Source organism: Caulobacter sp. CCG-8 (assembly GCF_037402475.1).
Classification (GTDB): Bacteria; Pseudomonadota; Alphaproteobacteria; order Caulobacterales; family Caulobacteraceae; genus Caulobacter.
The window spans coordinates 221,916-265,877 of record NZ_JBBEUD010000006.1; the positions used below are offsets into that span (position 1 = coordinate 221,916).

The 43,962-nt window shown below is 69.0% G+C and carries 44 protein-coding genes (1 of these 44 cut by a window edge); 23 read left to right on the forward strand and 21 right to left on the reverse strand.

Features of this window, described 5'->3' with window-relative positions:
* Positions 1-434 carry the 5' end (the start) of an AGE family epimerase/isomerase gene (locus WAE60_RS08015; protein WP_337685678.1) on the reverse strand. The gene continues 724 nt to the left of window position 1, outside the view, so 434 of the gene's 1,158 nt are visible here — the first part of the coding sequence; it begins with the start codon at positions 432-434; its stop codon lies beyond the left edge, outside the window.
* A 131-nt stretch (positions 435-565) separates the two neighbouring features.
* Here WAE60_RS08015 and WAE60_RS08020 point away from each other — a divergent pair, with 131 nt between their 5' ends.
* The 4 genes from WAE60_RS08020 to WAE60_RS08035 all read left to right on the forward strand — a co-directional run bounded on the left by WAE60_RS08020 (position 566) and on the right by WAE60_RS08035 (position 3,819).
* Positions 566-1,105, forward strand: coding sequence for an HAD family hydrolase (locus WAE60_RS08020; protein WP_029909602.1), 540 nt, complete (start codon positions 566-568; stop codon positions 1,103-1,105).
* 74 nt (positions 1,106-1,179) lie between these two features.
* Positions 1,180-1,833, forward strand: a complete 654-nt coding sequence (gene fsa / locus WAE60_RS08025; RefSeq protein WP_029909599.1) for a fructose-6-phosphate aldolase — start codon at positions 1,180-1,182, stop codon at positions 1,831-1,833.
* Between the two features lie 149 nt (positions 1,834-1,982).
* Complete coding sequence (locus WAE60_RS08030; protein WP_029909596.1) at positions 1,983-2,216, forward strand: hypothetical protein; 234 nt, start codon at positions 1,983-1,985, stop codon at positions 2,214-2,216.
* 202 nt (positions 2,217-2,418) lie between these two features.
* Entirely contained in the window at positions 2,419-3,819 is a 1,401-nt protein-coding gene (locus WAE60_RS08035) for a cystathionine beta-synthase (protein ID WP_029909592.1), read from the forward strand.
* A 32-nt stretch (positions 3,820-3,851) separates the two neighbouring features.
* On the opposite strand, the gene WAE60_RS08040 is transcribed toward WAE60_RS08035, so the two are convergent.
* Complete coding sequence (locus tag WAE60_RS08040; protein ID WP_337685679.1) at positions 3,852-4,568, reverse strand: hypothetical protein; 717 nt, start codon at positions 4,566-4,568, stop codon at positions 3,852-3,854.
* Positions 4,569-4,815: 247 nt separating this feature from the next.
* On the opposite strand from WAE60_RS08040, the gene WAE60_RS08045 reads away from it, so the two are divergent.
* Positions 4,816-5,991 carry a PLP-dependent aspartate aminotransferase family protein gene (locus WAE60_RS08045; protein WP_337685680.1) on the forward strand — a complete coding sequence of 392 codons (1,176 nt, stop codon included), beginning with the start codon at positions 4,816-4,818 and terminating at the stop codon, positions 5,989-5,991.
* Here WAE60_RS08045 and WAE60_RS08050 read toward each other — a convergent pair.
* On the reverse strand, positions 5,921-6,904 hold the full coding sequence (locus WAE60_RS08050) for a mechanosensitive ion channel family protein (protein WP_029909584.1): 984 nt from the start codon (positions 6,902-6,904) through the stop codon (positions 5,921-5,923). The genes WAE60_RS08045 and WAE60_RS08050 overlap by 71 nt on opposite strands.
* Before the next feature lie 147 nt (positions 6,905-7,051).
* On the opposite strand from WAE60_RS08050, the gene WAE60_RS08055 reads away from it, so the two are divergent.
* From WAE60_RS08055 to WAE60_RS08070, 4 genes are all read left to right on the forward strand, one after another.
* Complete coding sequence (locus tag WAE60_RS08055) at positions 7,052-8,212, forward strand: DegT/DnrJ/EryC1/StrS aminotransferase family protein (RefSeq protein WP_337685682.1); 1,161 nt, start codon at positions 7,052-7,054, stop codon at positions 8,210-8,212.
* A gap of 62 nt (positions 8,213-8,274) precedes the next feature.
* On the forward strand, positions 8,275-9,024 hold the full coding sequence (locus WAE60_RS08060; RefSeq protein ID WP_029909578.1) for a hypothetical protein: 750 nt from the start codon (positions 8,275-8,277) through the stop codon (positions 9,022-9,024).
* Positions 9,024-9,905: a hypothetical protein gene (locus tag WAE60_RS08065; RefSeq protein WP_337685683.1), complete on the forward strand. Its 882-nt coding sequence runs from the start codon at positions 9,024-9,026 to the stop codon at positions 9,903-9,905. Before WAE60_RS08060 ends, WAE60_RS08065 begins: the two co-directional genes overlap by 1 nt.
* Before the next feature lie 158 nt (positions 9,906-10,063).
* Complete coding sequence (locus tag WAE60_RS08070) at positions 10,064-11,290, forward strand: multidrug effflux MFS transporter (RefSeq protein WP_337685715.1); 1,227 nt, start codon at positions 10,064-10,066, stop codon at positions 11,288-11,290.
* 57 nt (positions 11,291-11,347) lie between these two features.
* Here the strand turns inward: WAE60_RS08070 and WAE60_RS08075 are convergent, their stop codons facing one another.
* Positions 11,348-12,952, reverse strand: coding sequence for a cisplatin damage response ATP-dependent DNA ligase (locus WAE60_RS08075; RefSeq protein WP_337685684.1), 1,605 nt, complete (start codon positions 12,950-12,952; stop codon positions 11,348-11,350).
* A gap of 44 nt (positions 12,953-12,996) precedes the next feature.
* Positions 12,997-13,725: a hypothetical protein gene (locus WAE60_RS08080; RefSeq protein ID WP_337685686.1), complete on the reverse strand. Its 729-nt coding sequence runs from the start codon at positions 13,723-13,725 to the stop codon at positions 12,997-12,999.
* 118 nt (positions 13,726-13,843) lie between these two features.
* Here WAE60_RS08080 and WAE60_RS08085 point away from each other — a divergent pair, with 118 nt between their 5' ends.
* Both WAE60_RS08085 and WAE60_RS08090 read left to right on the forward strand, forming a co-directional pair.
* On the forward strand, positions 13,844-14,254 hold the full coding sequence (locus WAE60_RS08085) for a PaaI family thioesterase (RefSeq protein WP_029909546.1): 411 nt from the start codon (positions 13,844-13,846) through the stop codon (positions 14,252-14,254).
* A 66-nt stretch (positions 14,255-14,320) separates the two neighbouring features.
* Positions 14,321-15,283 carry a DUF2167 domain-containing protein gene (locus WAE60_RS08090; protein WP_337685687.1) on the forward strand — a complete coding sequence of 321 codons (963 nt, stop codon included), beginning with the start codon at positions 14,321-14,323 and terminating at the stop codon, positions 15,281-15,283.
* A gap of 2 nt (positions 15,284-15,285) precedes the next feature.
* Here the strand turns inward: WAE60_RS08090 and WAE60_RS08095 are convergent, their stop codons facing one another.
* A complete protein-coding gene (locus WAE60_RS08095) occupies positions 15,286-16,293 on the reverse strand; it encodes a ligase-associated DNA damage response exonuclease (RefSeq protein WP_337685688.1) in 1,008 nt (335 codons plus the stop codon).
* A 41-nt stretch (positions 16,294-16,334) separates the two neighbouring features.
* Here WAE60_RS08095 and WAE60_RS08100 point away from each other — a divergent pair, with 41 nt between their 5' ends.
* The 3 genes from WAE60_RS08100 to WAE60_RS08110 all read left to right on the forward strand — a co-directional run bounded on the left by WAE60_RS08100 (position 16,335) and on the right by WAE60_RS08110 (position 17,561).
* The gene (locus WAE60_RS08100; RefSeq protein ID WP_337685689.1) at positions 16,335-16,835 is read left to right on the forward strand and encodes a PaaI family thioesterase; all 501 of its coding nucleotides are present in this window, start codon (positions 16,335-16,337) and stop codon (positions 16,833-16,835) included.
* Positions 16,832-17,251 (forward strand): PaaI family thioesterase, encoded by a 420-nt coding sequence (locus tag WAE60_RS08105; RefSeq protein ID WP_029909533.1) that lies wholly within the window; start codon positions 16,832-16,834, stop codon positions 17,249-17,251. The genes WAE60_RS08100 and WAE60_RS08105 overlap by 4 nt, the downstream gene beginning before the upstream one ends.
* Before the next feature lie 211 nt (positions 17,252-17,462).
* On the forward strand, positions 17,463-17,561 hold the full coding sequence (locus WAE60_RS08110) for a hypothetical protein (RefSeq protein ID WP_231499412.1): 99 nt from the start codon (positions 17,463-17,465) through the stop codon (positions 17,559-17,561).
* A 36-nt stretch (positions 17,562-17,597) separates the two neighbouring features.
* On the opposite strand, the gene WAE60_RS08115 is transcribed toward WAE60_RS08110, so the two are convergent.
* Positions 17,598-18,518: a histone deacetylase gene (locus tag WAE60_RS08115; RefSeq protein ID WP_337685690.1), complete on the reverse strand. Its 921-nt coding sequence runs from the start codon at positions 18,516-18,518 to the stop codon at positions 17,598-17,600.
* A gap of 79 nt (positions 18,519-18,597) precedes the next feature.
* On the opposite strand from WAE60_RS08115, the gene tesB reads away from it, so the two are divergent.
* The gene (gene tesB / locus WAE60_RS08120; RefSeq protein ID WP_337685692.1) at positions 18,598-19,452 is read left to right on the forward strand and encodes an acyl-CoA thioesterase II; all 855 of its coding nucleotides are present in this window, start codon (positions 18,598-18,600) and stop codon (positions 19,450-19,452) included.
* A 4-nt stretch (positions 19,453-19,456) separates the two neighbouring features.
* Here the strand turns inward: tesB and WAE60_RS08125 are convergent, their stop codons facing one another.
* The 4 genes from WAE60_RS08125 to ffh form a co-directional block, all read right to left on the reverse strand.
* A complete protein-coding gene (locus tag WAE60_RS08125) occupies positions 19,457-20,512 on the reverse strand; it encodes a S41 family peptidase (protein ID WP_337685693.1) in 1,056 nt (351 codons plus the stop codon).
* Between the two features lie 107 nt (positions 20,513-20,619).
* On the reverse strand, positions 20,620-21,174 hold the full coding sequence (gene rimM / locus WAE60_RS08130; RefSeq protein WP_337685694.1) for a ribosome maturation factor RimM: 555 nt from the start codon (positions 21,172-21,174) through the stop codon (positions 20,620-20,622).
* Between the two features lie 66 nt (positions 21,175-21,240).
* A complete protein-coding gene (gene rpsP / locus WAE60_RS08135) occupies positions 21,241-21,771 on the reverse strand; it encodes a 30S ribosomal protein S16 (protein WP_029909519.1) in 531 nt (176 codons plus the stop codon).
* 24 nt (positions 21,772-21,795) lie between these two features.
* Positions 21,796-23,319, reverse strand: coding sequence for a signal recognition particle protein (gene ffh, locus WAE60_RS08140; RefSeq protein WP_337685695.1), 1,524 nt, complete (start codon positions 23,317-23,319; stop codon positions 21,796-21,798).
* A gap of 332 nt (positions 23,320-23,651) precedes the next feature.
* Between ffh and WAE60_RS08145 the strand changes: the two genes are divergently transcribed.
* Positions 23,652-24,074 (forward strand): CVNH domain-containing protein, encoded by a 423-nt coding sequence (locus WAE60_RS08145; RefSeq protein WP_337685696.1) that lies wholly within the window; start codon positions 23,652-23,654, stop codon positions 24,072-24,074.
* 50 nt (positions 24,075-24,124) lie between these two features.
* Here WAE60_RS08145 and WAE60_RS08150 read toward each other — a convergent pair whose 3' ends face one another.
* Genes WAE60_RS08150 through WAE60_RS08160 form a run of 3 tightly spaced genes read right to left on the reverse strand, consistent with a single transcriptional unit; the run spans position 24,125 to position 26,498 of the window.
* Positions 24,125-24,517 (reverse strand): VOC family protein, encoded by a 393-nt coding sequence (locus WAE60_RS08150; RefSeq protein WP_337685697.1) that lies wholly within the window; start codon positions 24,515-24,517, stop codon positions 24,125-24,127.
* Between the two features lie 12 nt (positions 24,518-24,529).
* Positions 24,530-25,522: a TraB/GumN family protein gene (locus tag WAE60_RS08155; protein WP_029909508.1), complete on the reverse strand. Its 993-nt coding sequence runs from the start codon at positions 25,520-25,522 to the stop codon at positions 24,530-24,532.
* Between the two features lie 43 nt (positions 25,523-25,565).
* Entirely contained in the window at positions 25,566-26,498 is a 933-nt protein-coding gene (locus tag WAE60_RS08160; RefSeq protein WP_081916583.1) for a hydrogen peroxide-inducible genes activator, read from the reverse strand.
* Between the two features lie 178 nt (positions 26,499-26,676).
* Here WAE60_RS08160 and ahpC point away from each other — a divergent pair, with 178 nt between their 5' ends.
* The 3 genes from ahpC (at position 26,677) to WAE60_RS08175 (ending at position 30,620) form a co-directional block, all read left to right on the forward strand.
* Entirely contained in the window at positions 26,677-27,240 is a 564-nt protein-coding gene (gene ahpC, locus WAE60_RS08165; protein WP_029909503.1) for an alkyl hydroperoxide reductase subunit C, read from the forward strand.
* Between the two features lie 156 nt (positions 27,241-27,396).
* Positions 27,397-28,986, forward strand: a complete 1,590-nt coding sequence (gene ahpF / locus WAE60_RS08170; protein WP_337685698.1) for an alkyl hydroperoxide reductase subunit F — start codon at positions 27,397-27,399, stop codon at positions 28,984-28,986.
* Between the two features lie 251 nt (positions 28,987-29,237).
* Complete coding sequence (locus WAE60_RS08175; RefSeq protein WP_029909497.1) at positions 29,238-30,620, forward strand: hypothetical protein; 1,383 nt, start codon at positions 29,238-29,240, stop codon at positions 30,618-30,620.
* Between the two features lie 100 nt (positions 30,621-30,720).
* Here WAE60_RS08175 and WAE60_RS08180 read toward each other — a convergent pair whose 3' ends face one another.
* Positions 30,721-31,599, reverse strand: a complete 879-nt coding sequence (locus tag WAE60_RS08180; protein WP_337685699.1) for a hypothetical protein — start codon at positions 31,597-31,599, stop codon at positions 30,721-30,723.
* A gap of 266 nt (positions 31,600-31,865) precedes the next feature.
* Between WAE60_RS08180 and WAE60_RS08185 the strand changes: the two genes are divergently transcribed.
* Positions 31,866-33,536, forward strand: coding sequence for a hypothetical protein (locus tag WAE60_RS08185; RefSeq protein WP_029909494.1), 1,671 nt, complete (start codon positions 31,866-31,868; stop codon positions 33,534-33,536).
* A 67-nt stretch (positions 33,537-33,603) separates the two neighbouring features.
* On the opposite strand, the gene WAE60_RS08190 is transcribed toward WAE60_RS08185, so the two are convergent.
* Both WAE60_RS08190 and WAE60_RS08195 read right to left on the reverse strand, forming a co-directional pair.
* A complete protein-coding gene (locus WAE60_RS08190) occupies positions 33,604-34,131 on the reverse strand; it encodes an SRPBCC family protein (RefSeq protein ID WP_337685700.1) in 528 nt (175 codons plus the stop codon).
* Positions 34,132-34,341: 210 nt separating this feature from the next.
* Positions 34,342-35,193, reverse strand: coding sequence for an aspartate/glutamate racemase family protein (locus WAE60_RS08195; protein WP_337685701.1), 852 nt, complete (start codon positions 35,191-35,193; stop codon positions 34,342-34,344).
* Between the two features lie 227 nt (positions 35,194-35,420).
* On the opposite strand from WAE60_RS08195, the gene WAE60_RS08200 reads away from it, so the two are divergent.
* The 3 genes from WAE60_RS08200 to WAE60_RS08210 all read left to right on the forward strand — a co-directional run bounded on the left by WAE60_RS08200 (position 35,421) and on the right by WAE60_RS08210 (position 38,615).
* On the forward strand, positions 35,421-37,556 hold the full coding sequence (locus tag WAE60_RS08200) for a M3 family metallopeptidase (protein ID WP_337685702.1): 2,136 nt from the start codon (positions 35,421-35,423) through the stop codon (positions 37,554-37,556).
* A 138-nt stretch (positions 37,557-37,694) separates the two neighbouring features.
* Entirely contained in the window at positions 37,695-38,273 is a 579-nt protein-coding gene (locus tag WAE60_RS08205; protein ID WP_029909486.1) for a PadR family transcriptional regulator, read from the forward strand.
* Positions 38,274-38,276: 3 nt separating this feature from the next.
* The gene (locus WAE60_RS08210) at positions 38,277-38,615 is read left to right on the forward strand and encodes a DUF2218 domain-containing protein (protein ID WP_337685704.1); all 339 of its coding nucleotides are present in this window, start codon (positions 38,277-38,279) and stop codon (positions 38,613-38,615) included.
* Positions 38,616-38,912: 297 nt separating this feature from the next.
* On the opposite strand, the gene WAE60_RS08215 is transcribed toward WAE60_RS08210, so the two are convergent.
* From WAE60_RS08215 to WAE60_RS08230, 4 genes are all read right to left on the reverse strand, one after another.
* Positions 38,913-39,995 (reverse strand): GNAT family N-acetyltransferase, encoded by a 1,083-nt coding sequence (locus WAE60_RS08215; protein WP_337685706.1) that lies wholly within the window; start codon positions 39,993-39,995, stop codon positions 38,913-38,915.
* A gap of 113 nt (positions 39,996-40,108) precedes the next feature.
* Positions 40,109-42,250 carry a prolyl oligopeptidase family protein gene (locus tag WAE60_RS08220; protein ID WP_337685707.1) on the reverse strand — a complete coding sequence of 714 codons (2,142 nt, stop codon included), beginning with the start codon at positions 42,248-42,250 and terminating at the stop codon, positions 40,109-40,111.
* Between the two features lie 102 nt (positions 42,251-42,352).
* Positions 42,353-43,150, reverse strand: coding sequence for a potassium channel family protein (locus WAE60_RS08225; RefSeq protein WP_029909474.1), 798 nt, complete (start codon positions 43,148-43,150; stop codon positions 42,353-42,355).
* Positions 43,151-43,252: 102 nt separating this feature from the next.
* On the reverse strand, positions 43,253-43,495 hold the full coding sequence (locus WAE60_RS08230) for a hypothetical protein (RefSeq protein WP_337685708.1): 243 nt from the start codon (positions 43,493-43,495) through the stop codon (positions 43,253-43,255).
* Positions 43,496-43,962 lie beyond the last annotated feature (467 nt).

Sequence of the window (43,962 nt, forward strand, 5' to 3'; positions counted from 1 at the left end):
ACCGCCAGGGCCGGCAGGTCGGCGCGCTCGGGCAGCACCGAACTGGCCATGGCCAGGCCGAACAGGCCGAAGGCCTGGTCGTAGAGGTCGACCTTGTCGTCCAGGGGCGAGCCGTCGCTGGCCACCAGGGTGCGCATGAAGCCGTCCGGGCGACGGTACTTGCCCAGATAGAAGTCCAGCCCGTGCTCCAGGGCCTGCTTCCACGGGCCGTCCCAGCCCAGCAGGCCGGCCACGGCGTAGGAATAGATCTGGCGCGGCTGGACCCGGGCCCGGCGCGGGGCCTCGACCGGCGTCCCGTCCAGGGCGATCTTCTCGAAGAACCCACCCTGGACCTTGTCGGCGCCGACCTCCCACCAGACCGGGAAGGCGTGCTCCAGGGCCCAGGCCTTGAGCTCGTCGCGCAGGCGGACGAGGCGGGCGAAGTCGTCGGTCATCGGTGATCCTTGGGCGGCCCTGGGGCGGAGATCGTAGGCTGGGGCCGTTCTAGGCCGTCGCGCCCGGGTTCGCCAACCCCGGGCGCCTTGCCCGTCTTGTGGCGTCGCCGGCCCTGGCGTAAGGCGGGACCATGTCCGGAAAAGCGCCGCTGAAAGCCGTCTTCTTCGATCGCGACGGGGTGCTGAACCTCGACCACGGCTATGTCTGCGAGCCCGAGCGGCTGGACTGGGTCGACGGCGCGCGCCAGGCGGTGGCGGCGCTGAACGCGGCCGGCGTGAAGGTGCTGGTCGTCACCAACCAGTCGGGCGTGGCGCGGGGCTATTTCACCGAGGCCCAGGTCGACCTCTTTCACGACGCCCTGCAGGCCGGACTGGCCGAGGCGGGCGGCCGGATCGACGCCTTCTATGTCGCGCCCCATCACGAGGACGCCGTCGACGCGCGCTATCGCCATCCCGACCATCCCGACCGCAAGCCCAATCCCGGCATGATCCTGCGCGGCCTGGCCGACTGGTCGCTGGCGCCGGAGGAGACCGTGTTGGTCGGCGACAAGGGTTCGGACGTCGAGGCGGCCCGCCGGGCGGGGGTCGAGGGCCTGCGGTTCCGCGGCGGCGACCTGCTGGCCTTCCTGCGCGAAAGCCTGGGCGACCGGTTCCCGCCGAACCCGTCCTAGGGACTTTCCCCGCTTGGCGCGGAGGGCCTGGGCGGATAAACGAGCCTGAAACCCCCAAAACAAAGCGCAGACCCATGCAGATCTTCCTCGACAGCACCGACACCAAGGTCATCGCCGACCTGGCCGCCACCGGCCTGGTGGACGGGGTGACCACCAACCCGACCCTGATCGCCAAGGCGGGCCGTCCGATGCTCGAGGTGATCGCCGAGATCTGCGACCTGGTGCCGGGCCCGATCAGCGCCGAGGTCGCCGCCACCACCGCCGACGCCATGATCGCCGAGGGCAAGAAGCTGGCCGGCATCGCCCCCAACGTGGTCGTGAAGATCCCGCTGACCCGCGACGGCCTGATCGCCTGCGCCGCCTTCGCCGGCGAGGGCATCTCGACCAACGTCACCCTGTGCTTCTCGCCGACCCAGGCCCTGCTGGCCGCCAAGGCCGGCGCGACCTTCGTCTCGCCGTTCATCGGCCGCCTGGACGACTACGGCTTCGACGGCATGGACCTGATCCGCGACATCCGCGCCATCTACGACAACTACGGCTACGAGACCGAGATCCTGGCCGCCTCGGTGCGCAACGTCGCCCACGTCAAGGACGCGGCCATCGTCGGCGCCGACGTGGTGACCATCCCGCCGGCCGTGTTCGGCGACCTGTTCAAGCACCCGCTGACCGACAAGGGCCTGGAACAGTTCCTGAAAGACTGGGCCGGCACGGGCCAATCCATCCTGTAACGGCGATCCTCCAGGCGGTTCCGACCGCCTCCGATCCCTCGAGCGGCCCCGGAGCGATCCGGGGCCGTTTCATTTTTGCACCTGCGAAGGTTGTTCGCATTTGCGAGTTCATGCGTTAGGCTCCCAGTAACCGCTTTCGGGAGCGCGCCATGAACGCCGCCGACCTCGCCGTCGAGATCTGCATCGCCTCCGCCGAGGAGGCCCTGCGCTTCTCGGGATTCGTCCGGGATTTCCTGGCCCGCAACGGCTTCCCCTTCGTGATGATCCACGACGCCCCGGACCTGTCGGGCGAGCGCCGCAAGGTGGTGTTCGAGGACGCCGTGGTGGGCCGCAAGTTCGCCCGCGAATGGCGGATGGATCGGCTCGGCGCCTGCGGAGCCTGAGTCTTTAGCCTCACGATGTGAGGCGTCTAAAAGGCTCAGATCAAGCATCTAAAGCGTGGCGGGCGCCGAAACCGCTCACACTTTCGGCTGCCACGCTCTAGGCCCGGCAAGGGGTTGCGGCCAAGCTCGCGTAACGCTGTTTGCGCTTTCACAAAACCGGCCTAGATAGGGAGATCATTTCTCTCTGTCGCCGAGTTGCGCCATGAACGACCCCAAATCCGCCCTTCCTCCGGTCGTCGGTTCCGCGCTCGATCTGATCGGCCGCACGCCGATGATCGAGGTCCGCAACCTCGACACGGGCCCCTGCCGGCTGTTCCTGAAGCTCGAGAACCAAAACCCCGGCGGCTCGATCAAGGACCGCGTGGCCCGCTCGATGATCGAGGCGGCGGAAGCGGACGGCAGCCTCAAGCCGGGCGGGACGATCATCGAGGCGACGGCCGGCAACACGGGCCTGGGCCTGGCCCAGGTGGCGACCCTGAAGGGCTACAAGCTGATCCTGGTGGTGCCCGACAAGATGGCGCGGGAGAAGATCCTGCACCTGCGGGCCATGGGCGTGGACGTGCGCCTGACCCGCAGCGACGTCGGCAAGGGCCACCCGGACTACTACCAGGACATGGCCCAGACCCTGGCCCAGTCGATCCCCGGCGCGATCTACGTCAACCAGTTCGAGAACCCGGCCAACCCGAAGGCCCACGAGACCACGACCGCGCCCGAGATCTTCGAGCAGATGGACGGCGACGTCGACGCGGTGGTGGTTGGCGTCGGCTCCGGCGGCACCCTGACGGGCATCGGCCGCTTCATGGCCCAGCACTCGCCCAAGACGCGGATGGTGCTGGCCGACCCGGTCGGCTCGATCCTCTGCGAATACGTGGCCACCGGCAGCTACGGCGAGGCCGGCTCGTGGATCGTCGAGGGCATCGGCGAGGACTTCATCCCGGCCGTGGCCGAGATGAGCTTCGTCAAGCACGCCTATTCGATCAGCGACCGCGAGAGCGTCGACACCGCCCGCCTGCTGCTGCGCAAGGAGGGCGTGCTGGCCGGCTCGTCCTCGGGCACCCTGCTGGCGGCGGCCCTGCGCTACTGCCGCGAACAGACCGAGCCGAAGCGAGTGGTCACCCTGGTCTGCGACACCGGGGCCAAGTACCTGACCAAGATGTTCAACGACCTGTGGCTGGCGGCCCACGGCTTCGACCAGCGCGAGCTGCACGGCGACCTGCGCGACCTGATCGCCAAGCGCTACGCCGACGGCGGGGTGATCGCCATCGGGCCGGACGACACCCTGCTGACCGCCTACAACCGCATGCGCAGCAGCGACATCAGCCAGCTGCCGGTGGTGGACCACGGCAAGCTGGTCGGCATCCTGGACGAGAGCGACATCCTGGCCGCCGTCGAGGGCGCGGACGACGATCGGGGCCCCAAGTTCAAGACCCTGGTCGGCAAGGCGATGACCAAGGCGGTCAACACGCTGCAGTCCACCCAGGGCGTCGATGCCTTGCCGGAAGTGTTCGATCGCGACGAGGTGGCCCTGGTCTGCGACGGCGACGAGTTCGTGGGCGTGATCACCCGCGTCGACCTGATCAACCACCTGCGCATGAGCGCCTGATGGGCCCTGGGGCGCGCTCGGGGCGCCGCCTGTCAGATCGCGACGTCGGGGCGCTGGTCGAACAGCGTCTTGGCGCGGGCGTAGACCGCCTCGTCAAGGCCGAGAAGCGGGCGCATCACTTCGCGGATGCGCGGATCGGTGTGGTCGAGCGCTCGGGCGGACGAGGCGGTGTTCGAGCGCGGCGCGAGGGCGGTCGGTCGGCCCAGAAGCGCGGCCAGGCGTCCGACCGTGGTGTCCAGCGCCTCGCTGATGCCGATCAGGTCCAGCGACTCCAGGCGTTCCAGGGCGAGGTCGAGCGCGCCGTCCGGCAGGTCCTCGTACGGCGAGGCGACGGTCGATTCCAGGTCGCAGACCAGAAAGCGGGTCTGGCAGTTCTCGTAGGCGGCGCGTCCCCAGGCCGGGAGCTTGGCGAACAGGCGCTCCAAATCGTCCGGTCGCTGAAAATCCAGCTGCCCGATGGCCCTGACGATCGCCTTCAGATCGTCGCCAAGGTGGTTGAAGGCCGCTTCATACTCGGTCTGATTGTAACGATCCATGTATCGGATATGGGACGCCAGGCGAGCATAGGGGTCCCGGAAAACCGAAACCAACGAATACTCCGAAATATACGGAAGACGCCGGATTTCGTCGAAGAATATATGCCCCGATATGAACTGCTTGCCGGACAACTCCATTCGGTCGTTCGGCGACAGGCCTTCGATATAGTTCGCACGGCTGTATTCTGGAAACCAGGGCTTCAGGGTGTCCACGAAGCTGGTTCCAGCGGTCTTTGGAATATGAAGGAAGAAAAGGTTTGTGCGAAACTCAACAGGCATTGAAACCACGGCCTTACTCAATAATCTATCCAAGGTGGTATCTGACACAGTGCCTTGGCGCGCTCAACAGCATCCGGAAGCTTTTTGAGCCCCGAGATCCCGCGCCTTTGCGCCGCGGCGGTCGCTTCCCGCACCGGAAATTCGCTACAAACCGTCCTAGCCCTCCAGTGAGAGTCGCCCCATGACCGACGTTCCCGGCAAGAACCGCCTGGCCTTCGCCACCCGCACGATCCACGGCGGCCAGTTCCCCGATCCGACGACCGGGGCGGTGATGGTCCCGATCTACGCGACCTCGACCTACGTCCAGTCCAGCCCGGGCGAGCACAAGGGCTTCGAGTACAGCCGCAGCCACAACCCGACCCGCTTCGCCTTCGAGCGCTGCATCGCCGACCTGGAGAGCGGCGCGGCCGGCTTCGCCTTCGCCTCGGGCCTGGCGGCGGCCTCGACGATCCTGGAGATCCTGGACAGCGGCGCGCACGTGATCGCCAGCGACGACCTCTACGGCGGCTCGTTCCGGCTGTTCGACAAGGTGCGCAAGCGCTCGGCCGGCCTGACGTTCAGCTTCGTCGACATGGGCGACCTGGCCGCGATCGAGGCCGCGATCACGCCGGCCACGAAGATGATCTGGGTCGAGACGCCCACCAACCCGATGCTGCGCCTGGCGGACCTCTCCGGCATCGCGGCCCTGGCCAAGAAGCACGGCCTGATCACCGTGGCCGACAACACCTTCGCCAGCCCCTTCGTCCAGCGGCCGCTGGAGCTGGGCTTCGACATCGTCATGCACTCGGCCACCAAGTACCTGAACGGCCACTCCGACGTGGTGGCGGGCGTGGCGGTGGTCGGCGACAACGCCGAGATCGCCGAGAAGCTGAAGTTCCTGCAGAACGCCGTCGGGGCGGTGCTGGGGCCGTTCGACAGCTTCCTGGCCTTGCGCGGGGTCAAGACCCTGGCCCTACGGATGCAGCGGGCCTGCGACAGCGCCCTGGCCATCGCCAGGTGGCTGTCCACCCGCAAGGACGTCGAGCGGGTGATCTATCCCGGCCTGCCCAGCCATCCGCAGCACGAGCTGGCCAAGCGCCAGATGCTGGGCGGCTTCGGCGGGATCATCTCGGTGGAGCTGAAGGGCGACGTGAACACCGCCCGGCGGATGCTGGAGCGCACGCGCCTGTTCACGCTCGCGGAAAGCCTGGGCGGGGTCGAGAGCCTGATCGAGCATCCGGCCATCATGACCCACGCCTCGATCCCGGCCGATCAGCGCGCCGTCCTGGGCATCTCCGACACCCTGATCAGGCTGTCGGTGGGGATCGAGGACTGCGAGGACCTGATTGCCGACCTCTCCGAGGCTTTGGCAACCTGAACAGGTGATGCCCGGCGTCGCCGGGCATGGCCGGCGACGGGTCGGGGGCCTTGGACTTGCGCGGCGGCGGCAGCTCCCGCGTCGGGTCCTCGGCCCACAGGTGGGCGGCCAGCATTAGGTCGGTCTTGACCGGGCCGTAGTCCTCCTTGGCCGTCCAGACGCGGATCGCGGCCTGGGCGAAGGCCTCGCTGAGGTCCACGACCTCGATCATCACCGCCGGGTCCTTGCGCACCCGCGGATCGCCCTCGGCCCGCTCGCGCATCTTCTGCAGCACCGTGACCAGGTCGGTCTTCAGCGGCACCTTGAACACCACGTCGGCGCGGCGATTGCGGTGGGTCGAGTAGTTGAGGATGACGTCGCCGAACACCTTGCTGTTGGGGATCATCACCTTGACGTTGTCGGGCGTGGCGATCTCGGTGAACAGCAGGTCCAGCGACTTGACCGTGCCGTTGCGGCTCGAGGTCTCGATCACGTCGCCCACCTTGTAGGGCCGGAACAGCAGGATCATCACCCCGGCCGCCACGTTCGACAGCGCGCCCTGCAGGGCCAGGCCGATGGCCAGGGAGGCCGCCCCCAGCACGGCGATGATCGAGGTGGCCTGCACGCCCAGCTGCTGCAGCACCGCCACCAGGCCCACGGCCACCACGGCGTAGCGCACCAGGGACGAGACGAAGCTCTCCAAGGTCGGGTCGGGGTTCTTGCGGTGCACCCGGCCCAGGGCCCGCCGGGCCACGCCCGCCAGCCAGCCGGCCACCCAGAAGGTGACGACCAGGATCAGGGTGGCGACCACCAGGTTCACCGCCAGCTTGCCCAGCCAGTCGAGGAAATGCCCAAACATCGTCTCGTCGGCTTTCACATTGGCGAGGGAGGGGAGCGTGGCGTCGGCGGGGATCAGGCTCGGCTTGGTCTGCATGACTCTCTCGATGGCGCCCCCGCGCCGACCCGTCAACGAACCACGCCGAAGACGCGTTCCCCGCTCGGTATCGCTTCGTCCTGTGGAAACACTCCGTTACATCAATTGGCTCGAAACCGAGCCGATCCGCCTCTAAGAGCGCCGCCCATGAGCATGTCCTTCATCGACCTCGCCGCGCAGCAGCGCCGGATCCGCGCCAAGATCGACGCGGCGGTCGCCGCCGTCCTCGACAGCGGCGCCTATGTGATGGGCCCGCAGGTGCGCGAGTTCGAGGCCAAGCTGGCGGCGTTCGGCCAGGCCAAGCTGGCCCTGTCCTGCGCCAACGGCACCGACGCCATCGCCCTGCCGCTGATGGCCTGGGGCGTGGGTCCGGGCGACGCGGTGTTCTGCCCGTCGTTCACCTTCGCCGCCACGCCGGAAGTCGTGCCGTGGGTCGGGGCGACGCCGGTGTTCGTCGACGTGCTGCCCGACACCTTCAACCTCGATCCGGCCAAGCTGGAAGCGGCGATCGCCGGCGTGAAGGCGCAGGGCCAGCTGACCCCCAAGGTGGTGATCGCCGTCGACCTGTTCGGCCAGCCCGCCGACTATCCGGCGATCAAGGCCATCTGCGACCGCGAAGGCCTGAAGCTGGTCTCCGACAGCGCCCAGGGCTTCGGCTGCATCCTGGACGGCAAGCATCCGCTGCACTGGGCCGACGTGGCCACCACCAGCTTCTTCCCGGCCAAGCCCCTGGGCTGCTACGGCGACGGTGGCGCGGTGCTGACCAACGACCAGGACCTGTGGGACCTGATGGACAGCTTCCGGGTGCACGGCAAGGCCGTGGCCCCCGACCTGGTCGGGGGCACCTTCGACCACGACACCAAGTACCTGAACACCCGCATCGGCATGAACTCGCGGCTGGACACGATCCAGGCGGCGATCCTGATCGAGAAGCTGGCCATCTTCCAGGAGGAGATCGACCTGCGGCAGGTCGTGGCGAACCGCTACGCCGAGGGCCTGAAGGGGGCGGTGATCGCCACGCCCAAGGTCATCGACGGCGGCGTCTCGGTCTGGGCCCAGTACGTGATCGAGCACGACAACCGCGACGGCCTGGCCGCCCATCTGAAGACCCAGGGGGTCCCGACGGCGGTCTATTATCCGGTGCCGATGCACGTGCAGGCGCCCTACGCCGACTTCCCGCGCGGGGCCGGCGGCCTGCCGGTGACCGAGGCCAAGGCCGAGACCGTGCTGGCCCTGCCGATGCATCCGTACCTGGCGGAAGGCGACCAGCAGCGCATCATCGACTCGATCCGCGCCTTCAACGGTTAAACTCCGCCCCATTCCGGCCTCACCCCGGGGTATTGTGGCCGGAGGTTGATTCGAAGGTTCAGATGCACGATCCGGTGACGTCGTTCGTAGTCGCGGTGTTCAGCATGCCTGGCGCCGCGCTCCTGATGGCCGGGGCCATCCTGGTGTTCGCCGTGGGGCTGATCTTCCAGTCCGGACATTTCGAATACACGCCGCTGATGAACGACCTGCGCCGTCGCGCCGACCTGCTCGACGACCTGCGCGGTGATCGCCAGAAGGCCTTCGCCGAAACCTTCGAGGCGATCGACAAGCACCTGGGCGGCATCGCCCATCCCGTCCTCGAACTGGGCTGGGCGCACTATCGCAGCCAGCTGACCCCGACCGAGGACGGACGCCTGGCGGCCTCCATCCACGCCTCCGACGCCTTCGAGCTCGCCGACACCCCGGCCCGCACCCTGGAATGGTGGGCCAACATCATGGTGGCGATCGGCCTGGTCATCACCTTCATGGGCATCGTCGCGGCCCTGACCGAGGCGACCTCGGCCATGAGCGGCGGCGGCGCGGCCATGCAGGGCGCGCTGATCAACCTGCTCACCATCGCCGCCACAAAGTTCTGGACCTCGATCGCCGGGGTGCTGGCCTCGATCATCCTGCGGCTGGCCGCGCGCCGCCGCCGGCAGGCCATCGAGGCGCAGGAGGCCCACTTCTTCGCGCTGCTGGACGCCTGCGTGCGCTTCGCCCCGCCCGAGAAGGTGATGCTGGAGCAACTGGCGGTCCTGGGCCGCATCGAGGCGGCCCTGGCCGGCAAGCCCGCCCGCGTGGGCGCGGTTTGATGGGGCGCAAGCGCGGCCGGACCGTCGATGTCGAGGAAGGCGAAAGCTACTACGTCTCGATGACCGACATGATGGTGGGGGTGATCTTCATCTTCATCATCATGCTCAGCTACTTCGCCTTCGAGTTCCGCTCGACGACCGCCAAGCTGACCGCGGCCAAGCATCCGGAGACGGCGGCCCTGCTGCAGACGGCCGCGAACCTCCAGCCCAAGACGGCAGACATCGAGATCGACTACAAGGCCCAGGTGGTGTGCCTGCCCGAGACCGCCCTGTCGGAGACCGGCGCGGGCGCGGCGGGCGAGCGTCGCTGCTTCGGCTTCTCGCCGCCCAAGGCCGGCGCGCCGACCGCTTCGGTCGCCGACGCCCAGAAGCTGCTGATGCAATCGCTGGACGCCGATCTGCGCGACATGAAGGTGGCGCTGGCCAGCGACCCCTCCGGCGGTTCCCTGGCCTTCCGGGCCGACCAGCTGTTCTCGCCGGGAACGGCCGACCTGTCGGCCGACGGTCGGCGCATCGCGGGCGACGTGGCCCAGGTCCTGATGAAGCGCCTTCCCTGCCTGGGCTACGGCGTCGCCCCTGGCGCGGGCTGCGAGGACGAGGGGCCCAAGCTGTCGGTCGTCAATGTCGTGGCCCAGACCAATCTCGACGCGTTCAGCGCCGAGGGGCAGCAGGCGGCCAGCCTGGCCCTGCGCCGGGCGGCGGCCTTCCATCAGGCCCTGACCACCGCTCAGCCCGCCCTGGGCGTCCTGCGCAACGCGCCGCCCGCCCAGCCCGGTTCGCAGCCGCTGCTGCGGGTGGCCAGCGTGGGGCAGTCGCAGGAAGGCGCCTCGAAGGTCGGCGATGACCAGACGGTGAGCATCCAGTTCCAGATGGGCTCCTAGACCCGGACCCGTTTGGCGGACGGCCAAGCCTGACCTATATCGCGACCATCGCGTCTCGCGCCCGCCGGCGCTTCGGCGTCCGGCCCGTGAAGAAGAGCGTCATGTCGTCCAGTCCCGCCGCAGTCCGCCCCGGCCCGCATCCCGGCCCACACCCCGGCATGGGGTTCGGCCAATTCGTAGCCCTGATCGCGGCGATGATGGCCACCAACGCCCTGGCCATCGACTCGATGCTGCCGGCCATGCCGCAGATCGGACACGCCCTGGGCGTGGCGACCGACAACGAGCGGCAGTGGATCCTGACCGCCTACCTGCTGGGCTTCGGCGCGGCCCAGATCGTCTACGGCCCCCTGGCCGACCGTTACGGCCGCAAGCCGGTGCTGCTGGTCGGGCTGTCGCTCTATGTCGTCTTCGCCGCCCTGTGCGCCTTCGCGACCTCGTTTCCGATGCTGCTGATCGCCCGCGCCCTGTGCGGCGTGGGCGCGGCCGCCACGCGCGTGCTGTCGGTGTCGATCGTCCGCGACTGCTACAGCGGCCGGCAGATGGCGCGGGTGATGTCGCTGTCGTTCATCGTCTTCCTGGGCGTGCCGATCATCGCCCCCTCGGTGGGCCAGGCCATCCTGCTGGTCGCGCCCTGGCCGTGGGTGTTCGGCGTGCTGGCGATCTTCGGCCTGGCCGTGATCGCCTGGTCGTGGGTCAAGCTGCCCGAGACCCTGCATCCGGAAGACCGCACGCCCCTGGAGGTCGGACCCGTGCTGGCGGCCTTCAAGGTGTGCCTGACCAACCGGACCGCCGTGGGCTACACCCTGGCCGCCACCCTGGTGCTGGGCGGACTGTTCGGCTTCCTCAACTCGGCCCAGCAGGTGTTCGTCGACGTGCTGGGCGCGGGCAAGCTGTTCACCCTGATCTTCGCGGCCATCGCCGGCGGCATCGCGGTCTCGTCCCTGCTCAACTCGCACATCGTCGAGCGCCTGGGCATGCGCCTGGTCTCGCACGTCTCGCTGATGGGCTATCTCGGCTTCGCGATGGTCCACGCCCTGGTCGCCGTGAGCGGCCACGAGACCCTCTGGACCTTCTCCCTTCTGCAGGCGGGCATGATGTTCTGCTTCGGCATGGTGATGTCGAACTTCGGGGCGATCGCCATGGAGCCGCTAGGCCACCTGGCCGGCACGGCCGCCTCGGTGCAGGGCTTCATCACCACGATCGGCGGAGCGCTGTTCGGCTTCTGGATCGGCCAGCTGTTCGACGGCACCACCGTGCCCCTGACCCTGGGCTTCGCCGGCTTCGGCCTGGCCGGCCTGGTCGCCGTGCTGATCACCGAGCGGGGCCGGATGTTCCACGCGGGCTCCGGCGCGCCGGCCCTGGAAGGCGTCGGGAGCGGCCACTAGGGCTATTGTCAAGTTTGGCTCAAGCTTGGCCGTTTCGAGATGAGCCGAATTTGAAGATCAGTCCAGCATCCGCTCCAGGGTGGCCAGTTCGTCGGCCTCGCGCGACGGCTTGTCCCAGCGGATGCGGTTGATGCGGGGGAAGCGCATGGCAACGCCGGACTTGTGGCGGGTCGAGCGCTGCAGCCCCTCGAAGGCCACCTCGAAGACCAGGCCGAACTCCAGGTCGGCCCGCACCGAGCGCACCGGCCCGAAACGCTCGACCGTGTGGTCGCGCACGAACTTGTCGATCTGCTTCAGCTCCTCGTCGGTGAAGCCGAAATAGGCCTTGCCGACGGGGGTCAGATGGCGCGTCCCCGTCTCGTCCTCGCGCCAGACCCCGAAGGTGTAGTCGGAGTAGAAGCTGGACCGCTTGCCGTGGCCGCGCTGGGCGTACATCAGCACCGCGTCGATCAGGCGGGGATCGCGCTTCCACTTGAACCACGGCCCCTTGGGGCGGCCCGGCTCGTAGACGCTGTCCCAGCGCTTGAGCATCAGGCCTTCGGCGATGACGGGGTCGCCCGCCGGCGGGGCGGCGCGCAGGGCGGCCAACTCGTCCCAGGTCGCGAACGGCCGGATCGGCGACAGGTCGATGCGCGGGCTGGCGGCTTTCGCCACGAACGCTTCCAGTCGCTTCCGCCGCTCGGCGAACGGCAGGCCGCGCAGGTCGGTCTCGCCGTCCAGCAGCAGGTCGTAGGCGCGGATGCCGGCGGGGAAGGCCTGCAGCTGCTTGGCGTCCACCGTCTTGCGGTTCAGCCGCTGCTGCAGGTCGCCGAAGCTGGCCACCGCGCCGTCGCGCATCACCAGCAGCTCGCCGTCGATCGCCCCTTCGAAGGTCAGGGCCTCGACCACATCGGGGAAGGTCGCCGAGATGTCGTCGCCGGTGCGGGTGTAGAGGCGCTTCTCGCCCCGCTCGCTGACCGCCTGGACGCGGATGCCGTCCCACTTCCATTCGGCGGCGTAGTCGGCGGGGTCCAGCTTGGCGAAGTCGACGGCCTCGTCGATCGCCTGGGCCAGCATCACCGGCCGGAAGCGGCCCGGCGCGTCGGGCGAGGGCTGTTCGGACCGCCCCTCCAGCCAGGCGAACAGGTCGCCGTAGGGCGGGGCCATGGCGTGCCAGACCTCCTCGACTTGGCCGACCTCCACCTGGCCGAAGTCGGCGCAGGCCTGCTTGGCCAGCCGGGCGGAGACGCCGACCCGCAGGCCGCCGGTCATCAGCTTCAGCAGGGCCCAGCGTCCGTCGGCGTCCAGGGCGTCCAGCCAGCCCTCGATCAGCCGCTGGACCTCGGCCCGCGAGGCGGTGCGGAGGCTCTCGACCACTTCGGACAGGTCGGGTTCGCGGTTGGCCCCGGGCTTCTCCGGCCAGACCAGGGCGACGGTCTCGGCCAGGTCGCCGACATAGTCGTAGGACCAGGCGAACAGCTGGGCGTCCATCCGGCTCTCGACCGCCTTGCGGATGAAGGCCGGCTTGGCCGCGTTGAACGACAACGCCCCGGTCAGGGTCGCCAGCACCCAGCCGCGCTCGGGATCGGGCGTCTCCGCCAAGAAGTCCTTGATCAGGGTCAGCTTGGCGTTGCGCGAGCTGGTCAGGGACAGCCGGTCGAGAAGATGGGCGAAGGCGCGCATGGGAAAGAAATGTCGCGCTTGCGCTTCGGTTCAAGTCGCGGACTTCAGCCCGCCCGGCTTTCGTCCAGCTGGCCCAGGATCATGATCTTCTGCCAGATCTTGCGGCCCAGGTCCGAGGTGAGGGTCTCGATGTCGTTGACGGCGGCGACGATCACCGGGTCGTTGGTCTCGCCGGCGTAGAGGGCCGCCAGCTTGGCGGTCAGGGCCAGCATCTCGGCGCAGTAGTCCAGGTAGCGGGCCAGCTGGAAGCGGCTCATCTCGCGGGCGGGCGACGAGGCCGTGCGCGGGCCCAGCACCAGGGTCGGGTCCTTGGTCAGCTGGTGCATGTCGATGACGTGGGCGAACGACCGCAGCTCGTGCAGGGATTTCTGGACCCGCGAACGCTTCCAGCGCGACTCCAGCGACACCAGGAACCAGATCGCCGCGCCGGACAGCAGCAGCAGGTTGACGGCCGGCTCCAGGCTGGTGGCCAGGCTCAGGGCTCCGGCGTTGCGCAGGCTGGCCAGCCAGTCCAGCCGGCCGATCAGCGCGGCTTCCGCGCCGAGCGCCAGGACCGCGATCACGGCCACCAGGGTCCGCAGGCCCAGATAGGGCCGCGACAGCCGCCGGGCCCGCCTGGCGGTGACCCGGGCCACGGCCGTCAGCTGGTCGCAGACCTCCGCCAGGCCGGACGCCGGGAACCGCTCGGTCACCCGGGCCTTCAGGTAATCCAGCGTCAGCACCACCTTGTCGGCGTCGAGCTTCAGCGCGCCGGCGCCGTTGCGATTGGCCATGCGATCCCCCGATCCGGTCCCGCTCGGGACAGGCTGACGCTAGCACGCCGCCGCCGCTTGAAGTCAATTCAAACATCTGTTTGAATGATGGGGTCCGAACGCCGGACAGGAGGCGACCATGACCCCGCCCGAACCCTTCGTCCCCCATCCCCGCAAGAGCCCGCTGACCACGCCGTGGGAGCCGATCTTCGCCGACATCCGCGACGATCGCTGGGTGCTGGCGGTGGAGGTGCGCGAGCCGCACACCAATTCGCGCGGCGGTCCGCACGGCGGCCTGATCGCCGCCCTGGCCGACAACGCCATGGGCCTGTCGTGCGGCGTGGTGCTGAGCCGGCTGAAGATCCCCAGCAAGGGCCTGATCACCGTCTCGCTGGGCCTGGACTACATCGCCGCCGCCCAGCTGGGCCAGTGGCTGGCCTTCGACACCGACTTCATCAAGCCGGGCAAGAGCCTCTGCTACGCCGAGGCCACGGTGCGGGCCGACGACAAGCCGGTGGCGCGGGCCCGGGCGACCTTCAAAGTCGTATAGCCCCCTCCCTGGCCAAGCCATACAACCTCCGCTAGCTTCGCCGTGGGGAATCTTTGGGGGTTTGTTTTGCGTCAGTTTCTCGCGCCCGTCGTGGCGGTCGTCTTCGTCGGCGCCGCCGCGCCGGCCTTTGCTTCGGATCAACCGCCGGCGCCGATCGCCGCGTCCCAGCCGGACATCTCCTGGCAGGACCGGCTCCAGCATCATACCGGGCAGATCGCCCTGCCGGACGCCCACGCCAAGCTGAACCTGGGTCCGGACTACTATTTCCTGGACGCCGCGGCGGCCAAGCGCGTCCTGACCGAGGGCTGGGGCAACCCGCCCGAGGCCGGCGAAGGCGTGCTGGGCATGATCGTCCCGACGCGGTTCAAGCCGCTCGAGGCGGCGTCGTGGGGCGCGGTGGTCACCTACCAGGACGTCGGCTACGTCTCCGACAAGGACGCCCGCAAGATCGACCAGCAGAAGCTGCTGGACCAGCTGCGCGAGTCCGAGGACGAGTCCAACGCCCGGCGCAAGGACGCGGGCTATCCGACGATCCACCTGGCCGGCTGGGCCGAACAGCCCTCCTACGATCCCACGCGTCACCTGGTGATCTGGGCCCAGGACCTGGCGATCGGCGGCGGCGAGGCCCACTCGCTGAACTACGACATCCGCCTGCTGAACCGGCAGGGCGTGCTGAGCCTGAACGTCATCTCGTCGATGGGCGACCTGCAGGACGTCCGGGCGGCCGCCGGCAGCATCGCCCAGGCGGCGGTCTTCGATCCCGGCTCGACCTATGCCGATCACGCCAAGGGCGACAAGGCCGCCGAGTTCGGCGTCGCCGGGCTGGTGGCGGCGGGCCTGGGCCTGGCCGCGGCCAAGAAGTTCGGCCTGCTGGCGATCCTGCTGATCGTGCTGAAGAAGGGCTTCGTGGTCATCGCGGCCGCCTTCGCCAGCGTCACGGCCTGGGTCCGCAAGGTGATGGGCGGCAAGAAGAAGACGGTTTCGGCCGGGTCCACGCCGCCGTCCGGCGGTCCCGACCTGATCAGCTGAGCCTACTCGCCCTCTTCCTCGTCATAGCCGACGAGCCTTAGCGCCCGGGCGGGGATGCCCTGGAGTTCGCACCAGCGCTCCAGGGCCTCCTCGCGCCCGTGGGTGATCCACACCTCGCCGGGGCGCAGCTCGTCCAGGGTGGCGGTCAGTTCGTCCCAGTCGGCGTGGTCCGAGATGATCAGCGGCAGCTCGACTCCGCGCTGGCGGGCTCTGGCCCGCACGCGCATCCAGCCGCTGGCGAAGCAGTCGACCGGATCGGGGAAGCGCCGGCTCCAGCGGTCGGCCAGGGCCGAGGGCGGGGCGACGATGATCGCGCCCTCGAAGTCCTTCTTCGCGCCCGTGGTGGCCGGGGCCAGCAGGCCCAGGTCCACGCCGTGCCGCCCGTAGAGGCGGTTCAGCCGGTCCATCGCCCCGTGGACGTGGATGGTCTTGTCCCAGCCCGCCTCGCGCAGCAGCCGGATCACCCGTTGGGCCTTGCCCAGGGCGTAGGCCCCGACGATGTGGCTGCGTTCGGGGAACTGCTCGACCGACTTGAGCAGGGCGGCGATCTCGCCCCGGTCGTCGGGATGGCGGAACACCGGCAGGCCGAAGGTCGCCTCGGTCACGAACACGTCGCAGGGCACGGGCTCGAAGGCCGGGCAGGTGGGGTCGCGGCGGCGCTTGTAGTCGCCTGAGACGACGATGCTCATGCCCTTCCAGCGCACCACGGCCTGGGCCGAGCCCAGCACGTGGCCGGCGGGGACCAGGCCCACCTCGACGCCGTTGTGGGTGAAGGTCTCGCCATAGGCCACCGGGTGGCGCTGGCCGGCGAAGTCCTCGCCGTAGCGCTCGGCCATGATCGCCAGGGTCTCGGGGGTGGCCGCCACCACGCCGTGGCCGGCCCGCGCGTGGTCGGCGTGGCCATGGGTGATCACCGCCCGGTCCACGGGGCGGACGGGGTCGATATAGAAGTCCCCGGGCGGGCAGTAGAGCCCGTCGGGCTTCGGACAGATCAGGTCCTGCGGTTTCATCGGCTGGATATGGGAACGCGCCTGGCTATAAACCTATCCCCATGAGCAGTGACGAACAGCACCGGTTCATCGCCGACGCGATGAACGCAGGCAGTCCCCAGGCGCGCGCCCTGGGCCTGGCGACCCTGGAGATCGGCGACGCGGTCGCCATCCTCAAGGCGCCGTACCGTCCCGAGATCGTCGGCGACCCGGAGACCGGGGTGATCGCCGGCGGGGTGGTCACCACCCTGCTCGACCACGCCAGCGGCCAGGCGGTGCACGCCGCCCTGGCCGAATGGACCTCGATCGCCACCCTGGACCTGCGCATCGACTACATGCGGCCGGCCCAGCCGGGCCGCGACGTCCTGGCCCGGGCCCATTGCTACAAGGTCACCCGCTCGGTCGCCTTCGTGCGGGCCGTGGCCTACGAGGACGATCCCGACGACCCGATCGCCGCCGCCCAGGCCGCCTTCATGCTGGACTCCAGCGCCGGCAAGAAGCCGGGCGCCAACCTCAAGCCGCCCCGCGCCAAGGCGTCGGGCGGACAGGGAGACGCCGCATGACCGACGCCGCCACCCGCCTCAGCGCCGTGCTCGGCTCGATCCCCTACGCCCGGTTCATCGGCATGCACGCCGAACTGGCCGGCGACGAGATGACCGCCATCCTGCCGTTCTCGGACCACATCGTCGGCAATCCGCTGCTGCCGGCCATCCACGGCGGGGTGCTGGGCGCCTTCATGGAGATGACGGCCCTGGCCCAGCTGTCGGTGGCCGAGCCGCTGAAACGCCAGCCCCGGACCATCGACGTCTCGATCGAGTACCTGCGCTCGGGCCGTCCGCTGACCACCTTCGCCCGCGCCCAGATCAAGAAGGTCGGCCGGCGGATCGCCAATGTGCACGTCGAGGCCTGGCAGGAGCAGCGCGCCGCCCCGATCGCGGCCCTGCGCGGTCATTTCCTGTTGACCTCCGCCGACGAGTGATCGACCCGCCGAACGATGGTATCAACGGTAAAAGTTTCCACTGTAACGATCGAAAACAATCACATTACACCTCTGTAATGCGGGTTGGCGGCATCAATGTTTCTTAAAAACGCTTCATGAAGCAAAGGTAACGGGTGTTCACCATCCCGCGGGCCTATACCCCTGATCACCGGACGCGGTCGTCGCGCCGGACTTTCAGGGAACCAAGACAATGACCTTCTCGAACAACGCCTTCTCGGGTTTCGCCAGCATCGTCCTGGCCATGCTGCCCCTCGTCGTGATCGCCGGTTCGCTCGTCTCGAGCTTCTAAGTGATCGCCGCGTAGCCTCCACCGGAGAGCGACCCCTCAGGCTTCGAGAGCCTTTCGGGCCGCCCGGTGGAGAAGGGCGTGACGATGCGCCAATCGATCGATGTCGGCGTCGTATCCGCCGCCGATCACCCCCGCCACGGGGATCCCCCTTTCCAGACATGAGCCCAGGACGAACGCCTCGCGCCGCGCCAGGCCCTCGTCGCTCAGGCTGAGACGCCCCAGCTTGTCGTCCGCGTGCGGATCGACTCCGGCGTTGAAGAACACCAGGTCCGGCGCCGTCCGGGCCAATAGGTCCGGCAGGACCTCCCCCAGCGTCTCCAGATAGGCCGCGTCGCCCGTGCCGTCGGGCAGGGCGACGTCCAGGTCGCTGACCGCCTTGCGGGCCGGGAAGTTCTTCTCGGCGTGCATCGAGAAGGTGAAGACGCTGGAATCGCCCTCGAAGATCCGCGCCGTGCCGTCGCCCTGGTGGACGTCGAGATCGACCACCAGCACCCGGCCGACCGCGCCCTCGGCCAGCAGTCGCCGCGCCGCCACCGCCACGTCGTTGAACACGCAGAAGCCCGCGCCCGTGTCGGCCTGGGCGTGATGGCTGCCGCCGGCGGTGTTGCAGGCGATCCCGTGCGCCAGCGCCAGGCGCGCCGCCGCCAGGGTGCCGCCCACCGCGGCCTGGGCCCGTTTCGCCACCGACTCGGTGTTGGGCAGACCCACCCGCCGCGCCACCTCGGCCGGCAGGGTCAGATCGATCACGCCGCGCACATAGGCCTCGTCGTGGACCAGCAGCAGGCTCTCCAGGTCGATCGGCTCGGGAAGCACGAAGCCCGCCGGGCCCGCCACGCCCTCGGCCTCCAGGACCGCGGCCAGGCGCGAGAACTTGTCCATCGGGAAGCGGTGGCCGGCCGGCATCTCGGCGCGGAAGGCGGGGTGGTGGACGATGGGCGGGGGAAAAGGCGTGGCCATGACGCAACGATGGTGAGCGCATCGCCCCGGCGCAAGCTCACGACTTGCCCTGTCCCGCCTGCGCGCCTAACGAACCCCCATGCGCACGCCCGAGAACCTCGCCGAAATCCTGACCCTCGAACCGATCGAGGTGAACCTGTTCCGGGGCGTCAGCCCCAATGACGGCTTTCCCCGCATCTTCGGCGGGCTGGTCATCGCCCAGGCCCTGATGGCGGCCTACCGCACCGTGCCCGACCGCATCTGCCATTCGCTGCACGCCTATTTCATCCGCCCCGGCGACGTGAACGCCCCGGTCCTCTACGAGGTCGAGCGGGCCCGCGACGGCGGCACCTTCACCACCCGCCGGGTGGCCGCGATCCAGCACGGCGAGCAGATCTTCAACCTGGCCGCCTCGTTCCAGACCCCCGAGGAGGGGCTGGAGCACCAGGCCGACATGCCCGACGCGCCCGAGCCCGAGAGCCTGCCGACCGAGGCGGAATATCTGCGCTCGCTGGGCGACGATCTGCATCCGCGGTTCGTCAAGCTGGCCGAGTTCCCCCGCCCGGTGGACCTGCGCTGGGTCGATCCCCAGCACCCCACCAAGCCCGTGCCCAAGTCGTCGACCAAGCAGGTCTGGATGCGGGCCAAGGCGCCGATCGGCGACGACGTCCGGGCCCAGCAATGCGCCCTGGCCTACGCCTCGGACATGGCCTTCATGGAAAGCGCCCTGCGCCCGCACGGCCTGATCTGGACCACGCCGGGCCTGCAGGCCGCCAGCCTGGACCACGCCATGTGGTTCCACCACACCTTCGACTTCAACGACTGGATCCTGTTTTCGCAGGACAGCCCCTCAGCCTCGCACGGCCGCGGCCTGGTGCGCGGCCAGATGTTCACCCGCGACGGCAAGCTGGTGGCCTCGGTGGCCCAGGAATGCCTGATGCGGGTGCGCAAGTAGCCGCCTAGAGCGCCTGGTCGGCGATCAGGGCCTTGGCCGGGTCGGCGACGGCGTCGGCCCGTTCCTTTTCGGACTTCGGGGTCGAGACCAGGGGCTTGGCCGCCGCCAGGGCGCGGCGGTAGGCTTCGGTCAGGGCCCCGTCCAGCGGCGTCTCGACGTCCGGCTTGACGCCCACGCCCTCCCAGCCGCCGCCGGTCAGCGGATGGACCACCTGGCCGTTGGGGATGAAGGCCACCAGGCCGAAGCCCAGGTTCGGCTTGGGGCGGTTGGCCGGGTTGCCGCCGCCGCGCGTGCGGGTTCCGACCAGCACGGCCCGCTTGTTGGCCTGCATCGTGTAGGCGAAGGCCTCGGCCGCCGAGAAGGTCTGGCCGCCCACCAGCAGATAGACCGGCTTGTCGGCGTAGAGCGGGTCGCCGGGGCCCTGGCGGACATGACGGGACAGGGTCGTGGCCTTGCCGTCGGGATCGCGCCAGCGGATCGCCTCCATGACCAGCGGCGCGCGCGACAGCTGGCCCAGCAGCCGCTCGTCCGTCGCCCCGCCGCCGCCGGTGTTCTCGCGCAGGTCGATGATCAGGGCGTCGGTGTCCTTCAGCAGGCCCAGGGCCGCGTCGATCATCGCCGCGCCCTCCTCGCCCTGCTCGAAATAGCGCAGCTTCAGATAGCCGATATTGGCCGGCAGCCGGCGCGCGGCCATCAGGCCGTAGGCCAGGCGCTTGTCGACCAGGATCTCGTCGGCCTCGCTGAGCCGGACGGCCTGGGCGTTGGCGGTGGTCACCGTCACCTTCATGTGCTGGTCGCCCGAGACCTTCAGGGTCACCGCGCTCAGCGCGTCGGCCAGGGCGGCGCGGTCGTGGATGCGGACGAACTGCCCGCGCTGGGCCTTCAGCGCCGCCTGCACGGTCTGGGCCTTGGTGGGATCGAAGTAGCCGTTCAGTTCCGTGACCAGGGTGTCGACCACCTGGCCGGCCTGTTTCGAGGTCAGCTCCTCGGCGGCCAGGGCCGGTTGGGCCGAGGTGAAAAGCAGGGCGGTCGCGGCCGCCAGCCAGAGTCCTTTACGCAAGACAGATCCCCCTCCGTTCGGTTCGAAACGAGATGGCGGGGACCGGCGGACAAGGCCAGTTAAGCCTCTGTCATGACCTATTTTTCATGCGGACAAGGGCCTGGGCCCTAGCGATCGTCGTCCTCGACCGGGCCTTCGGGCTCGCCCACCAGGGCCGGCGGATCGGCCAGCACGAGGCCTTCGGCGATCTTCATCTCGGGCACGGCCGCGCGGGTGAAGGGCAGGTACCAGGTCTGGCCGCCCAGGGCCGGGGTGATTTCCAGCAGGTCGTCGGCGCCGAAGTTCTGGACGCTCTTGATCTTGCCGATCAGGTCGTTGGTGGCCACGTGGCGCACGGTCAGGCCGATCAGGTCGGCCAGGTAGAATTCGTCTTCCTCCGGCTCGGGCAAGGCCGAACGGGGAACATAGAGGCGCAGGCCGCGCAGGGCGTCGGCGGCCTCCTTGGTGTCGATCCCGGCGCAGCGGGCGACGACGCCGTCCTTGGCCACCCGGGCGCTGGCCAGGGTCAGGGCGGGCGAGCCGTCCTGGCGCGACAGCACCTTGAACTTGGTCAGGGTCAGCGGGTCTTCGGTATAGGTCGTGATCCGCACCTCGCCGCGCACGCCGAAGCCGCCGGCGACGCGGCCGACCAGGATCAGGGTCTGCGGGGACGATGCGGTCATGGTGCGGAAGCGCGCAAAAGAAAACGCCGCCGCCAGGGAGTCCCGGCGGCGGCGCTTCCGAAAGCCTTAGCCTTCGGTGGTTTCTTCCGAGGCCGGGGCTTCTTCAGCGGCGGCTTCAGCGGCCACTTCGGCGGCCGGGGCTTCTTCGGCGACGACTTCCGGCTCGGGAGCCGGAGCAGCGGCGGCTTCGGCGGCCGCGGCGGCGGCGGCTTCAGCGGCGGCCTTGGCGTCTTCCTTGGCCTGGGCTTCGGCGGCGGCGCGCTCTTCGTCGCGCTGGGCGCGCTCGGCGATGCGCTCCTGGGCCTTCTTGCCCGGGGCGCCCTTCTGCGGGTTGTTGCCGTGGGTCCAGGTGGTCAGGCCCTGGGCGGCCAGGAAGCGGGCGACGCGGTCGGTCGGCTGGGCGCCCTTCTTGAGCCACTCCTGGATGGACTCGACCTTCAGGGTCACGCGCGCGGCGTCGTCCTTCTTGAGCAGCGGGTTGTAGGTGCCGACCTTCTCGATGAAGCGGCCGTCGCGGGGCGAGTGGCTGTCGGCGACGACGATCGAGTAGTAGGGGCGCTTCTTGGCGCCGCCACGGGCGAGACGGATCTTCAGCATTTTCGTAGTCCTTGGTCTAAAGTTCTATTTCTTGAACGGGTTGAAGCCGGGCAGGCCCAGGCCGGAGAGGGGGTTGGGCTTGTCGCCCCCGCCCCCGAGACCCGGCATGCCGGGCAGCCCCGGAAGGCCTTGGCCTCCCGCTGCATTGGGATCGGGCGTCGGCATCTTGCCGCCGCCCATGGATTTCAGTCGGGCCATGTCGCCGCCGCCCATCATGGCGGCCATGCGGGCCATGCCCTTGCCGCCGTCCTTGGACATGGCCTTGAACATGTCGGCCATCTGGCGGTGCTGCTTGAGCAGGCGGTTGACCTCGGCGACGTCGACGCCGGCGCCGGCCGCGATGCGGCGCTTGCGCGAGGCGGCCAGGATGTCGGGCTTCTTGCGCTCCAGCTTGGTCATCGAGCCGATGATCGCCTGCTGGCGGCGGAAGATGCTGTCGTCGATGCCGCTCTCGGCGATCTGCTTCTTGACCTTCTGGACGCCCGGCAGCAGGCCCATGATGCCCTGCATGCCGCCCATCTTCTGCATCTGGTTCAGCTGGGCCGACAGGTCGTTCAGGTCGAACTGGCCCTTGGCCAGCTTCTTGGCCATACGCTCGGCTTCGGCCACGTCGAGGTCTTGCGCGGCCTTCTCGACCAGCGCGACGACGTCGCCCTGGCCCAGGATGCGGCCGGCCACGCGGCGGGCGTCGAAGACGTCGAGCGCGTCGATCTTCTCGCCGGCGCCGAGGAACTTGATCGGCAGGCCGGTGACGTGGCGCATCGACAGGGCCGCGCCGCCGCGGCCGTCGCCGTCGGCGCGGGTCAGGATCAGGCCGGTCAGCGGCAGGCGCTCGTGGAAGGCCTTGGCCGTGCGCACGGCGTCCTGGCCGGTCAGGCTGTCGGCGACCAGGATGGTCTCGGACGGCGTGGCGATGCGGGCGATTTCCGCCGCCTCGCTCATCATCGCCTCGTCCAGGGTGGTGCGGCCGGCGGTGTCGAGGATCAGGACGTCGTAGCCGCCCAGCTTGGCGGCGGTCAGGGCGCGCTTGGCGATGTCCGAGGCGCTCTGGCCCGGAACGATCGGCAGGCTCTCGACCTCGACCTGCTTGGCCAGCATGGCCAGCTGTTCCATGGCGGCCGGGCGGCGGGTGTCGAGCGAGGCGACCAGCACCTTCTTGCGCTCGATCTTGTTCAGCCGCAGGGCCAGCTTGCCGGTGGTGGTGGTCTTGCCCGAGCCCTGCAGGCCGGCCATCAGGATCACCGACGGCGGGTTCAGGGCCAGGTTCAGGCCGGTGGGGACCTCGCCGCCCAGCATGTCGACCAGGCCGTCATAGACGATCTTGACCACCTGGTCGGCGGGCTTGACCGAACGGATGACCGCCTCGCCCGAGGCGCTCTCCTTGGCCTTGCTGATGAAGTCCTTGACCACCGGCAGGGCGACGTCGGCTTCCAGCAGGGCGACGCGGACCTCGCGCAGCGCCTCGTCGATGTCCTTCTCGGACAGCACGCCGCGACCGCCGAGGCGGTCGAAGACCCCTGAAAGTCGCTCTGTAAGGCCGTCGAACATGCGGAACCCACGTCAAGAACAGTGACCAAACGCGATCAGCCCCCATGGACGATCACGTCGATGGGGGTCCTCGCCGTCCTCGTCCGGATGGATCCTGCGCTAACAGGCCGGGGTCGTGACGGTGGAGGCGCTGCTGATAAAGCGCCGGAAGCGCGCGCTTATGCACGAAAGGGGGCGGGGAGTCAAAGCGCGACGCCGGGCGAGCTTTGAAGGCCAGGGTTGTTTAGGCCTTGATGCAGCTCTCAAAAGTTGTGATATCAAATCATACGCGTATCGCGCGTATTCTCCGCGATGGACAACCCGTCGCGGCGGGCAACAAAAGGGAGGACACCATGTCCAAGATCTTCAATCTCGCCGGCGCGACCGCCATGGCTCTGGCCGGGGTCGGTTCGGCGCTGGTTCTGGGCGCGGCTTCGCCGGCGGCCGCGGCCAGCGGCTTCCAGAACACCTGCTCCAACATCGCCTTCGGCTACAGCGCCGCCAGCCAGGCGACGGTCAGCGCCATGTGCCTGCGCGCCGACGGCTCGGCGACCGGCTCGTCGCTGGTGCTGACGGGCATCACCAACCAGAACGGCACGCTCAAGCAAGGGAGCGGCGACAGCACCTTCCAGAAGAGCTGCGGCAACATCCAGATTACCGCCAACGCCCAGGGCGCCACCCTGTCGGCCCTGTGCCGCAACAGCGGAGGCGGCAGCAACGCCACCAGCCTGCCGCTGAACAACATCGGCAACAACAACGGTCGACTGACCTACTGATCTGGTCCACGCGGTTTCGGCCGGGGCGTTCACGCCCCGGTCGAGGCCGGCTAGCCGCGCAGCTCCAGGCCGTTGCCCTCGGGGTCGGTCAGGTAGAGCGAGGTCGCCTCGCCAGTTGAGCCGTAGCGTTCGCCGACGTCGCCGATCGCCACGCCGTGGGCCTCCAGATGGGCGCGGACGGTCTCGACCTCGAAGTCGATCACGCGCAGGCACAGGTGGTCCATGTTGTGGCCGTCGGCGCCCGGCGCGGCGCCGCCCATCTTGCCCAGCCGTCCGGCGACGTCGACCAGGTCGATCAGCTGGGCCCCGGCCCGCAGCTGCACCAGGCCGATGGCGTCCTGGCGGCGCTCGACCGCGCAGCCCAGCACCTGCGTGTAGAAGCGTTCCATCAGGGCGGGATCGCGGGCGCGGATCACCACGTGGTCGATGCCGAGCAGGCGCATGGCGGCGGTCTCCTAGCCGGCCGGGGAGGTGATGGTCGCGCCCGAGGCCTTCAGGCGGTCCAGCACGCCGTTGGCGGGCAGCAGGAAGGCCAGGTCGACCACGGCGACGGTCACGCCGGGGCGGGTCAGGGCCTCGTTCAGGGCGTCGGCGGACTGGCCGATCTGCTGGGCCAGCAGGCCGGGACCGCCGGGCGCGCGCGCCACGCAGCGCTGGATCGCCGAGGTCGAATAGCGGGCCCGCACGCTGGCCAGGTCGCCGTTGGCCCAGTCGGTCCCGATCGTGGTGTTGTGCTGGGCGTCGTATTCCAGCTCGGTCAGGGCGTCGTTCAGGCAGGCCAGGTTGGCCTCGTCCGACAGCTTGCCGGCGCTGGCGAGGATCGGGCCCAGGCGGTACTGGCTCATCGCCTTGACCTTGACGCCCTTGGCCTTGGCCATGCGCTCGATGGTGCTGACCGGCTTGGCCTCCGACAGGCCCGCCGCCTGGCGGAAGTCCGACAGCAGGATGAAGCCCGCCACGGCCGGCTTCCAGTCCTTGTAGGGCACGGCGGTGCGCTGGGCCTGCTCGCGGGCGTTGACGAACCGGGTCTTGAGGTCGGGCGGCAGGCGGTTCTCCAGCTTCTTGCCGAACGGCTGGCGCACGCCGCCCCCGCCCGTCAGGAAGAACTTGGTTATCTGCAGCGGGCCGACCGACGCCTCGGGCGGGACGAGCACGAGGCTGGCCTCGCCCAGCGCGCGGTCCAGGCGCGGGCTGTCCCATTTCAGCTGGTGCGGCAGGGGCGGGGCCGACCCGACCACATAGAGCTTGGCCTGGCCTTTCTCGACCAGCCACAGGGCCGGGCCGGGCGGGCGGGCGACGACCCACAGCTCCTCGACCACGGCGCTGCCGGGATCCTGCGGGACCAGCTGGACGGTCTGGGGCGCGGGCGCCTGGGCCGTCGCGGGGAGGACCGAGGCGGCCAGGGCGAGGGCCGCGCCGCCGATCAGCGCCGATATCCGTCGAACCATGACCGTCCTCGTCTCCAGAAAGCGTGGCTAGAGGATAGGTATCCTAGTGCCGTGGCGAAAGCGCGGCGGGCGGCAGGTCGCGCAGGGTCTGGGCCAGCAGGCGGCCCTCGGCGCCCCGGCTGGAGCCCGCCCGCCAGGCCACGACGATCTCGCGGCTGGAATGGTCGGAATTCAGGGGGCGGATGGTGACCGGCGCGTTCTGGGCCAGGCCCGCCGCCACCGCCATCGACGGCAGGAACGACACGCCCAGGCCCGAGCCGATCATCTGCACCAGGGTGGGCAGCGAGGTGGCGGCGAAGCTTTCCTCGTCGCCGATCCCCGCCCCGCGCGGCGGCTCCAGCCCGCAGGCGGCCAGGGCGTGGTCGCGCAGGCAGTGGCCGTCCTCCAGCAGGATCATGTCGTCGCCGCGCAGGCTGTCGGGATCGACGCGGTCGAAGGCCGCCATGCGGTGGTTGGCCGGGGCGGCGGCCAGCAGCTCGTCGTCCTCGACATGGGCCCATTCCAGGCCGGTCATGTCGTAGGGCAGGGCGATCAGGGCGGCGTCCAGCGATCCCGACTTGAGGGCGGCGATCAGCCGATGGGTCAGGTCCTCGCGCAGATAGAGCTTCAGCTTGGGGAACTGGTCGCGCAGGGCGGGCAGGGCGCGAGGCAGCAGATAGGGGGCGACGGTGGGGATCACGCCCAGGCGGAAGCGGCCCGCCAGGGGCTGGCCCGCGCCGCGCGCCGCCTGCACCAGGTCTTCCGCCTGGGCCAGGATCGCCTCGGCCCGGCGCACGGCCTCCTGGCCGGCGGCGGTCAGGATGACGCCCGAGCGGGCCCGGTCGACCACCGGGGCGCCCAGAATCTTCTCCAGCTCCTGGATTCCGGCCGAGAGGGTCGGCTGGGTGACGTGGCAGGCCTCGGCCGCCCGGCTGAACGAGCCGTGCTCGGACAGGAGCTTCAGATACTGCAGCTGGCGGAGGGTCGGGAGCATGATGCTTAGATAGGGCCGATCTATCGGAAATCAAAAGACAATTGGCGCTTTCTTTGCTGCGCCTGCGAAGGACGGCGCGCCAGTACATAGAGTAACCCTATCATCGAGAATGAAACAATCGATTGGCCCTATCGATTTTCGTTCCCTACAAGGCTCCTCGCAATTCCTGCAGGAGAACTTCATGTCCTTGATCAACACCCAGATCAAACCCTTCACCGCCCAGGCCTACAAGGGCGGCAAGTTCGTCGAGGTCAGCGACGCCGACCTGAAGGGCAAGTGGTCCGTCGTGTTCTTCTACCCGGCCGACTTCACCTTCGTCTGCCCGACGGAGCTGGAAGACCTGGCCGACAACTACGCCACGTTCCAGCGTCTGGGCGTCGAGATCTACGCGGTGTCGACCGACACCCACTTCTCGCACAAGGCCTGGCACGACAGCTCGCCGGCGATCGGCAAGATCCAGTACGTCATGGTCGGCGACCCCTCGGGCGTCATCACCAACAACTTCGAAGTCATGCGCCCGGGCGTCGGCCTGGCCGACCGCGGCACCTTCCTGATCGACCCGGAAGGCGTGATCCAGTTCACCGAAACGACCGCCGAAGGCATCGGCCGCAACGCCATCGAACTGCTGCGCAAGATCAAGGCCGCCCAGTACGTCGCGTCGCACCCGGGCGAAGTCTGCCCGGCCAAGTGGGAAGAGGGTGAAAAGACCCTTGCCCCGTCGCTCGACCTGGTCGGCAAGATCTAAACCTTCCTCGGCTTGTCGCGGCCTTCGGGCCGCGGCACGGCGCGCCGCCGGTTCCGTCAGCCCACGGAACCGGCGGCGACGCCCACCAAATTCCAAAATCCGGCGCCGCGTCTCCCTCCCCCTTGGATTTGCGCGCCCCGCAGTCGGAGCCCCGCCATGTTGGACGATGGTCTGAAGACCCAGCTGAAAGCCTATCTGCAGAACCTGCGCCAGCCGATCACGCTGGTCGCCTCGCTGGGCGAGGGCCAGGGTTCCAAGGACATGCGCGCGCTGCTCGAGTCGGTGGCCGAGACCTCCGACAAGGTCAGCCTGAACCTGGCCGGCGACGACGCCCGCAAGCCTTCGTTCGCCATCGCCCGCGCCGACGGTTCGGCCGATGTGCGCTTCGCCGGCCTGCCGCTGGGCCACGAGTTCACCTCGCTGGTGCTGGCCCTGCTGCACGTCGGCGGCCACCCGCCCAAGTTCGACGCCGAGGTGCTGGACCAGGTCCGCGCCCTGGAGGGCGAGTTCCGCTTCGAGACCTATTTCTCGCAGAGCTGCCAGAACTGCCCGGACGTGGTCCAGGCGCTGAACACCATGGCCGCCCTGAACCCCAACATCAGCCACGTCGCCATCGACGGCGCGCTCTTCCAGCAAGAAGTGGAAGAACGCCAGGTCATGGCCGTGCCGACCATCCTGCTGAACGGCCAGCCGTTCGGCCAGGGCCGCATGAGCCTGGAGCAGATCCTGGCCAAGCTGGACACCGGCGCGGCCGATCGCGCCGCCGAGAAGATCAAGACCAAGGACGCCTTCGACGTCCTGGTGGTCGGCGGCGGCCCGGCCGGCGCCGCGGCGGCGATCTACGCGGCGCGCAAGGGCATCCGCACCGGCGTGGCGGCCGAGCGTTTCGGCGGCCAGGTGCTGGACACCATGGCCATCGAGAACTTCATCTCGGTGTCGCACACCGAAGGCCCCAAGCTGGCCTCGGCGCTGGAGCAGCACGTCAAGGACTACGACGTCGACATCATGAACCTGCAGAAGGCCGTGGGCCTGGTCCCGGCCAAGACCCCGGGCGGCCTGATCGAGGTGAAGCTCGAGAACGGCGCCAGCTTGGCGTCGCGCAGCGTGATCCTGGCCACCGGCGCCCGCTGGCGGAACATCAACGTGCCCGGCGAGGCCGAGTACAAGAACAAGGGCGTGGCCTACTGCCCGCACTGCGACGGCCCGCTGTTCAAGGGCAAGCGCGTGGCGGTGATCGGCGGCGGCAACAGCGGCGTCGAGGCGGCCATCGACCTGGCCGGCATCGTCGCCCACGTGACCCTGATCGAGTTCGACAGCCAGCTGCGGGCCGACGCCGTCCTGCAGCGCAAGCTGGCCAGCCTGCCCAACGTGCGCATCGTCACCTCGGCCCTGACCACCCAGGTGCTGGGCGACGGCGCCAAGGTCACCGGCCTGACCTACAAGGACCGCAACCACGACCAGGTCCACACCGTCGACCTGGAAGGCGTGTTCGTGCAGATCGGCCTGGTGCCCAACACCGAGTGGCTGAAGGACACCGGCGTGGCCCTGACCCCGCGCGGCGAGATCGAGGTCGACCATCGCGGCGAGACCTCGCTGCCCGGCGTGTTCGCCGCCGGCGACGCGACGACCACGCCCTACAAGCAGATCATCATCGCCATGGGCGAGGGCTCGAAGGCGGCCCTGTCGGCCTTCGACTACATGATCCGCCTGGAGCCGGCCGTTCCCGCCGAGCAGGAAGCCGCCTGACCCGCGAGGCGGAAGCCTCTCGAACCGCGCCAAAAAAGCCGTCGCGACCGCCCTTTCCGGGTCGTCGCGGCGGCTTTCGTGCGTTCGGCGATGCGTCAATGCGCCTCTCGCCGAACGCGCGATCTTGACCTCGACAGCAATCTTGACCGCGGGCTATCCTGTTAACGAATGGGCAAATGATTCTGCGCGGCCAGGGGTCGAATCAACGCGACGGGCGTTGTTTCCGCAGATCGTTAGAAGGTGGGCACGACATGAGGCTGCTGTCTAAGGGCGATCGCAACACCAAGGGCGGCGTCAAGCCGGTCATGCTGGCCGCCGAGAACGATCGCCCCGAGGGCGACGGCGCCGGCCTGATCGAGGCGACCCAGGCGATCGGCGTCCGTTACGAGACCATCCACGGCGGGCTGGACAGCATCAGCCGCGTCGTCGAGCACCTGCGCGCCATCGAGCCGCTGCTCTCCGAGATCCGCGCCCCGGTCGCCGAGGAGTTCGAGGCCCGCCGCGCCGAGCACGCCGAGCTGATCGCCCTGCGCGCCGCCCACGAACAGGCCGCCCGCCTGCTGGCCGCCGCCCAGGCCGAGGAACGCGAGCTGTCCGCCAAGTTGGCGACCTCCGAAGCCGCCCTGACCGAATCCGACGCGCGCCGCCAGCAACTGGACGTCGCCCTCGAGGACGGCGCCCTGGAGATCGACCGCCTGCGCAACGGCCTGCAGCAGTCCGAGCTGAAGGTCGGCGGCCTGGAGGCCTCGCTGCGCGACGCCACCGCCCGCGCCGAGCACCTGACCCAGGACGTCGAGACCCTGCGCGTCCAGACCCAGGACATCGACGCCCGTCGCGGCGAGTCCGAGGCCTTCCTGGCTGCCGCCAAGCAGCAGATGGCCCTGCAGGTCGAAGAGCTGGGCACCCTGAAGAAGCGCCTGGAGCAGGCCGGCGCCGACGTGGCCCGCCTGTCGCGCATCGAGACCGAACTGGAAGCCCAGGTCGCCGCCGAGCGCGCCCGCGTCCTGGCCGCCGACAACGCCCTGACCACCGTCCAGGCCGACAGCGCCCGCACGATCCGCGGCCTGGAAGCCCAGGTCGAGTCCGGCCGCGCCGAGGTGCTGGCCCTGCAGACCCGCCTGGAGACCGCCACCGGCCGCGCCGACAAGCTGGAAGAGATGAACGGCCAGATCTCGGCCCGCCTCAACGACTCCAGCGCCCAGCAGCAGGCCGTCGAGCGCCGCGCCGGCGACCTGAACGTCGCCCTGGAGCGCGCCCTGGAACGGGTCCGCAACCTAGAGGACGAGGTCGAGGACCTGCGCGGCCGTCACGCCGGCGTCGACACCGCCCGCGCCGCCGCGATCGAGCGCGCCGACCAGCTGGCCAAGACCGTCGGGGCCCACGAGAAGGCGCTCAAGCGCGCCGAGGAACGCGCCGCCCAGCTGCGCACCCGCTTCGAGGCCCTGCAGGCCTCGGAAGACGAGACCCGCCGCGCCCACGACGAGAAGATCGCCGAGATGCAGGCCGAGATCGAACGGATCCGCTCGGAGGCCGCCCTGGCCGAAGGCGCCTTGGAATCGGCTCGCCGCGACCGCTCGCGCCTGCAGATGGCCCTGCTGGGCGCCACCGGCGACGACGTCCAGGCCGCCGGCTGAGGCGCTTCGAGCGAAGGGAAAGCCGGCGCGTGAAAAAAGCGCGCTAGGCGAAGAGATCGAGAACGCCCCTGGTCCGGCCCGGACCAGGGGCGTTTTGATATCAGCGTCCCGGTATCGCCGTTTCCAGTTTCGGGACGGCGGCGGGCGGCGGGGCCTTCCCCGTCGACAACCGGTCGAACACCTCGGGCGGCTGGCTGGCCAGCGTGGCCTTCAGCCGCTCCATCGGCGCCTGGCTTTCGGTGATCCGGCCGCTGCGGGGGCGGTCGATGTCGAGGGTCAGCAGCAGCGAGATCGTCAGCAGGATGAACAGGAACGCGGTCGCCCCGCGCCCTTCCTTGTTCGCGCCCGCATAGCCCAGCACGCCGGCCGAGGTGATCACGTAGACGAACAGCACGAAGAACACCGCGCTGGGCACCCGGGCCAGCCGGGCGGCCTTTCGCGCGGCGTCCAGGTCGATCATGTTGTTCATGCTGTCCAGATATGCGCTGGAGAAGTCCAGGCCCTTGATCGACGGCCAGGCGGCCAGGGTCGCGGTCCACAGGTCGGTCAGCATCTGGTCGTTCCTGGCCAGCAGCGACGGGACCTGGTCGATCGGGGCCTTGGCCAGGGCGATCCGGTTGTCGGTGTAATCCACCAGCATCTTGCTGATCCGGGCGCGGTCGACCGGCTCCAGCATCTGGGTGCGCAGATAGGTGGTGCCGATGGCGTTGGACTCCTCGAGCACCAGCAGTCGCCGGGCCTCGAAGCGGTCGACGGCCAGCGAGAAGGTGAAGCCCATCAGCAGGGCCAGCAGGCCCAGTGTGGCCGAGACGATGTAGCCCTCCTTGCCGCCGTCCTCCCCATCCTTGGTCTTGGCCTTGGCCGTGCGCCCGCTCAGCCATTCCCCGAACAGCGACGCCACGAACATGGCCGCGAGCAGGACCAGGCCGATCTGCCAGGTCGGGGCGGCCTCCAGCCACTTGGCGAAAGCGTCGATCATCGGAAGGCCCTCGGCGACGAAGTTTCGCGCCGATCTTTCGACTCGCGGCTGGGCTCCGCCATGGGGCGAAACCCTGGCGCGGCTGGTTCTTCGCCCGGACTTTCGAGGTCCCTGAAAGACCGGGCATATCTACCATAACGTTTATATGTTGACGTTTCGCCTTTTGAGTGATCAGCCTGTGGCGAAGCTCGGGCCCATGACGCATGGCGCGGCCTTGCGCGGACCCGGCCGACAAACGGGCGGAGCGACAACGGGCGGAGGGCGTGATGAAAATCTCGGGAACGGAACGGAAGATCGGCTGGCGGGCGCTGGCCGCGACCCTGGTGTGCCTGGCGGGCGGGGGCGCGCTGTTCGCCGCCAAGGCGATCGACGCGGCGCCGCCGGCCAAGCCGGCCTATCTGGCGGCCTTCCCCAATTTCGCGCCGAAACTGACGCCGCAGATGCCGGGCGACGTCGACATCGCCCTGAAGAAGCAGCTGGAGAAGGTCCAGAAGTTCTCCGAGGTGCAGCGCGAGTTCGACCTCTATTCCTGGCAGATGTTCCTGGCGCTGAACTGGCCCACCAACAGCCAGGGCGTGGCGGCGCCGAAGCTGACCGACACCAAGTTCGGCCAGCCGCACTGGACGCTGTGGCACAATTCCAGCTCGATCTTCCAGACCGACGGCGCGCGGCCCGCGGCCTGCGGTCAGACGCCCAAGGCGCGGACCCTGACGCTGGTGCGGAGCGACCTGGCCAAGCCGGTCAGCAAGGGCCTGCTTCCGTTCTCGGCCCAGGCCGTCAAGGCCGATCCGCGCGCGACCCGGTTCCTGGGCGTGCTGTCGGCCGTGGGCGAGCTGAACGCCGCCAACCTGGGCGACCTGAGCGACATCAACCAGGCCTTCTCGGGCCCGATGATCGATCAGAACGGCGAGTTCGTTTATTACGAGATCATGATCGACCCCAACGAGGTCGGCTATCTCTGCGACAACAGCCTCTACAACATCAACGGCCAGGTCGCCTTCTCCAAGGCCGGCAAGACCGTGGCCATGCCGCTGGGCACGCCGGGCAAGGACTGGAGCGGCTCGTTCGAACTGAAGTTCGCCTGGCGGATCCTGAAGGCGGGCAAGGACGACTTCAGCCGCTTCTACACCAGCCCCGCCGTGATCATCGACCAGGGACCGGACGGCAAGCAGCTGGAGCGCAAGGTGACCGTGGGCCTGGTCGGCATGCACATCGGCCACAAGAGCACCACCTCGCCGCAATGGATCTGGTCCACCTTCGAACAGGTCGACAACCTGGACGTCGACACGGTGGCCCATCCCAAGCTGCAGCCGTCGTTCTTCGACCCCAACTGCCCGATCTGCGCGGTCGACCAGCTGCCCCAGGCCGACAAGTCCGGCGTCTATCCGCGCATCCCGACCCAGGCCTGGCGCGGAATCCCGATCCCTGGCGACAAGGTGGCCCTCAACCGCCAGGCCCAGGCGGCGCTCAAGGCCCAGGGTTCGGTCTGGCAGTACTACCAGCTGATCGACACCCAGTGGCCCACCGACCCGACGGCGCCGCCCTCCCCGTGGAATGGCGGCCTGCCCAACGCGGTGACCAACAAGCCCGGCGGCAACCCGACCCCGGTCTTCCTGACCAACGTGACGATGGAGACCTACTTCCAGAAGGGCAACGAAGAGGCCTGCCACGGTGAGGAACTGCCCAACGGCCAGGCCTGCCCCGCCTCGGGCGCGGCCCAGCCGCCGGTCTGGAATTCGGTGCTGAACAACCAGGGCAAGCCGATCACCCCCGGGATCAACACCCTGATCTACCAGACCGAAAGCTGCATGGGCTGCCACTCGTCGGCCGGGGTCTGGACCTCGTACGATCCCAAGACCGGCAAGGGGAACCAGTCGGGTCAGCTGACCGCCGACTTCTCGTGGCTGATGAGCCAGAAGGCCAGCTGGCAGAAATAGGCGCCCCAACGGGTGTCATCCCGGAAGCCCCCCCAGGGGCTGTCCGGGATGACGGCGTTTCGAGGCCCTACGGCGCCTTGCCCGTCTCGACATAGGCCTTGAACCGGTCGAGCTGCTCGCCCAGCACCGCGTCGACGCCCGGCGCGATCTTGTCGAGCCCGCCCTTCATGTAGCCGCCGGCGTCGAAGGTCTGGGTCAGGGTGGTCTTGCCGTCCTTCTCGGCCAGGGTCCAACCCAGGTGGCCGGCCGCGCCGGACATCTGCAGCGGCCCCAGGGCGCCGAACAGGCGCAGGGCCTGGCCGGGCTGGGCGTAGACCACGGTCATGTGCATGACCGACCCGCCGTTCGGCAGCTTCTCGCAGAAGCAGCCGCCGGCCATCGGGGCCAGGGACAGGTTGGCGGCCGAGCCCGACCAGGTGTGGTCCTTGCTCCACCACTGCGACGGCTGGGCCAGGGCCGCGTAGACCTTGTCGGCCGGGGCGTTCAGCACGGCGACGCGCTTGACCTCGAAGCCGTTGGGCTGGGCGTCGACGACTTCGGCGCGGGCGGCGGTGGCGGCCAGGGCCAGCGCGGCGGCGATCAGCAGGTGTTTCATGAGGTGGCCCCTCCCGTTTGGAGGAAGGGTGGCGCGTGCGGCCTCGGCGTCAAGTCGTCACTTGCCCCCACCTGACCGCTTCGCGGTCTGTCCGCCCCCATAGGGGGCGGAGCCTGAGGGGCGAGGCTCTTCCCCCTTTGGGGGAAGACGGTCGCGGAGCGACCCGTAGGGGGCAAGTGTTCGCCGCCCGGACGCTCGGGTAAGCCGCCTCTAAGCCTTCTCGAACGCCAGCGGCCCGCCCCAGAAGCTCTCCACCAGCCCGTTCTGCGGGCCTGGCGTCCCGGTGGTCAGGAACTTGCGCGAACCGCCGGTCCCGGGGTCGAATTCCGGATGGCGCTGCAGGTAGAGCTCCAGGGCGTCGGCCGTCGAGGCCGGTTGGTGGATCACCGGCGTGCCGGCCGGCAGGGCCGCGCGGAAGATGTCGGCGATGATCTCGTAGTGGGTGCAGCCCAGCACCGCGCGGTCGGGATAGCGGCCGATGCGGGTCTTCAGCGCCTGGACATAGCCGTCGACCGCCTTGGCCAGATCCACGACGCCGGCGTCGGCCTCGATCATCGGCACCAGGTCCGGGCAAGGCTGGGAGAAGACCGCGATGTCCTGTTTGCGCTTGTCGATCTCGATCTCGTAGACGCGCGAATTGGTCGTGCCTTGCGTCGAGAACACGCCCAGCACGTCCAGCTGCTCGACCTTGTCGCCGCGCCGCTCGGCCTCGTGCTCCCACGGCAGGCCGGTGGCGGCCTCGATGGTCGGCACGATGATGCCCAGCACGTTGATCGGCCGGCCCAGCGACTTGCGGTAGCCCGGCAGCCAGGTCTGCTGCAGGCGGCGCAGGGCGATGGCCGAGGCGGTGTTGCAGGCCAGGACCACCAGGCTGGCGCCCGTGTCGAACAGGCGCTCGCAGCCGGCCTTGGTCAGGGCGACGACCTCCTCGCCGGGCCGCCCGCCATAAGGGGCGTTGGCCTGGTCGGCCAGATAGGTGAAGTCCGCCTGGGGCAGACGGTTCACGAGGGCGCGGTGGACCGTGAGGCCGCCCACGCCGGAGTCGAAGACGCCGATGGACATGATCCTGGCTTACCCCGCCCTCGCCCGGCCGTCCACGCGGCCCGCTTGAGATTCTGGCGCCGAACCCGTGCAGTCCCGATCGCGCACGAACCGGCCCCGGCGGAACGGGCGGGCGCGAGTTCCTGTCGTCGAATTCATCTTCCATGGGACGAATTCCGCGCGAAAGCGCTTACCTTGGGACCGCGCGACGCTCTAGGGTCCAGCTTCCCATTTTCCGGAGACCCGCCGTGAAGCGTCGTTCCTTCCTCGCCGCCGCCAGCGCGACCGCCCTGATGCCCATGATCGTCAAAGCCGCCACCCCCGCCGCCGCGTCCGGCAACCCGCTGCTGGCGCCCTGGACCGGGCCGCACGGCGGCCTGCCGCCGCTGGACAAGGTCAAGCCCGAGCTGTTCGCCTCGGCCTTCGAAGCCGCCATGGCCGAGCAGCGCCAGGAGCTGTTCGCCCTGACCGCCAAGCGTTCGGCCCCGACTTTCGAGACCATCCTGGCGGCCTATCAGGACTCGGGCCGGACCCTGAACCGGGTCGGCGCGCTGTTCGGGGTGTTCACCTCGACCATGAACGACGCGGCCATGCAGAAGGTCGAGGCCGAAAGCACGCCCAAGCTGGCGGCGTTCAGCGACGAGATCATCCAGAACGAGCAGCTGTTCGCCCGCATCAAGGCCGTCTACGACGCCCGCGAGACCGCGAACCTGACGCCCGAGCAGAAACGCCTGACCTGGGTGGTCTACAACAGCTTCGCCCGCCAGGGCGCGGCGCTGGACGCCGCCAAGAAGGCCCGCCTGGGCCAGATCAACCAGGCCCTGGCCAGCCTCTACACCAAGTTCAGCCAGAACGAGCTGGCCGACGAGGAGGGCTACACCCTGGAGCTGGGCGAGGGCGACCTGGCCGGCCTGCCGGACTCGGTGAAGGCCGGGGCCGCGGCGGCCGCCGAGGAGAAGGGCCTGAAGGGCAAGTGGCTGATCACCAACACCCGCTCGTCCATGGAGCCCTTCCTGGTCTATTCCGACCGTCGCGATCTGCGCGAGAAGGGCTGGAAGATGTGGGTGTCGCGCGGCGACAACAACGACGCCCACGACAACAAGGCGGTGATCACCGACATCCTCAAGCTGCGCGCCGAGAAGGCCCAGCTGCTGGGCTTCCCGACCTACGCCCACTGGATCACCGACGACCAGATGGCCAAGACCCCGGACGCGGCCATGGACCTGATGATGCAGGTCTGGAAGCCCGCCGTGGCCCGCGTCCACGAAGAAGTGGCCGACATGCAGAAGGTGGCCGACGCGGAAGGCGCGACCTTCAAGATCGCGCCGTGGGACTACCGCCACTACGCCGAGAAGGTGCGCAAGGCCCGCTACGACCTCGACCAGAACGTGGTGAAGCCCTACCTACAGCTGGAGAAGCTGCGCGAGGCCATCCACTGGGCGGCGGGCCAGCTCTACGGCTTCACCTTCACCCAGATCAAGGACGTGCCGGTCTGCCATCCGGACGTGCGCGTCTGGGAGGTGACCAAGGGCGGACAACGCGTGGGCCTGTGGTACTTCGACCCCTACGCCCGGGCCGGCAAGCAGTCGGGGGCCTGGATGAGCGAGTACCGCACCCAGGAGAAGTTCCGCGGCGTGGTCACCCCGATCGTCTCCAACAACTGCAACTTCGTGAAGGGCAAGCCCGGCGAGCCGGTGCTGATCTCGTGGGACGACGCCTCGACCATGTTCCACGAGTTCGGCCACGCCCTGCATGGCCTGAACTCGGATGTGAACTATCCCGGCCTGGCCGGCACCAACGTGGCCCGCGACTTCGTCGAGTTCCCCAGTCAGTTGAACGAGCACTGGCTGCCGACCAAGCCCGTGCTGACCCAGTTCGCCGTCCACTACCAGACCGGCAAGCCGATCCCCGACGAGCTGGTGGCCAAGATCGAGAAGGCCAAGACCTTCAACCAGGGCTTCTCGACCGTCGAGTACCTGGCCTCGGCGATCTACGACATGAAGATCCACCTGGCCGCCAAGGGCCAAGCGATCGACCCGGCGGCGTTCGAAAAATCGGCCATGGCCGAGATCGGCCTGCCGTCCGAGATCGTCATGCGCCACCGGCCCACCCAGTTCGGCCACATCTTCTCGGGCGACGGCTATTCGGCCGGCTATTACGACTACATCTGGGCCGACACCCTGACCGCCGACGCGGCCGAGGCGTTCGAGGAGGCGCCCGGCGGCTTCTACGACAGGGACGTGGCCAAGCGCCTGCACGACGACATCATGAGCGTGGGCAACACCATCGACGCGGGCGAGGCCTTCCGCCGCTTCCGCGGCCGGGACGTGAAGATCGGCGCCCTGATGCGCAACCGCGGCTTCCCGGTTCCGCCGGGAGCCTAGGCTTCAAGAAGGGGCGCGCCATCGTGGCGCGCCCCTTTTTCTTAGACTGATATCAGATATATCGGAAAACGGTCTTGACGATCGTTCAATCCGATATATCTGTAAGTCCGATATAACGAAACAGGATCTAAAACACACATGTTTGGACGTCATCATCCCCACCACGGCCGCCACGGCGGTCCCCACGGCGCGCATTTCGGCCGCCATCCGTTCGGCTTCCACGGCGGCCATGAAGGCCATCATCGTCGGGGCGGCCGCATGGGCCGGTTCTTCGATCACGGCGACCTGCGCCTGGTCGTGCTGAAGCTGATCGCCGACAAGCCCAGCCACGGCTACGAGCTGATCAAGGCCGTCGAGACCGCCGCCGGCGGCGCCTACACCCCCAGCCCGGGCGTGATCTATCCGACCCTGACCCTGCTGGAGGAGCTGGGCTACGTCACCGCGGCCGACGCCGGCGGCGGCAAGAAACTCTACACGATCACCGACGAAGGCCAGGCCTTCCTGGAAAGCAACAGCCAGCCGGTCCACGGCCTGTTCACCCGCATGGCCGAAGCCGCCGCCCAGAGCGCCGCCTTCTCGCCGCAGATCATGCGGGCCCGCGAGAACCTCAAGACCGCCCTGCGCCTGAAGCTGACCTCCGGCTCGCTGACCCCCGAACAGGTGGCCGCGATCGCCAAGGTCATGGACGACGCGGCCGCGGCCATCGAAGGGGTCTGACCGATGCAGAGCCACGCGCGCCTGAACACCGACAAGGCCACGCGCTACATGATCCAGCTGGCCAAGCATTGGGGTCACAGGTTCGAGGTGACGTACGACGACGTCTCGGCCCTGATCCCGCTGCCGCTGGGCACGTGCAGCATGCTGGCCGACCCCGAGGGCCTGGACGTCACGATCGAGGCGGCCGACCTGGAGGGGCTGGCCAAGCTCGAGGACGTGGTCGCCGAGCACCTGCTGCGCTTCGCCTTCCGCGAGCCGGTCAAACGCCTGGGCTGGACCCGGGCCTGGGAGGCGGGTCGCATCGATCCGCCGGCCCTTCGGATCAACGGGGTCGCGCCCTAGCGCGGCCCCGCGGACGGTCGGCGTCACAATTTCGAGATTGTCCTGGGACAGCCGATCAAACTTGCTTGCGCGTGCCCGGGAACGGGAGTTTCATCCGACTCAAGCTCCAGTAGAGAGCTTTGGAGGAAACCATGGGTCATGGGGTTCGCGGCGTTGCGTTTCGCGCGCGGCAGGACGGCCGTCAGAGCCGCCTTGCCTGGCTTCTGCTTATTTCGGCGGTCAATCTCATGCTCTGGACCGGTGTGATCGCCCTGATCGCACGCGCGTCCTGATCGAGGCTTCCAAGACGACCGACGGTCAGCTCAGTCCGCGCAGGACGTCGAGCCGCCGCATCGCCTTGCCCGGCAGGGCCGAGACCGGCCCCAGGGGCAGGGCCTCGGCGACCTCGCGCAGGCCGTAGACCGCCGTGCGCGCCAGGGTCGAGACCGACGGCGCGCCCAGGAATCCGAACATCACGCCCTGCTGGCGGTTCGACAGCTCGCGCTTGAAGCGGTAGTCGCCGGCCCCCAGGTCCAGGCGCTTGTAGGGACCGTCGTCCAGGCTTTTCAGGATGTCCTGGAACAGCAGCAGACCCGGCGAATAGCGCTCGAACTTCGGGTCGTGGGCGATCAGCCAGCCGTGGATCGTGGCGCCGCCGCGCAGGTGGAAATGCACCGCCGCCAGCTCGTCGCCCAGGTGCAGGGTGTAGAGCCCGCCGCCGAACGCCGGATCGCGGGTCTCCAGCAGCTCGTCCATCAGCCGCATGACCCAGGCGGACTTGAACAGGTCGGTCTGGCCGGTGGCCGCCAGCTGGGCGCGCTTCCAGGCGATCAGCCGGTCGTAGTCGGCGCGCGAGTCCGACAGGGCGGTGAAGCGGGTCGGGCCGACCTCGCGCTCGACCTTGCGGCGCTTCTTGTCGATGTCCTTGAGCGCGCCGACCCCGGCCGCCTTGCGTTCGGCCTCGTAGGCGGCGTAGCCGTCGGCGACCTCGACCACCCAGGAGACGTCCCGTCCGCGGGCGCAGCCCTGGAAGGCCGGGTCGTCGGCCAGCATGTGGCAGAAGTCGTAGCGCGAGACGCCCAGGGCCCGGAGCATGGCGCGCGGATCGGCGCGGAAGCCGTCGCGCGCCACCAGGGCCTGGTAGTCGCTCATCGGCGCGCCGACCGGCATGGCGGTGGAGCCGCGCTTGCGCACGGCCAGGAAGCCCGAGGGACGGCCGGCGGCGTCGGACTGGACCGCGACCCTGGCGCCGTTGGTCGGCCCGCGCGCCCGGGCCACGGCCTGGGCCCACTGGGGCGACAGGAACGGACTGTCGAGGCGCGGCTCGCCGGCCTGGACGGCCGACCAGGCCACGGCGACCTCCGCGGGCAGTTCCAGGGCGGGGAAGACGTCGATCTTCAAGGCAAACCTCGATCCGGCGGACGCCGGAAATTCGAGGACGGATACTGGCCCCGATAGATTGAACTAGGGTTTACGGCCCGGAAAACATGACGCTCCGGGCCGTCCATGCCCCGTCAGTCCATCAGCTTCTTGGACAGGTAGACATATTCCAGGGCCTGGCGCCGGGCCGTCTCGGCCAGGTTGGCGCTGGCCGCGTGGCCGCCGTCGATGTTCTCGTAGTACAGCACCGGATAGCCCAGTTCCTCCAGCCGCGCGGCCGCCTTGCGGGCGTGGGCCGGGTGGACGCGGTCGTCCTTGGTCGAGGTCTCGATGAACACCTCGGGATATTTCTGGCCGGCCTTGAGGTTGGAATAGGGGTCGTACTTGGCGATCACCGCCCGCTCGGACGGGATGGTCGGATCGCCGTATTCGCCCACCCACGAGGCCCCGGCCCCGATCTGGGTGTAGCGGATCATGTCGAACAGCGGCACCTGCACGACGATGGCGTTGTAGAGCTCGGGCCGCTGGGTCAGGGCCACGCCCATCAGCAGGCCGCCGTTGCTGCCGCCCATGATCCCCAGCCGGCGCGGCGAGGTGATCTTGCGGGTGATCAGGTCCTGGGAGACGGCGAAGAAGTCGTCATAGACCCGCTGGCGGTTCTCCTTGAGGCCGGCGTTGTGCCAGGCGGGCCCGAACTCGCCGCCGCCGCGGATGTTGGCCACCACATAGGTGCCGCCGCGCTCCAGCCACAGCTTGCCCATCACCCCCGAATAGGCCGGGGTCATCGAGGCCTGGAAGCCGCCATAGGCGTAGAGCAGGGTCGGCGCCTGGCCGTCGTACTTCACGCCCTTGGGCCGGACCACGAAGTAGGGGACCTTGGTCCCGTCCTTGCTGGTCGCCTCGAACTGCTCGACCACATGGGTCGAGGCGTCGAAGCGGGCCGGCGAGGCCTTGACCTGCTCCAGCTTCAGCGAGGCGGCGTCGGCCAGCCAGTAGGTCGAGGGGGTCAGATAGCCGGTCACGCTGACGAACAGACGGTCGTCCTTCTGCGAGGCCGAGCCCAGGCCGATCGTCGAATTGGCCGGCAGGGCCAGCTTCTGCGAGGTCCAGCCCTTGGGGCCGTGGCTGTAGGCCAGGGCCGCGCCGGTGACGTTGTCCAGCAGGCCGACCACCAGCTTGTCGCGGGTGGTGGTGACGCTCTCGACCGACTGCCTGGCGGTGGGGCGCAGCACCAGGACGGGCGCGGGCTTGGCCGGGTCGGCCTTCAGGGCCGCCAGGTCCAGGCTGATCAGGTCGCCGGTCTTGAAGCCCTTCTCGGGCCAGTCCTGCTCCAGCGACATCACCAGCTGGCCGGCGACATAGCCCTGGATCGAGTGTTTCAGCGGGAAGGGCAGCTTCACCGCGCCCTTGTCGGTCAGCAGATGGGTCTCGGCCTCGAAGAAGCTGACCCCGCGATTGGCCAGCACGGCCACGACCTTCCCGTCGGCGTCGGTCAGGGTGTAGGCCGAGGCCGAGACGTCCTCCGGCGTGCCCCGGAACAGCTCCTTGGCCTCGGCCAGGGCCTGGCCGCGCTTCAGCGTCTTGACCACGTAGGGATAGCCCGACTGGGTCACCTGGCCCGGCTCCCATTCGCGGGCCACCAGCAGGGTGTCCTGGTCCAGCCAGCTGACGTTCTGCTTGCCCTCGGGCAGGACGAAGCCGCCGGGCACGAAGGCCTTGGTCCTGGTGTCGAACTCGCGGATCGTCACCGCGTCCTTGCCGCCGTTCGACAGGGTGACCAGGCAGCGGGTCTCGTCGGGCGGCAGGCAGCCGGCGCCCTTGAACACCCAGTTGGCGTTCTCGGCCTTGGCCAAGGCGTCGATGTCGAGAATCGTCTCCCAGGCGGGCGTGGCGGTGCGGTAGCTGTCCAGCGTGGTCGCGCGCCAGAGGCCGCGCACGTGGTCGGCGTCCTGCCAGAAGTTGCGCAGGGTCCCGTCGCCGGCGAACGACACGCCGGGCACCCGGTCCTTGGCGTTGAGGATGGCCAGGGCCTGGCCTTCCAGGCCGGCGTAGCGGCTGTCGCCCTGCAGCACGCCCAGGCTGCGGGTGTTCTCGGCCTTGGCCCAGGCCAGCGGCTTTTCGCCCTCGATCTCCTCCATCCACTTGTAGGGATCGTCCTTGCCCAGCTCGGCCAGGGGCGTGCGGGCTTCGGTGTTGGGGGCGGGGTCGGCGGCTTGGGCGTCGGAGAAGGTCATCAGGCTCGTGGAGGCGAGGAGGGCGAGAAGCAGACTGCGCATCTGGGGATCCGGCGACTGTCGTGACAGGGGTGACCGCGCGAAGCGGCGCTTTATGGATCGTGACGGTATCGCAAAAGCCGCCCGGCGCCAGACCTCGCTCGGCTAATCGCCGTCGTTGGGGATGTTCAGCACCTGGCCGCACGCCTTGCAGTGCACGGCGTCGGGGTCGTGCTTGCGCAGGCCGCAGCACGGGCAGGGGAAGGTCACCTTGTGCGGCCGCAGGATCGACTGGATCAGGCCGATGAACAGCGACACCCCGCCCAGCATCACCGCCATCGACAGGAGCTTGCCCCAGACCCCCGGCAGGGTGACGTCGCCATAGCCGGTGGTCGTCAGGCTGGTGACGGTGAAATAGAGGGCGTCCACATAGCCGCCGATGCCCGCGTGCCGTCCGGCGAAGCTGGAATAGACGAAGCCCGTCACCACGAAGACGAAAGTCACCAGGGTGGAGGCCGCGCGGGTGATCTGCTCCACCCGGGTGTCGTCGTATCGCCGGCCGACCGTGCGCCAGAAGAACTCGCTGTGGATCAGGGTCCACAGCCGCACCACCCGCAGGAAGCCGAAATTGAACAGCCAGGCCGGGAACAGCAGGGTGGCCAGCACGAACAGGTCGATCCAGGTGATCGGCTTCTTCAGCCAGGCCTTGATCTCGCCGTGGGCGACGGCCCGGGCCAGGAGGTCCAGGGCCAGGAAGGCCGCCACCCCGTAGTCGATCGCGTAGAAGGTCCAGCCGTGCCGGCGCATCAGCGGCGCGGCGACGAAGAAGGCGATGATCGCCAGGTCGATGACGATGATCCCGTAGCGGAACCGCACCGAGGTGGGCGAGGCGCCGTGATAGAGGGCGCGCAGTCGGGCTCTGAGACGCAGGCCGTCGGTGTTCTCGGCTGTCAAACGGACCATCCCGCGGCGACGCATGGGGCTTGACCATAGAACGACGAGAGACGGGGTCGAGACCCATGCGGGCCGATCTTTGTCTGTCTTTCGGTGTTCGAGCCAGACCGATCACGGATTCATGGCGTCGGCCCGGCTCGCCAGCAGGCCCGGCCGATGCGACTTGATCTCCTCCCGCCAGGTCAGCAGGGCGTTCCTGTCCTTTCCCGGCGGATAGCGGTCGAGCACTTCGTCGATCTTGGCGATGATCGCGTCATTGAGGGCCAGGGCGGCGCGGATGCTCTCGAGCATCAGCACGCGAAGGTCGTTGGCGCGGCGGATCTTGCGGCGGCGGGGCGGCTTGGACTTGGGCATGGGAGGGATTCCTTTCCTGGGTTGGCGCGGCGACCGCTTGCCCCCTACGGACCGCTTCGCGGTCGTCTTCCCCCGGAGGGGGAAGAGCGCCGGTGCGAAGGCTCCGCCCCCTACGGGGGCGGACAGACCGCGAAGCGGTCAGGTGGGGGCAAGGGGGTGTGATCCCACGCCAATTTGGCCGTGAGCTGATGGGGAGGCGCGGAGCGGGCCGGGCTTCGCCCGGAGACCGTGAGTTTTGTGTTTGCGTTTCGGCTTGGCTCGACCGCTCCGCGAAACCGTTCTTCTCAAGGGACGGCGACTGAGGGCCTGTTTCATCCCGGTCGACGTTCCCCCTCGGGCGGGCAGGATCAGGTCGCCCGGAAGGGGCCGTTGGCGACTCCGACTGATCCTGGAACGGGCCGGTTTGAATCTCCCGGCCCCGTCGACCCGCCGGTCTTCGCCGAGGTTCGTCTTGCGCCTTGGGACCT

Bases quoted from the DNA above. Each gene is read 5' to 3' on its own strand.
- ahpF (WP_337685698.1), top strand. From the start codon at position 27,397: ATGTTGGACGATGGTCTGAAGACCCAGCTGAAAGCCTATCTGCAGAAC.
- rpsP (WP_029909519.1), bottom strand. From the start codon at position 21,771: ATGCTGAAGATCCGTCTCGCCCGTGGCGGCGCCAAGAAGCGCCCCTAC.
- fsa (WP_029909599.1), top strand. From the start codon at position 1,180: ATGCAGATCTTCCTCGACAGCACCGACACCAAGGTCATCGCCGACCTG.
- WAE60_RS08145 (WP_337685696.1), top strand. From the start codon at position 23,652: ATGTCCAAGATCTTCAATCTCGCCGGCGCGACCGCCATGGCTCTGGCC.
- WAE60_RS08030 (WP_029909596.1), top strand. From the start codon at position 1,983: ATGAACGCCGCCGACCTCGCCGTCGAGATCTGCATCGCCTCCGCCGAG.
- WAE60_RS08095 (WP_337685688.1), bottom strand. From the start codon at position 16,293: ATGAAACCGCAGGACCTGATCTGTCCGAAGCCCGACGGGCTCTACTGC.
- WAE60_RS08225 (WP_029909474.1), bottom strand. From the start codon at position 43,150: ATGGTCCGTTTGACAGCCGAGAACACCGACGGCCTGCGTCTCAGAGCC.
- tesB (WP_337685692.1), top strand. From the start codon at position 18,598: ATGCGCACGCCCGAGAACCTCGCCGAAATCCTGACCCTCGAACCGATC.
- rimM (WP_337685694.1), bottom strand. From the start codon at position 21,174: ATGACCGCATCGTCCCCGCAGACCCTGATCCTGGTCGGCCGCGTCGCC.
- WAE60_RS08050 (WP_029909584.1), bottom strand. From the start codon at position 6,904: ATGCAGACCAAGCCGAGCCTGATCCCCGCCGACGCCACGCTCCCCTCC.
- WAE60_RS08115 (WP_337685690.1), bottom strand. From the start codon at position 18,518: ATGGCCACGCCTTTTCCCCCGCCCATCGTCCACCACCCCGCCTTCCGC.
- WAE60_RS08220 (WP_337685707.1), bottom strand. From the start codon at position 42,250: ATGCGCAGTCTGCTTCTCGCCCTCCTCGCCTCCACGAGCCTGATGACC.
- WAE60_RS08105 (WP_029909533.1), top strand. From the start codon at position 16,832: ATGACCGACGCCGCCACCCGCCTCAGCGCCGTGCTCGGCTCGATCCCC.
- WAE60_RS08060 (WP_029909578.1), top strand. From the start codon at position 8,275: ATGCACGATCCGGTGACGTCGTTCGTAGTCGCGGTGTTCAGCATGCCT.
- WAE60_RS08075 (WP_337685684.1), bottom strand. From the start codon at position 12,952: ATGCGCGCCTTCGCCCATCTTCTCGACCGGCTGTCCCTGACCAGCTCG.
- WAE60_RS08080 (WP_337685686.1), bottom strand. From the start codon at position 13,725: ATGGCCAATCGCAACGGCGCCGGCGCGCTGAAGCTCGACGCCGACAAG.
- WAE60_RS08155 (WP_029909508.1), bottom strand. From the start codon at position 25,522: ATGGTTCGACGGATATCGGCGCTGATCGGCGGCGCGGCCCTCGCCCTG.
- WAE60_RS08180 (WP_337685699.1), bottom strand. From the start codon at position 31,599: ATGATCGACGCTTTCGCCAAGTGGCTGGAGGCCGCCCCGACCTGGCAG.
- WAE60_RS08205 (WP_029909486.1), top strand. From the start codon at position 37,695: ATGTTTGGACGTCATCATCCCCACCACGGCCGCCACGGCGGTCCCCAC.
- WAE60_RS08070 (WP_337685715.1), top strand. From the start codon at position 10,064: ATGGGGTTCGGCCAATTCGTAGCCCTGATCGCGGCGATGATGGCCACC.
- WAE60_RS08035 (WP_029909592.1), top strand. From the start codon at position 2,419: ATGAACGACCCCAAATCCGCCCTTCCTCCGGTCGTCGGTTCCGCGCTC.
- WAE60_RS08110 (WP_231499412.1), top strand. From the start codon at position 17,463: ATGACCTTCTCGAACAACGCCTTCTCGGGTTTCGCCAGCATCGTCCTG.
- WAE60_RS08210 (WP_337685704.1), top strand. From the start codon at position 38,277: ATGCAGAGCCACGCGCGCCTGAACACCGACAAGGCCACGCGCTACATG.
- WAE60_RS08175 (WP_029909497.1), top strand. From the start codon at position 29,238: ATGAGGCTGCTGTCTAAGGGCGATCGCAACACCAAGGGCGGCGTCAAG.
- WAE60_RS08185 (WP_029909494.1), top strand. From the start codon at position 31,866: ATGAAAATCTCGGGAACGGAACGGAAGATCGGCTGGCGGGCGCTGGCC.
- WAE60_RS08150 (WP_337685697.1), bottom strand. From the start codon at position 24,517: ATGCGCCTGCTCGGCATCGACCACGTGGTGATCCGCGCCCGCGATCCC.
- WAE60_RS08230 (WP_337685708.1), bottom strand. From the start codon at position 43,495: ATGCCCAAGTCCAAGCCGCCCCGCCGCCGCAAGATCCGCCGCGCCAAC.
- WAE60_RS08085 (WP_029909546.1), top strand. From the start codon at position 13,844: ATGACCCCGCCCGAACCCTTCGTCCCCCATCCCCGCAAGAGCCCGCTG.
- WAE60_RS08020 (WP_029909602.1), top strand. From the start codon at position 566: ATGTCCGGAAAAGCGCCGCTGAAAGCCGTCTTCTTCGATCGCGACGGG.
- ffh (WP_337685695.1), bottom strand. From the start codon at position 23,319: ATGTTCGACGGCCTTACAGAGCGACTTTCAGGGGTCTTCGACCGCCTC.
- WAE60_RS08055 (WP_337685682.1), top strand. From the start codon at position 7,052: ATGAGCATGTCCTTCATCGACCTCGCCGCGCAGCAGCGCCGGATCCGC.
- WAE60_RS08195 (WP_337685701.1), bottom strand. From the start codon at position 35,193: ATGTCCATCGGCGTCTTCGACTCCGGCGTGGGCGGCCTCACGGTCCAC.
- WAE60_RS08100 (WP_337685689.1), top strand. From the start codon at position 16,335: ATGAGCAGTGACGAACAGCACCGGTTCATCGCCGACGCGATGAACGCA.
- ahpC (WP_029909503.1), top strand. From the start codon at position 26,677: ATGTCCTTGATCAACACCCAGATCAAACCCTTCACCGCCCAGGCCTAC.
- WAE60_RS08190 (WP_337685700.1), bottom strand. From the start codon at position 34,131: ATGAAACACCTGCTGATCGCCGCCGCGCTGGCCCTGGCCGCCACCGCC.
- WAE60_RS08045 (WP_337685680.1), top strand. From the start codon at position 4,816: ATGACCGACGTTCCCGGCAAGAACCGCCTGGCCTTCGCCACCCGCACG.
- WAE60_RS08065 (WP_337685683.1), top strand. From the start codon at position 9,024: ATGGGGCGCAAGCGCGGCCGGACCGTCGATGTCGAGGAAGGCGAAAGC.